Annotated in this window: 56 protein-coding genes (2 of these 56 running past the window's edge); 31 read left to right on the top strand and 25 right to left on the bottom strand. The window is 67.4% G+C overall.

Annotation, left to right across the window (positions count from 1 at the left end):
* The 3 genes from RZE77_RS21410 to RZE77_RS21400 form a co-directional block, all read right to left on the bottom strand.
* Positions 1-964 carry the 5' portion of a DMT family transporter gene (locus RZE77_RS21410; RefSeq protein ID WP_319439181.1) on the bottom strand. It extends 14 nt beyond the left edge of the window, so the window shows 964 of its 978 coding nt (coding positions 1-964); the start codon lies at positions 962-964; its stop codon lies beyond the left edge, outside the window.
* Complete coding sequence (locus RZE77_RS21405; protein ID WP_018905266.1) at positions 961-1,818, bottom strand: 3',5'-nucleoside bisphosphate phosphatase; 858 nt, start codon at positions 1,816-1,818, stop codon at positions 961-963. The genes RZE77_RS21410 and RZE77_RS21405 overlap by 4 nt, the downstream gene beginning before the upstream one ends.
* A 97-nt stretch (positions 1,819-1,915) precedes the next feature.
* Positions 1,916-2,950 (bottom strand): transporter, encoded by a 1,035-nt coding sequence (locus RZE77_RS21400; RefSeq protein ID WP_319439180.1) that lies wholly within the window; start codon positions 2,948-2,950, stop codon positions 1,916-1,918.
* 151 nt (positions 2,951-3,101) lie between these two features.
* Here RZE77_RS21400 and ppk2 point away from each other — a divergent pair, with 151 nt between their 5' ends.
* From ppk2 to RZE77_RS21350, 10 genes are all read left to right on the top strand, one after another.
* The gene (gene ppk2, locus RZE77_RS21395) at positions 3,102-4,019 is read left to right on the top strand and encodes a polyphosphate kinase 2 (RefSeq protein ID WP_405547642.1); all 918 of its coding nucleotides are present in this window, start codon (positions 3,102-3,104) and stop codon (positions 4,017-4,019) included.
* 49 nt (positions 4,020-4,068) lie between these two features.
* On the top strand, positions 4,069-5,136 hold the full coding sequence (locus RZE77_RS21390; RefSeq protein ID WP_319439178.1) for an extracellular catalytic domain type 1 short-chain-length polyhydroxyalkanoate depolymerase: 1,068 nt from the start codon (positions 4,069-4,071) through the stop codon (positions 5,134-5,136).
* A 168-nt stretch (positions 5,137-5,304) separates the two neighbouring features.
* A complete protein-coding gene (gene urtA, locus RZE77_RS21385; RefSeq protein WP_319439177.1) occupies positions 5,305-6,573 on the top strand; it encodes an urea ABC transporter substrate-binding protein in 1,269 nt (422 codons plus the stop codon).
* A gap of 182 nt (positions 6,574-6,755) precedes the next feature.
* The gene (gene urtB, locus RZE77_RS21380; protein ID WP_319439176.1) at positions 6,756-8,303 is read left to right on the top strand and encodes an urea ABC transporter permease subunit UrtB; all 1,548 of its coding nucleotides are present in this window, start codon (positions 6,756-6,758) and stop codon (positions 8,301-8,303) included.
* Positions 8,300-9,526, top strand: coding sequence for an urea ABC transporter permease subunit UrtC (urtC, locus tag RZE77_RS21375; protein WP_319439175.1), 1,227 nt, complete (start codon positions 8,300-8,302; stop codon positions 9,524-9,526). Before urtB ends, urtC begins: the two co-directional genes overlap by 4 nt.
* A 115-nt stretch (positions 9,527-9,641) precedes the next feature.
* Positions 9,642-10,520, top strand: a complete 879-nt coding sequence (urtD, locus tag RZE77_RS21370) for an urea ABC transporter ATP-binding protein UrtD (protein WP_319439174.1) — start codon at positions 9,642-9,644, stop codon at positions 10,518-10,520.
* Between the two features lie 348 nt (positions 10,521-10,868).
* Complete coding sequence (urtE, locus tag RZE77_RS21365) at positions 10,869-11,561, top strand: urea ABC transporter ATP-binding subunit UrtE (protein WP_021008684.1); 693 nt, start codon at positions 10,869-10,871, stop codon at positions 11,559-11,561.
* A gap of 121 nt (positions 11,562-11,682) precedes the next feature.
* The gene (locus RZE77_RS21360) at positions 11,683-12,945 is read left to right on the top strand and encodes an MFS transporter (protein ID WP_319439173.1); all 1,263 of its coding nucleotides are present in this window, start codon (positions 11,683-11,685) and stop codon (positions 12,943-12,945) included.
* A gap of 117 nt (positions 12,946-13,062) precedes the next feature.
* Positions 13,063-14,073: an aldo/keto reductase gene (locus RZE77_RS21355; RefSeq protein ID WP_319439172.1), complete on the top strand. Its 1,011-nt coding sequence runs from the start codon at positions 13,063-13,065 to the stop codon at positions 14,071-14,073.
* A gap of 40 nt (positions 14,074-14,113) precedes the next feature.
* Positions 14,114-15,052 carry a VTT domain-containing protein gene (locus tag RZE77_RS21350; protein ID WP_319439171.1) on the top strand — a complete coding sequence of 313 codons (939 nt, stop codon included), beginning with the start codon at positions 14,114-14,116 and terminating at the stop codon, positions 15,050-15,052.
* A gap of 31 nt (positions 15,053-15,083) precedes the next feature.
* Here RZE77_RS21350 and RZE77_RS21345 read toward each other — a convergent pair whose 3' ends face one another.
* Positions 15,084-15,506 carry a hypothetical protein gene (locus RZE77_RS21345; protein WP_319439170.1) on the bottom strand — a complete coding sequence of 141 codons (423 nt, stop codon included), beginning with the start codon at positions 15,504-15,506 and terminating at the stop codon, positions 15,084-15,086.
* A gap of 81 nt (positions 15,507-15,587) precedes the next feature.
* Between RZE77_RS21345 and RZE77_RS21340 the strand changes: the two genes are divergently transcribed.
* From RZE77_RS21340 to RZE77_RS21330, 3 genes are read left to right on the top strand one after another with little or no spacing between them, the layout of a single operon-like run.
* Entirely contained in the window at positions 15,588-16,958 is a 1,371-nt protein-coding gene (locus RZE77_RS21340; protein WP_319439169.1) for a cache domain-containing protein, read from the top strand.
* Positions 16,955-17,599, top strand: a complete 645-nt coding sequence (locus RZE77_RS21335) for a response regulator transcription factor (protein WP_319439168.1) — start codon at positions 16,955-16,957, stop codon at positions 17,597-17,599. Before RZE77_RS21340 ends, RZE77_RS21335 begins: the two co-directional genes overlap by 4 nt.
* A gap of 50 nt (positions 17,600-17,649) precedes the next feature.
* Positions 17,650-18,273, top strand: a complete 624-nt coding sequence (locus RZE77_RS21330; protein ID WP_319439167.1) for a DUF938 domain-containing protein — start codon at positions 17,650-17,652, stop codon at positions 18,271-18,273.
* A 2-nt stretch (positions 18,274-18,275) separates the two neighbouring features.
* Here RZE77_RS21330 and RZE77_RS21325 read toward each other — a convergent pair whose 3' ends face one another.
* The gene (locus RZE77_RS21325; protein WP_319439166.1) at positions 18,276-19,850 is read right to left on the bottom strand and encodes a serine hydrolase domain-containing protein; all 1,575 of its coding nucleotides are present in this window, start codon (positions 19,848-19,850) and stop codon (positions 18,276-18,278) included.
* Positions 19,851-20,190: 340 nt separating this feature from the next.
* On the opposite strand from RZE77_RS21325, the gene RZE77_RS21320 reads away from it, so the two are divergent.
* The gene (locus RZE77_RS21320; RefSeq protein WP_319439165.1) at positions 20,191-20,742 is read left to right on the top strand and encodes a type VI secretion system amidase effector protein Tae4; all 552 of its coding nucleotides are present in this window, start codon (positions 20,191-20,193) and stop codon (positions 20,740-20,742) included.
* The gene (locus RZE77_RS21315; RefSeq protein WP_319439164.1) at positions 20,742-21,137 is read left to right on the top strand and encodes a hypothetical protein; all 396 of its coding nucleotides are present in this window, start codon (positions 20,742-20,744) and stop codon (positions 21,135-21,137) included. Before RZE77_RS21320 ends, RZE77_RS21315 begins: the two co-directional genes overlap by 1 nt.
* 18 nt (positions 21,138-21,155) lie before the next feature.
* On the opposite strand, the gene RZE77_RS21310 is transcribed toward RZE77_RS21315, so the two are convergent.
* The 3 genes from RZE77_RS21310 to RZE77_RS21300 are packed head-to-tail and all read right to left on the bottom strand — an operon-like array spanning position 21,156 to position 23,728.
* Positions 21,156-21,932 carry an extensin-like domain-containing protein gene (locus RZE77_RS21310; protein WP_319439163.1) on the bottom strand — a complete coding sequence of 259 codons (777 nt, stop codon included), beginning with the start codon at positions 21,930-21,932 and terminating at the stop codon, positions 21,156-21,158.
* A gap of 45 nt (positions 21,933-21,977) precedes the next feature.
* On the bottom strand, positions 21,978-23,171 hold the full coding sequence (locus RZE77_RS21305) for a PrsW family intramembrane metalloprotease (RefSeq protein WP_319439162.1): 1,194 nt from the start codon (positions 23,169-23,171) through the stop codon (positions 21,978-21,980).
* Complete coding sequence (locus RZE77_RS21300; protein WP_319439161.1) at positions 23,168-23,728, bottom strand: hypothetical protein; 561 nt, start codon at positions 23,726-23,728, stop codon at positions 23,168-23,170. Before RZE77_RS21300 ends, RZE77_RS21305 begins: the two co-directional genes overlap by 4 nt.
* A 115-nt stretch (positions 23,729-23,843) precedes the next feature.
* On the opposite strand from RZE77_RS21300, the gene RZE77_RS21295 reads away from it, so the two are divergent.
* From RZE77_RS21295 to RZE77_RS21260, 8 genes are all read left to right on the top strand, one after another.
* Positions 23,844-24,269, top strand: coding sequence for a DUF1801 domain-containing protein (locus RZE77_RS21295; RefSeq protein ID WP_319439160.1), 426 nt, complete (start codon positions 23,844-23,846; stop codon positions 24,267-24,269).
* Between the two features lie 9 nt (positions 24,270-24,278).
* Positions 24,279-24,803 carry a C40 family peptidase gene (locus RZE77_RS21290; protein WP_319439159.1) on the top strand — a complete coding sequence of 175 codons (525 nt, stop codon included), beginning with the start codon at positions 24,279-24,281 and terminating at the stop codon, positions 24,801-24,803.
* Between the two features lie 133 nt (positions 24,804-24,936).
* Entirely contained in the window at positions 24,937-25,341 is a 405-nt protein-coding gene (locus tag RZE77_RS21285; protein ID WP_319439158.1) for a hypothetical protein, read from the top strand.
* A gap of 132 nt (positions 25,342-25,473) precedes the next feature.
* The gene (locus RZE77_RS21280; RefSeq protein WP_319439157.1) at positions 25,474-27,540 is read left to right on the top strand and encodes a carbon starvation CstA family protein; all 2,067 of its coding nucleotides are present in this window, start codon (positions 25,474-25,476) and stop codon (positions 27,538-27,540) included.
* Between the two features lie 13 nt (positions 27,541-27,553).
* Entirely contained in the window at positions 27,554-27,760 is a 207-nt protein-coding gene (locus tag RZE77_RS21275) for a YbdD/YjiX family protein (protein WP_307657088.1), read from the top strand.
* A gap of 160 nt (positions 27,761-27,920) precedes the next feature.
* Complete coding sequence (locus RZE77_RS21270) at positions 27,921-28,340, top strand: SEL1-like repeat protein (RefSeq protein ID WP_319439156.1); 420 nt, start codon at positions 27,921-27,923, stop codon at positions 28,338-28,340.
* 121 nt (positions 28,341-28,461) lie between these two features.
* Positions 28,462-28,794, top strand: coding sequence for a DUF1161 domain-containing protein (locus RZE77_RS21265; protein WP_319439155.1), 333 nt, complete (start codon positions 28,462-28,464; stop codon positions 28,792-28,794).
* Positions 28,795-28,808: 14 nt separating this feature from the next.
* Positions 28,809-29,645 carry an alpha/beta hydrolase gene (locus RZE77_RS21260; RefSeq protein WP_319439154.1) on the top strand — a complete coding sequence of 279 codons (837 nt, stop codon included), beginning with the start codon at positions 28,809-28,811 and terminating at the stop codon, positions 29,643-29,645.
* Positions 29,646-29,662: 17 nt separating this feature from the next.
* On the opposite strand, the gene metC is transcribed toward RZE77_RS21260, so the two are convergent.
* The 4 genes from metC to RZE77_RS21240 form a co-directional block, all read right to left on the bottom strand.
* Positions 29,663-30,865 carry a cystathionine beta-lyase gene (gene metC / locus RZE77_RS21255; RefSeq protein WP_319439153.1) on the bottom strand — a complete coding sequence of 401 codons (1,203 nt, stop codon included), beginning with the start codon at positions 30,863-30,865 and terminating at the stop codon, positions 29,663-29,665.
* A 35-nt stretch (positions 30,866-30,900) separates the two neighbouring features.
* Positions 30,901-31,911 (bottom strand): Bug family tripartite tricarboxylate transporter substrate binding protein, encoded by a 1,011-nt coding sequence (locus tag RZE77_RS21250; protein WP_319439152.1) that lies wholly within the window; start codon positions 31,909-31,911, stop codon positions 30,901-30,903.
* 58 nt (positions 31,912-31,969) lie between these two features.
* Positions 31,970-33,556: a rhodanese-like domain-containing protein gene (locus tag RZE77_RS21245; protein WP_319439151.1), complete on the bottom strand. Its 1,587-nt coding sequence runs from the start codon at positions 33,554-33,556 to the stop codon at positions 31,970-31,972.
* 87 nt (positions 33,557-33,643) lie between these two features.
* Positions 33,644-34,234: a mercaptosuccinate dioxygenase gene (locus RZE77_RS21240; protein WP_319439150.1), complete on the bottom strand. Its 591-nt coding sequence runs from the start codon at positions 34,232-34,234 to the stop codon at positions 33,644-33,646.
* A 108-nt stretch (positions 34,235-34,342) separates the two neighbouring features.
* Here RZE77_RS21240 and RZE77_RS21235 point away from each other — a divergent pair, with 108 nt between their 5' ends.
* Positions 34,343-35,215 (top strand): LysR substrate-binding domain-containing protein, encoded by an 873-nt coding sequence (locus RZE77_RS21235; protein WP_015866748.1) that lies wholly within the window; start codon positions 34,343-34,345, stop codon positions 35,213-35,215.
* Between the two features lie 4 nt (positions 35,216-35,219).
* Here the strand turns inward: RZE77_RS21235 and RZE77_RS21230 are convergent, their stop codons facing one another.
* The 3 genes from RZE77_RS21230 to RZE77_RS21220 are packed head-to-tail and all read right to left on the bottom strand — an operon-like array spanning position 35,220 to position 37,657.
* Positions 35,220-36,050 (bottom strand): urease accessory protein UreD, encoded by an 831-nt coding sequence (locus RZE77_RS21230; protein ID WP_319439149.1) that lies wholly within the window; start codon positions 36,048-36,050, stop codon positions 35,220-35,222.
* Between the two features lie 39 nt (positions 36,051-36,089).
* Positions 36,090-36,620 carry a nucleoside deaminase gene (locus RZE77_RS21225; RefSeq protein WP_319439148.1) on the bottom strand — a complete coding sequence of 177 codons (531 nt, stop codon included), beginning with the start codon at positions 36,618-36,620 and terminating at the stop codon, positions 36,090-36,092.
* The gene (locus tag RZE77_RS21220; RefSeq protein WP_319439147.1) at positions 36,617-37,657 is read right to left on the bottom strand and encodes an ABC transporter substrate-binding protein; all 1,041 of its coding nucleotides are present in this window, start codon (positions 37,655-37,657) and stop codon (positions 36,617-36,619) included. Before RZE77_RS21220 ends, RZE77_RS21225 begins: the two co-directional genes overlap by 4 nt.
* A gap of 296 nt (positions 37,658-37,953) precedes the next feature.
* Here RZE77_RS21220 and RZE77_RS21215 point away from each other — a divergent pair, with 296 nt between their 5' ends.
* Positions 37,954-39,036, top strand: coding sequence for an aromatic ring-hydroxylating dioxygenase subunit alpha (locus tag RZE77_RS21215; RefSeq protein ID WP_319439146.1), 1,083 nt, complete (start codon positions 37,954-37,956; stop codon positions 39,034-39,036).
* 307 nt (positions 39,037-39,343) lie between these two features.
* Here the strand turns inward: RZE77_RS21215 and RZE77_RS21210 are convergent, their stop codons facing one another.
* A complete protein-coding gene (locus tag RZE77_RS21210; RefSeq protein WP_405546290.1) occupies positions 39,344-40,708 on the bottom strand; it encodes a D-amino acid dehydrogenase in 1,365 nt (454 codons plus the stop codon).
* Between the two features lie 66 nt (positions 40,709-40,774).
* On the opposite strand from RZE77_RS21210, the gene RZE77_RS21205 reads away from it, so the two are divergent.
* Together RZE77_RS21205 and RZE77_RS21200 are read left to right on the top strand one after the other, a co-directional pair.
* Positions 40,775-41,242, top strand: a complete 468-nt coding sequence (locus RZE77_RS21205; protein ID WP_015866742.1) for a winged helix-turn-helix transcriptional regulator — start codon at positions 40,775-40,777, stop codon at positions 41,240-41,242.
* A 55-nt stretch (positions 41,243-41,297) separates the two neighbouring features.
* The gene (locus RZE77_RS21200) at positions 41,298-41,696 is read left to right on the top strand and encodes an OsmC family protein (RefSeq protein WP_307657106.1); all 399 of its coding nucleotides are present in this window, start codon (positions 41,298-41,300) and stop codon (positions 41,694-41,696) included.
* Positions 41,697-41,714: 18 nt separating this feature from the next.
* On the opposite strand, the gene RZE77_RS21195 is transcribed toward RZE77_RS21200, so the two are convergent.
* Positions 41,715-42,047, bottom strand: a complete 333-nt coding sequence (locus tag RZE77_RS21195; protein WP_319439144.1) for a winged helix-turn-helix transcriptional regulator — start codon at positions 42,045-42,047, stop codon at positions 41,715-41,717.
* Positions 42,048-42,174: 127 nt separating this feature from the next.
* Here RZE77_RS21195 and RZE77_RS21190 point away from each other — a divergent pair, with 127 nt between their 5' ends.
* The 3 genes from RZE77_RS21190 (at position 42,175) to RZE77_RS21180 (ending at position 44,283) form a co-directional block, all read left to right on the top strand.
* A complete protein-coding gene (locus tag RZE77_RS21190) occupies positions 42,175-43,047 on the top strand; it encodes an NAD(P)-dependent oxidoreductase (protein WP_319439143.1) in 873 nt (290 codons plus the stop codon).
* 71 nt (positions 43,048-43,118) lie between these two features.
* A complete protein-coding gene (gene lpxO, locus RZE77_RS21185; protein ID WP_319439142.1) occupies positions 43,119-44,015 on the top strand; it encodes a lipid A hydroxylase LpxO in 897 nt (298 codons plus the stop codon).
* Between the two features lie 43 nt (positions 44,016-44,058).
* The gene (locus tag RZE77_RS21180; protein WP_319439141.1) at positions 44,059-44,283 is read left to right on the top strand and encodes an oxidoreductase-like domain-containing protein; all 225 of its coding nucleotides are present in this window, start codon (positions 44,059-44,061) and stop codon (positions 44,281-44,283) included.
* A 6-nt stretch (positions 44,284-44,289) separates the two neighbouring features.
* Here RZE77_RS21180 and RZE77_RS21175 read toward each other — a convergent pair whose 3' ends face one another.
* The 8 genes from RZE77_RS21175 to RZE77_RS21140 all read right to left on the bottom strand — a co-directional run bounded on the left by RZE77_RS21175 (position 44,290) and on the right by RZE77_RS21140 (position 53,140).
* Complete coding sequence (locus RZE77_RS21175; RefSeq protein WP_015866738.1) at positions 44,290-44,766, bottom strand: nucleoside deaminase; 477 nt, start codon at positions 44,764-44,766, stop codon at positions 44,290-44,292.
* A gap of 8 nt (positions 44,767-44,774) precedes the next feature.
* The gene (locus tag RZE77_RS21170; protein WP_015866737.1) at positions 44,775-45,545 is read right to left on the bottom strand and encodes an ABC transporter permease; all 771 of its coding nucleotides are present in this window, start codon (positions 45,543-45,545) and stop codon (positions 44,775-44,777) included.
* 9 nt (positions 45,546-45,554) lie between these two features.
* A complete protein-coding gene (locus RZE77_RS21165; RefSeq protein ID WP_319439140.1) occupies positions 45,555-46,415 on the bottom strand; it encodes an ABC transporter ATP-binding protein in 861 nt (286 codons plus the stop codon).
* Positions 46,415-47,449 carry an ABC transporter substrate-binding protein gene (locus RZE77_RS21160; protein ID WP_319439139.1) on the bottom strand — a complete coding sequence of 345 codons (1,035 nt, stop codon included), beginning with the start codon at positions 47,447-47,449 and terminating at the stop codon, positions 46,415-46,417. Before RZE77_RS21160 ends, RZE77_RS21165 begins: the two co-directional genes overlap by 1 nt.
* 222 nt (positions 47,450-47,671) lie before the next feature.
* The gene (locus RZE77_RS21155) at positions 47,672-48,673 is read right to left on the bottom strand and encodes a TRAP transporter substrate-binding protein (RefSeq protein WP_319439138.1); all 1,002 of its coding nucleotides are present in this window, start codon (positions 48,671-48,673) and stop codon (positions 47,672-47,674) included.
* A gap of 59 nt (positions 48,674-48,732) precedes the next feature.
* Positions 48,733-49,998, bottom strand: coding sequence for a TRAP transporter large permease (locus RZE77_RS21150; RefSeq protein WP_319439137.1), 1,266 nt, complete (start codon positions 49,996-49,998; stop codon positions 48,733-48,735).
* Position 49,999: 1 nt separating this feature from the next.
* Positions 50,000-50,599 (bottom strand): TRAP transporter small permease, encoded by a 600-nt coding sequence (locus tag RZE77_RS21145; protein WP_319439136.1) that lies wholly within the window; start codon positions 50,597-50,599, stop codon positions 50,000-50,002.
* 237 nt (positions 50,600-50,836) lie between these two features.
* Positions 50,837-53,140, bottom strand: a complete 2,304-nt coding sequence (locus tag RZE77_RS21140) for an NADP-dependent malic enzyme (RefSeq protein ID WP_319439135.1) — start codon at positions 53,138-53,140, stop codon at positions 50,837-50,839.
* A 221-nt stretch (positions 53,141-53,361) separates the two neighbouring features.
* Here RZE77_RS21140 and RZE77_RS21135 point away from each other — a divergent pair, with 221 nt between their 5' ends.
* Positions 53,362-54,523: the 5' portion of an NAD(P)/FAD-dependent oxidoreductase gene (locus RZE77_RS21135; RefSeq protein WP_319439134.1), read on the top strand. It continues 173 nt past the right edge of the window; 1,162 of the gene's 1,335 nt are visible here — the first part of the coding sequence; its start codon is at positions 53,362-53,364; its stop codon lies beyond the right edge, outside the window.

Below are 54,523 nucleotides of genomic sequence, written 5' to 3'. Positions count from 1 at the left end.
GCTCGATCGGCACGCGGCGCTCGCGCACGGTGAGCCAGGCGCCGGCCGCGCCGCACACGGCGATCATCGACATGCCGACGAGCGAGAAGCGGTCGGGCACGTGGGAAAAGACCAGCCAGCCGCCGAGCATCGCAAAGGCGATCTGCGCATAGAGGTACGGCGTGAGCGTGGATGCCGGTGCGCGCTGGTAGGCCAGGATGAGGATGAAGTGTCCCACCGTGCCCATGAACCCCATGAGGCACAGCAAGGCCCACCAGTGCCACGAGGGCAGGGCCGTCCACACGAAGGGCAGCGCCAGCGAGGCGATCAGCGCGCCCACCCAGCCGGTATAGAAATGCATCGTGAGCGGATTCTCGGTCTGCGCCAGCTTGCTCGTGAGCACCTGGAACCAGGCGTTGGTCAGCACCAGCCCGATCGGCAGCAGCACGGCCCAGCTGAATGCATCGCCGCCCGGGCGCAGGATGACCAGCGTGCCGGCGAAGCCGCCGGCCACCAGCACCCAGCGCAGCGCGGAGACCTGCTCCTTGAGCGTGGTGGCCGCAAGCAGGGTGATGACGAGCGGGGCGATGAGCACGATGGACGTGAACTCGGCCAGCGGCATGTAGCGCAGGCTCAGGAAGGCCAGCGTGCTCGACACCAGCAGCAGTGCGCCGCGCAGCAGCTGGTAGCGCGGATGCTGCGTGCGCAGCAGGGCCGTGCCATGCCGCGGCAGCAGCACCGCGGTGGTGGCCACGGCCTGGAAGGCATAGCGGAACCACACGCCCATGAGAATGGGCACGGCGGCGGTCGACGTTTTTGTGGCGGTGTCGAGCGTGGCAAAGCAGGCCACCGCCACCAGCACCAAGCCGATGCCCGCGAGGATGCGTTCGGATTCGAGGTCGCGCGTCTGGCGCGCCGCGGCGCGGGCGTTCGCCAGTGCCGCCGCTGCCGCGCTGTCGCTGCCGGGCCCGGGGCTCTGGCTCACTGCTGGATGCGGTGGCTGAGCAGTTCCCACACCGGCGTGAGCGCACCGGGCAACGGCGGCAGCTTGCCAAGATCGCAATGGCTTTCGTCGGGGCTGTGGAAATCGCTGCCGCGCGAGGCGGCGAAATCGAACTCGAGCGCCTTGTCGGCGTACTCGACGTATTCGGCTGTCGTATGGCTGCCGGTGACGACCTCGATCGCCTGCCCGCCATGTGCCTTGAATTCGAGGAACAGCGCGTATTCCTCGTTCGCGGTGAACTTGTAGCGCCCCGGGTGCGCGATGACGGCCATGCCCTTGGCGGCCGTGATCCAGTGCACCGCATCCTTGAGCGAGGCCCAGCGGTGCGGCACATAGCCGGGCTTGCCTTCGGTCAGGTACTTGCGGAACACCTCGGGCGTGTCGCGGCAGTGGCCCTGCTCGACCAGGAAGCGCGCGAAGTGGGTGCGCGAGATCAGCTCGGGATTGCCGACGAACTTGAGCGCGCCTTCGTAGGCGCCGTGGATGCCGACCTTGGCCAGCCCCTCGGACATTTCCTGCGCGCGCTTGCCGCGGCCGCCGCGCGTGTCGTAGAGGCCCTGCGTCATCGCGGCATCGTCGGGGTCGAAGCCCAGGCCGACGATGTGCACGGTCTCGTTGGCGAAAGTCACCGAGATTTCGGTGCCCGTGAGATAGCGGATGCCGTTGGCGCGCGCCGCAGCGGCCGCGCGGTGCTGGCCGCCGACCTCGTCGTGGTCGGTGAGCGCCCAGAGCTCGACCCCGTTGGCGGCGGCGCGCGCGGCCAGTTCTTCGGGCGTCAAGGTGCCGTCGGAAACCACGGAATGGCAGTGCAGATCGGCATTGAGAATGGAGGACACATTTGCATTCTATGGGGTCTGGAACACCGATGCGGGCGCATGGATGCTATTGTGGTTGCTATTAAATAAATAGCATTACTGCGGCAGCCGGCGCGGCTCAGCGCTTCTTGCGAAAAGCCGCCCATGCGGCCACCGCGGTGAAGCTCGCGACGATCGCCACCACGATCCAGAACCCGTGCCTGTGCTCGGCCAGCGGAATGCCGCCCACGTTCATGCCGAACAGGCCCGCCAGGATGTTGATCGGCAGTGCGAGCACGGTCACCACCGTCAGCACGAACAGGCTGCGGTTGTTGTCCTCGTTCACGTTGGCGGCAATTTCTTCCTGCAGCAGCTTGATGCGCTCCTGCAGCGCCTGCATGTCGCGCAGCACCACCGAGAACTCCTCGGTCGAACCGCGAAGCTCCTGCGCATCGGGCTCCGCCATCCAGGCAGGCGGGCCCTGCAGCAGGCGGAAGAGGGCGGCGGGCTCGGGTGCCAGGAGGCGCTGCAGCCGCACCAGCAGCCGGCGCAGCACACCGAGCCGGGCGCGCTTGTGGTCGAGCCGGCCGGCCAGCAGTTCGTCCTCGATGCGGTCGATGCGCGAAGTGACGCCGCGCACGATCTTCACCAGCACGTCGGCCTGCGCGCGCAGCAGGTGCTCGAGCAGCTCGGTGCTCGAACGCGGCGCGTCGCCGGCCTTGACCGCCGTTCGCAGCGCGTCGACCGAGCGCAGCGGCTTGGTGCGCGCCGTGACCACCAGCCGCGGCCCCACGCTGATCCAGAGCGTGGAGATGTCCGAGGGCTCGAAGCTGAACTCGAAGTGCACGTCGTTGATCACCGCGATCAGCGAATCGTCGGCGCGCTCGATGCGCGTGGAGGGCAGGCCCTCGTGCAGTGTTTCGTAGAAGGTGTCGGACAGGCGCGCGTGGCGCAGCAGCCAGCGCTCGGCCTGGGCGTGGCTCAGGTTGAAGTGCAACCAGAGGAAGGCGGACTCCGAAGAGGGGGACGAGCCGGTGTCCAGCCACGCCGCAGCCTGCGCCGAGTCGATCGCCCGCACGGGTTCCGGCGCCGTGGCATCGAAGAGGTAGCCGCAGATCAGTCCGGCTTCGTCGCCGCCATATGAATTGGCGGCCAGGTCATGGAGTGCCGGCAAGGTGCGTTGGATCAGGAAGGACGGAGGGGGTGCCCTGGATGGTGTTCGCCATATGTGACAACTTCGTGTCGGCAGCCTGCGGGCCGTCACGCAACCGTCATGTGCAGCGGGCAGCATGCCTCGTTCCACCCCACACCTCCTTTTGCCCATGATGCTGACAAGCGCACTTCCAGACCACGAAGACCTGATGCAACGCATCGCCCGCGACTTGATCGACAGCTACGACGAGGAGCTTGAACTGGAGATCGAGGACCGCAACATCGACGGGCTCGACCCCGCGTCGCGCACCAACGACAAGGCCGCGCGCCAGGCCTATTTCAAGGAACTGTTCCGGCTGCAGGGCGAGCTCGTGAAGCTGCAGGACTGGGTGCAGCACAGCAAGCAGAAGGTGGTCATTCTTTTCGAAGGCCGCGACGCGGCGGGCAAGGGCGGCGTCATCAAGCGCATCACGCAGCGCCTGAACCCGCGCGTGGCCCGCGTGGCCGCGCTGCCCGCGCCCAACGACCGCGAACGCACGCAGTGGTACTTCCAGCGCTATGCCGCGCACCTGCCGGCCGCCGGCGAAATGGTGCTGTTCGACCGCAGCTGGTACAACCGTGCCGGCGTGGAGCGCGTGATGGGCTTTTGCAGCGACGACGAGTACGAGGAGTTCTTCCGCACCGTGCCGGAGTTCGAGAAGATGCTGGTGCGCTCGGGCATCAAGCTCATCAAGTACTGGTTCTCCATCACCGACGACGAGCAGCACATGCGCTTCCTGGGCCGCATCCACGATCCGCTCAAGCAATGGAAGCTGAGCCCCATGGACCTCGAAAGCCGCCGCCGCTGGGAGGAATACACCAAGGCGAAGGAAATCATGCTGGAGCGCACCCACATCGCGGAAGCGCCGTGGTGGGTGGTGCAGGCGGTCGACAAGAAAAAGGCGCGGCTGAACTGCATCAGCCACCTGCTGGGCCAGCTGCCCTACCAGGAGGTGCCGCATCCGCCGGTGGACCTGCCCGCGCGCGAGCGCCATGCCGACTACCTGCGCCAGCCGGTGCCGGCCAGCATGATCGTGCCGGAGATCTACTAGGCCTCGCGCCGCTTGTTTGGACGGCCGGCGCTTTGCGTCACACTGCGCCATGGCCCGCCGTTCCACTGCCTCCCTGTTCGCCCGCGCGTATGAGCGCAACCTGAAGGCCCTCACGAAGATCACGCTCGGCAACAGCAAGCGCGTGGCGGGCCAGGTGCAGCGCGCAGCCGCCAAGCGGCTAAAGCCGCCGCCGGGCAAGGGCGACTGGCTCGGCGGCATGGCGCTGGGCCCCGGCGGCGCGCGCGGCTATCACCTGTTCCGCCCGGCCGGCCTGCAACTGCAGCCCGGCGAGAAGCTGCCGCTCATGGTCATGCTGCATGGCTGCGGCCAGACCGGGCGCGACTTTGCGGCCAGCACGCGAATGAACGCGCTGGCGGTGCGCCAGCGCTTCCTGGTGCTCTACCTGGAGCAGGACAGGCTGGCCCATCCCCAAGGCTGCTGGAACTGGTACGAGCGGCGCTCGGGCAAGGCCGACGCCGAGGCCGCCACCTTGATGGCCGCCATCGACCAGGCCTCGATGCTCTATCCGGTGGACCGTGAGCGCATCGCGCTGGCGGGCCTGTCGGCCGGGGCCAGCATGGCGGCGCTGCTGGCCACGCGCTATCCGGCGCGCTTTCGCGCCGTGGCGATGCATTCGGGCGTGGCGCCGGGCGCCGCGAAATCTTCGGCCACGGCACTGGGCGCGATGCGCGGGCAGCACACGCCCCCCATGCCGACCACCGCCGTCGGCAAGGCCATGGGCGCGGCCGCCGTGTTCGCGACCCTGCCGCCAATGCTGGTGATCCATGGCGAGGCCGATGCCGTGGTGGCGCCGAGCAATGCCGTCAACAGCGCGGCCGTGTGGGCCACGGCCGTGGGCGCCAAGCCGGGGCTCGCGCGCACGCTGCAGCGCGGCAAGCGGCACGCCATGCGGCTGACCGACTTCCGGCGCAAGGGCCGCACGCTGGTCATGCTGTGCGAGATCGCGGGGCTCGGGCATGCCTGGAGCGGCGGCGCTGCCGCGACGCTTTTCAGCGACCCGGCCGGGCCCGATGCCACGCGCATGGTCTGGGCCTTTGCGGCGGCGCAGTTCAAGCGCGCGGCCAAAATCAAGGCGGGCCTTCCGGCGAGCGCCTAGGCGGCAGCGCCTGCGCGGACCGCGGCGCGCCATGCGCCAGTCGTCCCTGAGTACCTCCGTGTACGCCACCCGGCGTATTTCTCGCGGGCGGGCGAATCCGCAGACTCCCCTCCATCGTCCGGCCCGTCCCGGCGACCAGGTTTCAACCACCCCGGAGCAGGAGTCCACATGCAACGTCGTTTCACACTCAAGGCGCTCACCGCCGCCGTCGCCCTGGCCAGCATTTCCGCTGCGCCGGCCTTTGCCGCCGACACCATCAAGGTCGGCGTGCTGCACTCGCTGTCGGGCACGATGGCCATTTCGGAAACCGTGTTGAAAGACACGGTGCTGATGGCCATCGACGACATCAACAAGAAGGGCGGCGTGCTGGGCAAGCAGCTCGAGCCCGTGGTGGTCGACCCGGCATCCAACTGGCCGCTGTTCGCTGAAAAGACCAAGCAGCTGCTCGGCCAGGACAAGGTTTCGGTGATCTTCGGCTGCTGGACCTCGGTGTCGCGCAAGTCGGTGCTGCCGGTGGTCGAGGAAATGAACGGCCTCTTGTTCTACCCCGTGCAGTACGAGGGCGAAGAGCTCAGCAAGAACGTGTTCTACACCGGCGCCGCGCCCAACCAGCAGGCCATTCCGGCGGTCGACTACCTGATGAGCAAGGAAGGCGGCGGTGCCAAGCGCTGGGTGCTGCTGGGCACCGACTACGTCTACCCGCGCACCACCAACAAGATCCTGCGCGCCTACCTCAAGAGCAAGGGCGTGAAGGACACCGACATCGACGAGAAGTACACCCCCTTCGGCCACAGCGACTACCAGACCATCGTCGCCGACATCAAGAAATTCTCCTCGGGCGGCAAGACCGCAGTGGTCTCGACCATCAACGGCGACTCGAACGTGCCCTTCTACAAGGAACTCGGCAACGCCGGCCTCAAGGCCAAGGACGTGCCGGTGGTGGCCTTCTCGGTGGGCGAGGAAGAACTGCGCGGCGTGGACACCAAGCCGCTGGTCGGCCACCTGGCTGCATGGAACTACTTCATGTCGATCAAGAACCCGACCAACACGGCGTTCATCAAGCAGTGGGGCGACTACGCCAAGGCCAAGAACATCGCCGGCCACAAGGACAAGCCGCTCACCAACGACCCGATGGAAGCCACCTGGATCGGCATCCACATGTGGAAGCAGGCCGTGGAGAAGGCCAAGAGCACCGACACCGACAAGGTGATCGCGGCGATGGCCGGCCAGACCTTCACCGCCCCCTCGGGCATCGTCTCGAAGATGGACGAGAAGAACCACCACCTGCACAAGAGCGTGTTCATCGGCGAGATCAAGGCCGACGGCCAGTTCAGCGTGGTGTGGAAGACGCCGGGCCCGGTCAAGGCCAAGCCGTGGAGCCCGTACATCGAAGGCAACGACAAGAAGCCGGATCAGCCCGCCGGCAAGTCGCTGTAAGTGTTTTCTCCCTCCCCTTCCGGGGGAGGGCAGGGGTGGGGGCTGGCGGCGGTCGCTACGGGCACTGCGCCTGGACAAGCGCCGCGCGCCCCCACCCCAACCCTCCCCCGGAAGGGGAGGGAGCCAACCCAACTTCCGGTTCCATGATGCTTCGACGACCCCTTCACTGTGCACTCGCCGCCATGCTGTTCATGGCATCGGCCGTCCACGCGCTGACCGCCGACGAAGCCCGCGCCATTGCCTCCGGCGAATCCGAAGCGCGCATCACCGCGCTCAACAAGGCCGTGCTCACGGCCGACGACAAGACCGCCGCGTTCATCCAGGCGATGACCGAGGACGCGGTCAAGTACACCGAAGACAAGGTCTTCGTGATGAAGGACGACAAGGGCTACGACCCCGTGACCGGCGCCGAGGTGAAGGTGCCCGACACGGCCGAGGACGTGGTCAACAACAACCTCATGCGCGGCGCGCTCGATGCCGCGCAGGCCGCGCTCAAGCTCACGAGCAAGGACGACGCGGTGCGCGCCGAAGCTGCGCAGGCGCTCTTCAAGGAGCCCGACGAATCGCGCGTTCCGATGGTCGAGAAGGCGCTGGCCGCCGAGACCAACCCCGGCATCAAGGCGCAGCTCCAGCTGGTGCGCGCCGCGAGCATGCTTACCAGTGCCGACAAGGCCAGGCGGCTTGCCGCGGCCAAGGAGCTCGGCGCCAACACGAGCCCGGACACCAAGCTGCTGCTCAACCAGCGCCTGGCCGACGAGACCGAGATCGACGTCAAGGCCGCCATCGTTGCCTCCATTGCCAGCATCGACGGCGCCCTGGTGTGGGGCGACCGCATCAACGCGGTGTTCAGCGGCATCAGCCTGGGCTCGGTGCTGCTGCTGGCCGCGCTGGGCCTGGCCATCACCTACGGGCTGATGGGCGTCATCAACATGGCGCACGGCGAGCTGATGATGATCGGCGCCTACGCCACCTACGTGATGCAGGGCATCTTCCAGCGCTACATGCCCGAGGCGGCCTTCGGCTGGTACCTGGTAGCGGCCATTCCGGTGGCCTTCCTGAGTTCGGCGCTCGTGGGCGCGGTGCTCGAGCGCGGCGTGATCCGCTTCCTTTACGGCCGGCCGCTCGAGACGCTGCTGGCCACCTGGGGCATCAGCCTGATGCTGCAGCAGCTCGTGCGCTCGCTGTTCGGCGCGCAGAACGTCGGCGTGGAAAACCCCGGCTGGATGAGCGGCGGCTTCACCATGCTGAGCAACGTCACGCTGCCGTGGAACCGCATCTGCATCATCGTCTTCGCGGTGCTGGTGCTGCTTGCGATGGGCTGGCTCATCGGCCGCACGCGGCTGGGCCTGTTCGTGCGCGGCGTCACGCAGAACCGGCCGATCGCCTCGTGCATGGGCGTGAACACGGCGCGCATCGATACCTATGCCTTCGCGCTCGGCTCCGGCATCGCGGGCCTCGCGGGCTGCGCGCTGAGCCAGATCGGCAACGTCGGGCCCGACCTGGGCCAAAGCTACATCGTCGACAGCTTCATGGTGGTCGTGATGGGCGGCGTGGGCCAGCTCGCGGGCACGGTGTACGCGGCCATGGGCCTGGGCATTCTCAACAAGTTCATCGAAGGCTGGGCGGGCGCGGTGCTCGCGAAGATCGCGGTGCTCGTTTTCATCATCATCTTCATTCAAAAGAGACCACAGGGCATCTTCGCCATGAAGGGTCGGAGCGCTGAGGCATGAGCAACAAGGTCGTACTGCCAACCAAGGGGCCGCTGTTGAGCGGCAAGGGCTGGACAGCCTTCTTCGTCGCGCTGATCGTGGTCTGCGCGGTGGCGCCGGTGCTCAACATGATGGTGCCGCCCGGCAGCCCGCTGCACATGAGCGACTACGCGGTCGCGCTGGTCGGCAAGATCATGTGCTACGCGATCTGCGCGCTGGCCATGGACCTGATCTGGGGCTACACCGGCATCCTCTCGCTGGGCCATGGCCTGTTCTTTGCGCTCGGCGGCTACATGATGGGCATGTACCTGATGCGCCAGATCGGCCGCGACGGCAACTACAAGAGCGACCTGCCGGACTTCATGGTGTTCCTCGACTGGAAGACGCTGCCCTGGCACTGGACCTTCAGCGACAGCTTCATTGCCACGCTGGTGCTGATCGTCGCGGTGCCGGGCCTGATTGCCTTCGTGTTCGGCTTCTTCGCCTTCCGTTCGCGCATCAAGGGCGTGTATTTTTCGATCATCACGCAGGCCATGACCTTTGCCGCGATGCTGCTGTTCTTCCGCAACGAGACCGGCTTCGGCGGCAACAACGGTTTTACCGACTTCAAGCGCATCCTGGGCATTCCGATCGCCACGCAGGAAATGCGCATGACGCTCTTCGCGCTCACGGGCCTCACGCTGCTGGGCTTCTTCCTGTTCGCCAAGTGGCTCATCGCAAGCAAGTTCGGCCGCGTGCTGCAGGCCATCCGCGACGCAGAGACGCGCGTGATGTTCTCGGGCTACAACCCGCTGCCCTACAAGCTCACGATCTGGGTCATCTCGGCCGTGATGTGCGGCGTGGCCGGTGCCTTGTATGTGCCGCAGGTCGGCATCATCAACCCCGGCGAGATGAGCGCGGCCAACTCCATCGAGATTGCGATCTGGGCCGCGGTGGGCGGGCGCGCCACGCTGATCGGGCCGATCATCGGCGCCTTCATCGTCAACGGCGCGAAGAGCTGGCTCACGGTGGCCTACCCCGAGTACTGGCTGTACTTCCTGGGGGCCTTGTTCATTGCTGTCACGCTGTTCCTGCCGAACGGCATCGTGGGCCTGGTGCGCAAGTGGCTGTCGAGGGAGAAGGCGCCGGCCGGCGTGAGCGCCGGCCGCGAGGAAGCACAGCGCGCCATGGCCGCCGCGCAAGGCGTGGAGCCGGAGGCGCTGCACGCGCCGCTGGTGGCCGAAGTGAAGGGAGCGCGCGCATGAGCCGCCGGGCCGCTCCCAAGGCGAATACCGCAGCGCGAAGCGCGGAGGTTTCTGAAATGAGCCGCCGGGCCGCTCCCAAGGCGAATACCGCAGCGCGAAGCGCGGAGGTTTCTGAATGACGCCCGACCTGATGGAAGCCGGCGCCGAGCGCGCCGCCCGCGCCAAGGGCATGCACCACGCGGGCGGCAGCACCGAATCGGGCGGCCGTTCCGCGGACTTCGGCCGCATCGCAACGCCGGGCGAAGTGGACGTGACGCACGGCCGCATTCTCTACCTCGAGGACGTGAGCGTGAGCTTCGACGGCTTCAAGGCCATCAACAAGCTGTCGCTCGACATTGCGCCGGGCGAGCTGCGTTGCATCATCGGCCCGAACGGCGCGGGCAAGACGACGATGATGGACATCATCACCGGCAAGACGCGGCCCGACGAGGGCACGGTGTTCTTCGGCAGCACCATCGACCTGCTGCGCCATCGCGAGGCCGACATCGCGCAGCTGGGCATCGGGCGCAAGTTCCAGAAGCCGACGGTGTTCGAGCATCTCACGGTGTTCGAGAACCTCGAGCTCGCGCTCAAGACCAACAAGGGCGTGCGCGCGTCGATGCTGTTCAGGCTCGACTCGTCGCAGAGCGACCGGCTCGCCGAGGTGCTGCAGACCATTCACCTGGCCGACAGCGTGTCGCGCCTGGCCGGCAACCTGAGCCACGGCCAGAAGCAGTGGCTCGAGATCGGCATGCTGCTGATGCAGGACCCGAAGCTGCTGCTGCTCGACGAGCCCGTGGCCGGCATGACCGACGAGGAAACGGCGCGCACCGCCGAACTGTTCCTCACGCTCAAGGGCAAGCATTCGCTGATGGTGGTGGAGCACGACATGAGCTTCATCCGCACCATTTCCGAGATCGTCACCGTGCTGTGCGACGGGTCCGTGCTGGCGCAGGGCACGCTGGACGAGGTGCAGGCCGATGAGCGCGTGATCGAGGTCTATCTTGGGCGGTGAACGGATCGCTGTTGGTGTCCGGGGCTCGGCGACGGAGGCTGTGGTCAGAGCGGTGGTGCATCCCCTGGCTTCCTCCCTCTCCCTCCGGGAGAGGGCCGGGGTGAGGGCCGACGGCCTCAGCACGACGACCAGCGCCCGGCATGCGGCGCGGCGTGGACGGCCCCTCTGTGCCGCCGAGGAGCGCAGCGTTTCGCGGATCAGGGCTCGCAGCTGTTTGAGCGAAGCGAGTTCTGCGAGACCCCGCGAAACGCGAGCACCGCAGGGCAGCCCGAAGGGCCGGCACAGTGGGGCCGACCGCGACGTGCCGCATGCCGGGTGCCCTCAACCAACGCCATGGACGGCGAAAAAATGCTGACAGTAAAAAACATCCACCAGTACTACGGCGGCTCCCACATCCTCCGCGACGTGAGCTTCGAGGCCACGCTAGGCAAGGTCACGGTGCTGCTGGGCCGCAATGGCGTAGGCAAGACCACGCTGCTCAAGTCGCTGATGGGCCTGGTCCCCATCAAGAGCGGCAGCATCGAGCTCGAAGGCAAGCCGATCCACAAGGCCACCCCTTATGAAAGGGCACGGGCCGGCATCGGCTTCGTCCCGCAGGGCCGCGAAATCTTCGCCAGGCTCACGGTCGAGGAAAACCTGCGCATGGGCCTGGCCTACAAGAGCGGCAGCACGCCCATTCCGTCGGAGCTCTTCGACCTGTTCCCAGTGCTCAAGCAGATGATCAACAGGAGGGGCGGCGACCTCTCCGGCGGCCAGCAGCAGCAGCTCGCGATCGCCCGCGCGCTGGCGCCCAAGCCCAAGTTGTTGATCCTCGACGAGCCCACCGAAGGCATCCAGCCCAGCATCATCAAGGACATCGGCCGCGTCATCCGCATGCTGGCCGACCGCGGCGACATGGCCATCGTGCTGTGCGAGCAGTACTACGACTTTGCGCAGGAACTGGCCGACGACTACCTCGTGATGGAGCGCGGCGAGGTCATTGCGCGCGGGCTCGGCAAGGACATGGAAGCGCAGGGCGTGCGCCAGCTCGTCGCGATCTGACAACGGGCGGGCCGGCACGCCGGTATCAGCCGCAGCATCGCCGTATCGGCAGAAATTCAGGGTTTACCCTAAAATCAGGCCTCTGCCCGCCGCCGCCGGGCACCCTCCCAGGAGCCTGGCCTTGAACGCCTCCCCACCCGCGCTGGACAGCGCGGACACCGACATTTCCGTTGTTTCCCCCTCCGCACGGCCCGTGAATTTCCTGCGCGCCGTGCTCGCGCTCGGCGTCGGCGGCTTCGCCATCGGTACCGGCGAGTTCGTGATCATGGGCCTGCTGCCCGAAGTGGCGAAGGACATCGACGTCAGCATCCCCCAGGCCGGCCACGTCATCAGCGCCTATGCGCTCGGCGTGGTCATCGGCGCCCCGGTGCTCGCGGTGCTGGCCGCCGGCTGGGGCCGACGCGCGCTGCTGATCGCGCTCATGGCCGTGTTTGCCGCCGGCAACTTCGCGAGCGCGATGGCGCCGGGTTACCTGTCGCTCAACCTGCTGCGCTTTGCCACCGGGCTGCCGCACGGCACCTACTTCGGCGTGGCCGCGCTGGTGGCCGCCACGCTCGCGCCGCCCGGGCGGCGCGCACGCGCGGTGGGCCTCGTGATGCTGGGGCTCACCGGCGCCACGCTGGTGGGCGTGCCGATCGCGGCATGGCTCGGCCAGCTGTTCGGCTGGCGCGCCGCCTTCGTTTTCGTCGGCGTGATCGCGCTGGCGGCCGTGGCGCTGCTGCGCCGCGACATCCCCGACCTGGCGCCGCCCGCGGGTGCCAGCCCCTGGCGCGAACTCGGCGCGCTCAAGCGCAAGCAGGTGTGGTTCACGCTCGGCATCGGCGCCATCGGCTTCGGCGGCATGTTCTCGGTGTTCAGCTACATCAAGCCCACGCTGATCGAAGTGGCCGGCCTGCCGCTGGGCGGCGTGCCCTTCGTGCTCGCACTGTTCGGCCTGGGCATGGTCACCGGCAACCTCGTCGGCTCGCGGCTGGCCGACAAGTCGCTGATGCGCACCATCGGCGGCCTGCTCGTCTATGCGGCGCTGGTGCTCGCGATGTTCTCGTTCGCGGCGCACCACGTGGTCACCGCGGCAATCAACGTGTTTCTCATCGGCACCACCGTGGCCATCGGCCCGGCGCTGCAGATCCGCCTGATGGACGTGGCCGGCGACGCGCAGACGCTCGCCGCCGCGCTCAACCACTCGGCCTTCAACATGGCCAATGCGCTGGGCGCCTGGCTCGGCGGCGTGGCCATTGCGGCCGGGCTGGGCTGGACCTCGACCGGGTGGGTCGGTGCGCTGCTCGCGCTGGCAGGCGTGGGCGTGTTCGCCTGGGCGCTGATGAGCGCGAGGGCCCATGCGCGGCCCAACGACAAGGTGGCCTGCGAAGGCTCCGCCGGCTAGCGCACATGGCGCTTCCGATGCGCGCGGCGTGCATCTTGAAAGCACCCCGGCGCTGCAGCCTTGCGCCGTCGTGACTATGATGGCCGTCGCCCTTCCATCGCCCGGAGCGACATCCCCATGAGCATCCCGACCACCCGACTCGGCCGCACCGGCCTCACCGTCTCGCGCCTTGCGCTCGGCACCATGACCTTCGGCCTGCAGACCGACGAGGCCGTGTCGCACCGCATCCTCGACAAGGCCGCCGAGGGCGGCATCAACTTTCTCGACACCGCCGACGTGTACCCGCTCGGCGGCACCGTCGAAACCACGGGCCGCACCGAAGAGATCATCGGCCGTTGGCTGCAGAAGCAGGGCGCCGCGGGCCGCCGCCGCTTCGTGGTGGCCACCAAGGCGGTCGGCAAGGTCGGCCCCAACAGCTGGGACCAGGGCGCCTCGCGCAAGCACCTGCTCGACGCCATCGATGCCTCGCTCAAGCGGCTGCAGACCGACCACGTCGACCTGTACCAGCTGCACAGCGACGACCGCGAGACGCCGCTCGAGGAGAGCCTGGAGGCGCTCGACGTCATCGTCAAGTCGGGCCGTGCGCGCTACATCGGTGTGTCCAACTTCCTGGCCTACCGGCTGGCCCGCGCGCTCGGCAAGGCCGAGCTGCACAAGCTCACGCGCTATGTGTCGGTGCAGCCGCGCTACAGCCTGCTGTTCCGCGAGATCGAACGCGAGCTGCTGCCGCTCGCGGGCGAAGAGGGCCTGGGCGTGATCCCCTACAACCCGCTGGCCGGCGGCCTGCTCACCGGCAAGTACAAGCCCGGCGCCACGCCCGAGCAGAACACCCGCTTCACGCTCGGCACGGCCGGCGGCATGTACCAGGACCGCTACTGGAACGAGCGCAGCTTCAACACCGTGACCCAGCTGCACAAGCTGGCCGATGAAGCCGGCGTGCCGCTGGCCACGCTGGCGGTGGCCTGGGTCATGGCCAATCCGCTCATCACCGCGCCGCTGCTCGGCGCCAGCCGCCCCGAGCAGCTCGACGCCACGCTGGCCGCGGCCAGCTACAAGCTGGAGCCCGCACTCAAGCAGAAGCTCGACGAGCTCACGGCCGAATACCGCAAGGGCGACGCGCCCCGGTAGGCCGCCAGGGAGTGGACCCCCAAGAGCTCGCGCCGGCGCCATGGCACAGCTGATGTCGCTGCTGGTGCAGAACGCGATCGCGATCGTCTTCGCGGCGAGCTTTGCCGCGCGCCTCGGCCTTCCGGTGCCCGCGGCCGCGGTGCTGGTGGTGTCGGGCGCGCTGCTGGCGGCCGGCAATGTCTCGGTGGCGGGCGTGGTGCTGGCTGCGGTGCTGGCCAACGTGCTCGGCGACGGCGCCTGGTTCTATGCCGGGCGCCGCTTCGGCTACCGCTTCATGCGGCTTCTGTGCCGCATCTCGCTGTCGCCCGATTCATGCGTGCGGCGCGGCGAATCGCTCATTGGCCGGTGGGGCGGCCTCTCGCTGGTGGCCGCCAAGTTCGTGCCGGGCGTCTCGGTGGTCGCGCCGCCGATGGCCGGTGCGCTGGGCATGTCGGTGTGGCGCTTCATCGGCTTCGACATTGGCGCCGCGCTGGTCTGGACCGGCGTCTTCCTCGGGCTGGGCTGGGTCTTTCGCGACCAGATCCAGGAGGTGCTGGCCATGCTGGCCCAGGCCGGCGGCATCGCGACGCTGGCGCTGGTGGTGGTGCTGGCCGTGATGCTGGCGGTGCGCTACTGGCGCCGGCGCGTGTTCATGCGGCTCACCGGCATGCCGCGCATCAGCGTGGACGAGCTGCATGAGCTGCTCGCGAGCGAGGCGCCGCCGCTCGTGATCGATGTGCGCGGGGAAGCCGGCGTGCAGGTCGATCCTCGCCGCATTCCCGGGGCGCTGGCGTACACGCTCAAGTCGCTGCAGCAGCGGCATCCGGAACTGCCGCTCGTCGGCGGGCGCGACGTGGTCCTTTACTGCAATTGCCCCAACGAGGTGTCGGCCGCCCTGGCCGCGCGCGTGCTGCTGGCGCGCGGTGCGCGGCGCGCGCTGCCGCTGACGGGCGGGCTCGATGCCTGGGTGGCCTCGGGCCGGCCGACGAGCCTGCACTGACACCGTTCGGCGGCTACGAGGAGGGCGGCGCTCAGTCCAGCCGGACCATCGGGCAGGACAGGACCATTCGTTCATCGCGGGGCGAATGGCGCCAGCCGGGCAGGGCGCGCTTCCGGTAAGCCTCGAGCGATGGGTAGCCCTGCACGCTCCAGCCGTAGGTGCTGACCTGTTCAGCCTCGATCACCTCGTAGCGGCATTGCCGGCTGCGGGCTGCGAGCCTAAAGGCGATGCGGCCATGGTCCTTGGCAAGGTCTTTTTCCAGCACGCTGTAGCGGCTGGGCTGGCAGATGCTGAAGCTCGAATTCCATTCGATGGTTTGCGTTCGAACGTACAGCCCGCCCGAGCATGCGCGCCCCGTGCCGCTGAACACGGCCGTGAAGGGTGTGCCGGCAGTGGCAGCGCCGGTGGCAACCAAGGCAAAAAGGGCCAGTACGGCCACCCTGCGTGTCTGCATGCCCATCCTCTCCGGTGTACGTCCCCGTGTTCTCGGGATCTTAAGGTTCATGCCCTTGCCCGGTGGTAGTCTTGCCTCCCGATGAACCTCCGCACCAAGATCGTCGCACTGGCCGTTGCACCGCTGCTGGTTGCGCTGGTGCTGGTGGCACTGGCGGTGCGCCACCAGGAGCATGACCTCGCGCAGCGCGAGCGCGCGCTGATCGAGAAGAGCTACATGGCCCAGCGGCGCAGCGAACTGCGCAGCTACGTCGACCTTGCCGTGAGCACCGTGCGGCCGTTGTACGACGCCGGCCAGGACGACGAGGACACCCGCAGCGAGGCCCTGCGCCGCCTGGCCGCGCTCGACTACGGCGACGACGGCTACTTCTTCGTCTACGACATGCAGGGCCGCTCGCTCATGCATTCGCGCCAGCCCGATCTCGTGGGCCAGAACCTCTGGGACATGCGCGACTCGCGCGGCCGCTTCACCATCCAGGACCTGATCGCGGGCGCGCGCGCGGGCGGCGGCTACGTGGAGTACGAATGGCGCAAGCCCTCCAGCGAGCAGATGGCGCCCAAGCTCGGCTACGTCACCGCGTTGCCGCGCTGGAACTGGATGGTCGGCACCGGCCTGTACCTCGACGACATCGAGGCCACCATGCAGGCGCTCGACCGCCAGATGAGCGCCAACGTCACCACCACGCTGCTCTGGATTGCCGGCATCGCGGCGCTGTGCCTGGGCGTGGTGAGCGCCACCGGGCTGCTGCTCAACCTCAGCGAGCACCGCACGGCCGAGGCCAAGATGCGGCTGCTGGCGCGGCGCGTGGTGCAGTCGCAGGAAGAAGAGCGCGGCCACCTCGCGCGCGAACTGCACGACGGCACCAGCCAGACGCTGGTGTCGGCCAAGCTGCTGATCGAATCGGCGGTGGATGCGCTCGACCGCGAACGCCAGCCCGCGCCGCCCGCACTGAGCAAGGCGCTGCAAAGGCTCAACGATTCGCTGATCGAGGTGCGCCGCATTTCGCACCGCCTGCGGCCGGCCCTGCTCGACACGCTCGGCCTGCCCGCCGCGCTCGAGCGCCTGGGCGACGAATTCGCCGAAGAGGGCGCCATCGACGCCTCGATCATGATCGAGGGCGAGGCCTTCGAACTCTCGCAGGAGGCCAAGACCGCGCTCTTCCGCGTCACGCAGGAGGCGCTCACCAATGTGCGCAAGCACGCGCAGGCGCACCGCGTGCACATTGCGCTGGGCTTTTCCGACGAGGACGGCGTGCGGCTCGAAATTGGCGATGACGGCGTCGGTTTCGACGTGGAGGCGATGCAGCTCGATGCGCGGCGCGGCATCGGCCTGCGCAACATGCGTGAGCGCATGGAGTCGATCGGCGGGCGCCTGGACGTGCAGTCGGGCGAAGGCGGTACAACCATCGTGGCCGAGGTGCCGGCGCGCAGTGCGAGGCCTGAACCGGCATGAAGAAAGACGCCGCCCCCATCCGCCTCTTCCTGGTCGACGACCATCCGCTGGTGCGAGACGGCCTGCGCGCACGGCTCGGCGCCATGCCGGGGCTGGAGATCGTCGGCGAGGCCGGCAGCGCGGCCGAGGCGCTGGCGCTGGTCGAGTCGCTCAGGCCCGACCTGCTGCTGATGGATGTCGGCATGAAGGACATGAACGGCATCGACCTGGCCGCACTGGTGCTGCAGCGCCATCAGCCCGCGCCGCACGTGGTGATGCTCAGCATGTACGACAACCCCGAATACGTGCAGAAGGCCCTGCAGGTGGGCGCGCGCGGCTATGTGCTGAAGGACGCGCCCGCGGCCGAGATCGTCGCGGCCATCGAGGCGGTGTCGGCTGGCGGCACCTTCCTGAGCCCGGCCGTGTCGAAAAAACTGTTCCGCAACCAGGCGCCCAAGCCGCTGCTCACACCGCGCGAGAGCGAGATCCTCAGCGCGCTGGGCCGCGGCGAATCGAGCAAGCAGATCGCGCGCGACCTGGGGCTGAGCGTGCGCACCGTGGAGGCGCACCGGCAGAGCATCAAGCGGCGGCTCGGCATCGAGGGGCAGGCGGAACTCATCAAGTATGCGGTGGAGCATGCGAGGGAGTTCGGCCAGGACTGAACCGCTCTGTCTTCCCCCAATCAACCCACACCCATCCAGGCCCGATCCGCATGTCCGACCTTCCCCACAGCCCCGCCGCCGACCGCAACAAGCAGCCCATCCTCGAGGCGCTGGCCCGCATCCTCGGCGAGCGCGGCAGTGCGCTCGAGATCGCATCCGGCACGGGCCAGCATGCCGCCTGGTTCGCCGCAGCAATGCCCCAATGGACCTGGCAGCCTACCGACGCAGACGCGCGGATGCTCCCCGCGATCGCAGGCCGCGTCGCACAGGCCGCATTGCCCAATCTCCGCGCGCCGCTGCTGCTCGACGTGATGGCGCCGCGATGGCCGTCGCAAGGCGCCGCGTTCGCTCGAGCAGAAGAAAAGTTCGATGCGATCTACTGCGCCAACATGCTGCACATCGCGCCCTGGGCCGCATGTGCCGCGTTGATGCAAGGTGCCGCGCGGCATCTGCTTGCCGATGGATTGCTGGTCACCTACGGGCCCTACTTCGAAGAAGAAGGCACGCCGGCACCGAGCAACCTGGCGTTCGACGAAGACCTGCAAGCCCGCAATCCCGAATGGGGCATACGGCGCCTGGAGGACGTGGTGGCCGAGGCGCACCGCGCAGGGCTTGCGCTGCGCGAGCGGCATGCAATGCCCGCGAACAACCTGCTGCTGGTCTTCGGCTTCTAGGCTCAGCGCACGCGGGGCACCGCAGCGGTCAGCAGCCCCAGCGCCTGGTTCAGCGTCGAGCCTGCAAAGCGTGATCCCCTCGAATGGCCGATCCGCACCACGACGAGATCGTGCGACGGAATCACCACCACGTGCTGGCCTCCTGCGCCGAGCATGTAGTAGGCCGAGGTCGGCGCCGCGAGCGAGCTCATGCCGTTGATCCAGAAGAAGCCGCCGTAGATCGGGCGCTTGTCCGCGGCCCAGGCCGGTGCCACGCTGCTCACGAACTTGACGAAGCCCTCGGGAAGAATGCGCTCGCCGTTCCACACGCCGTCCTGCAGATAGAGATTGCCAAGGCGTGCCCAGTCTCGCCCCGACATGAAGTCGTAGCCCTGCGTGAGAAAGTTGCCGTAGGGGTCGGTCTCGATCACCATGGAGCGGATGCCGATCTTGTCGAAGAGCGCGCGCTGCGGAAACGAAAGATATTCCTCGCCGCTCTTTTCCACCGCGAGGCGAACTAGGTAGTTGGCCAGCACGGGATCGGTGTTGCGGTAGCGGCCCACCGCGCCGGGCGGCCATTGCTGCGGCCGGGTGGCGGCATAGTTGAATGCGTTGATCCGGCCCGTGTAGTAGTAGGTGTGATCCGGGTAGGTGCCGTTGGGGTCGAAGTCCGGATCGTCCGGCGCCTTGATGCGCAGGCCGCTCGACATCTGCAGGATGTCGGAGATCTTGATCTGCTGGCGCGCATCGCCGGCGCCTTGCCACTCGGGAATCGGCGCCGGCTGGTCGAGCCTGTACACGCCCTGCTTGATCAGCACCCCCATCATCGTGGCCACCACGCTCTTGCCCATCGACCACGATTCGAGCGGCGTCGTCGGGCCGATGCCGCTCATGTAGCGCTCGGCGACGATGCGGCCCTTGTGCGTGACCACGAAGGCCGATGTATAGGCCTCGGGCTCATCGAACGCGGCATCGACGGCCCGGGTCACCTTGGCCATGTCGACTTCGGCCGGCGGCGGCTCGCCCGGCAGCACGTCGCCCATCGGCCAGGGTTGGGTCGCGGGGTCGGGCAGCGCGCTCCTGACTTCGACGGGCGTGAAGAACACGCCGTCGCGGCCGGCCGGCAGCGTGATGCAGCCCTGCGAACCGAAGTGGCGCGCCACCAGCGTCGGGCCGTTGGGAATCGAGATGCGAACTTCCTTTTTCACGCGGTCGACCACCGGCTTGTCTACGTTCTTGCGCTGCTCGTACGGCCCCACGAAGTAGCCCAGGCTTTCGGCCGCGACCTCGGGATCGATGCCGGTGATGAACACGGCGGAGCACATCGCCTTGGCATAGCCGGAGGTGTGGTGCTCCAGCGCGTTGCCGGGCGGCGGCACGTAGGGCGTGTTGAGTTCGAGGGCGCGTGCGCGGGCAATCAGCGCCTCGCGCTCCGGCAGTTGTGCCGCGGTGGGTGTCGATGGAGCGCCGACGCCGATGCCGATCCCTCCGCCACCTCCACCCCCGCCGCCACCACCACCACCGCATGAGACCAGTGCGACCGCCAGGCCCAGGGCCGTGGCGGTGATGGCGAGGGAGCGGCGGATCGAGCACTTCATTGGCGGTCCTTGGGTTTTCGCGGGAGTCGATGGCGGTGCGCAACTTTCGGCACCGGCGGGATTGTGGGTGAATCCCGTGAGGGCGGCTAGCGCTTTCGCATGAGGCGCGTGCGATGTAGCGCCAAGGTTCTCATCGTTGGATTCGATGATTGGAGAGTCCCCGCATCGTGCTTGCCTGCAGGACGCGCAATATTTCATGATCGCAGGAGACGGCCCGTGTGAACGTAGCCTTTCGGGTGGCAGGCAGCACGAACTTGGGTCGATAAGATGCGTCGGACCCGCAGTGGTTGCTGGTCAGTTCGCTGGACCAAGCCAGATAAGCACAGGAAGGAAAAAACAGATGCCACTTCCCGAAATGGCAAAGCCGATATCGTTCGAAGCGATATGGAAGAACTACCCCAGTGATGACCCTTGCGTGAACCCTCGCACGGGAAAGAAGGCGTATGACGACCAATGCGCAATACGGGTCGGCATTGCGTTGGAAAAGTCGGGTGTCAGCTTCAAGACATTTCCCGGCCCACGCTGCGAATTTGGCCCTTCCGGAAACGGAATGGTGCTGTGCGCAACCGAATTGGCCAACTGGCTGATGCGTCGTCCGTTCGCTGGCTGTCCAGATGCGGAAACACACCAGGGAAAAAGCTTCGACAAGAGTCTTTCCGGTCGCACGGGCATCATCTATTTCGAGGACTACTGGTTGCGTACCGCTGAGGCAAAGTTTCCCACTGGAGATCACATCGACCTGTGGGATCGGAATCGACTGACGCCGTCGTGGACGACGTTCCTTCGCTTCTCGCTCGGCATTGATACCTTTCGATCACCGTGGAGCGGCAACGGATACCTCTACTCCGATCTGCACGCGTCGCGTCGAGTTGTCTTCTGGCCAATAAGCTGATGAAGCGTCCAATCTTCACTTTGTGCGGGGCTTTGCTCGGCGTCGCTCTGTTTCTGGGCATGCCAATCCTCTTTTCACTCGCGTTTCCCGGTACAGGGATTGGGCATCACGGCGAGGATGAAGCCGCTCGGATGCTGCGCGTGTATGTCGTCATGGGCGGTGCGGCCTCTGCCGCGTTGGGTGCTTGGGTCGGCGGCGTCGCCGCGACGAATCCGCGTCGGGCGCTTGGAATGCTTGCTGCCATTGGAGTCGTCAGCATTGCCTTCGGCATCGTTCCGATTCAATTGCCGATGAAGCCCGAGAACGCGATGGCTGTTGGAATTGGAGCCTGGGCCGTCGTCAGTGCAGGTCTCGCGGCGTTGGTGGCACGCAAGAAGAGCGAAACCACTGCGTAGTGACAACGCTTCAAGATGCTAGCGGCACATGTCATACCCGCCGGTCTCCAGGTGGAAGTGGTCCTTGTGCGCGGCGTTGTAGTCGGGGCCCAGCGCGCCGTTGAAAAATCGGCAGGCGCCGCGGTGCGCATCGCGCAACAGCAGCGCCGACGGATCGTCCGTGCTCGGGGCACTGCTGCGGGGCCAGGCTTGCAGCACCGTGATGCGGCGGCCGTCGGCCAGCGTGAGGCCGGCGACGTCCAGTGCATCGGCCGTGGCATGCCGGCTGCGCGAAGCGCCCGGCACGGCATCGTCGCCGCGGTTCACGTTGCGGCAGGCGTAGCTGCCGAGATGCTCGATGGCCACCACCGGCTGGCCGAAGCGCTGCCTGGCGGCCGGCTGCAGCGCGTGGCGCTCCCACATGAAGAAGGACAGCGCCATCGGGCAGCTCAGCGAAGGCGCGGTGCCCAGGCGTACGCCGGCGGAGCGCAGCCTCACGGCGTTCTTGAAGCCGCAGCCGGGGCCGGTGACGCGGTCGGGCAGCAGCTCGTACTGCATGCCGGTTTGCGCCAGCGCCGCAAGGCAGCGCGCCGGCTCGCGGCGGGCCCGCTCGAGCTTGAAGCTGGTCAGCCAATCGGGCGGCGCCGCCACGTCGAGCGGCGCCCACGGATCGAAGCGCTCGGGAATCTCGACGGTGCCGGTGGCCACGGCCCATGCACCCACGGCAAGCGCGGCGCATGCCGCGGCCATGCCGAGCCAGCGCTTGCGGCGCGAAGGCGCGGGCTTTAGCGGGCGTTCGGAAGGATCCAGGGCCATGGTCTCGATGAATGCCAGGCAAGGCGCCGTGCCTGAGATCCTTCCTCAGGGCTGTGCGGCAATGAGCGGATCGAGCTCGGCCCGCACGCGCCGGATCGCCACTTCATGCCGCAGCGTCTGCGCCCCGCGCCCGTAGGTCATGGCCTTGCGGATCAGCCGCAATTGCTCGCGCTGCAGCTGCGTCTTCAGGCGCCTGGCCCGCAGCCCGAAGGTCCAGCCGATCTCCCGGCGAACCTTGTAGCGCTGCAGGGGCGCGCCCAGGCGGATCCACTCGTCGTCGCGGATCAGCTCGCGCTCGGGCACGAAGTAGGCGGCCAGCGCATGCAGGTAGGCGCCGTTCTCGCGCGCGGCAACGCGCCAGAAGAGCCCGGCCGCCACCATCGCGGGAATGCCCTTGACGGCGAGCATCACGGCCATGTCGCCGTAGCCGCCGTCGAAGAGGTCTTCGAGCCATGGGGAGTTCCAGATGAAATGCATTGCCCACGCAAGCGCGAAGCACAGCAAGGCGCAGGCGATCCTCGCCGCCAGCGAACGCTCCGGATGCAGCAGGAACCAGGCCACGCCGAAGGACGCGATCGTCGTGTAGGCCGCATGGCTCCACAGCCCGCTCAGCAGCCCGCGCGTCAGCAGGTTGATGAGCACCGGAGACACCTGGTTCTCGAGCGGAAAGTGCATGGAGGCGTTGACGGTGTAGCTGAGGTTCTCGACCACCTGGAAACCCAGGCCCGCCATGGCACCCACGATCAGCACCGACAGGTAAGTCTGGAACTGGTTGCGCGCCACCAGCACCAGCAGGATGACGCCCGCGATCTTCAGGAACTCCTCGGTGATGGGGCCCGCAATGGCCGGCCCCCAGAGGGCCACGAAATCCGGCGACACCAGCTTGGCGCACAGGCTCTGGATGGCGATGTTCGCCGGCGCGGCAAAGTAGACGGCGCCGAGCCCGCCCCACGCAAATGCCAGCACGAAGGCTTCCGGCGGGTGCTGCTCTAGCAGGTCGAGCGTGCGGAAGACCAAAAGAAAAAGCAGCGTGTAGATGCCCCACACCAAAATGCCCAGCAGGGCCGTGACGGGGACGACGCGGAACCCCATCGAGAACATGCTGACGGTGTAGAACAGGCCGTTGACGATCAGCGCCGCCAGCAGCCAGAAGGCCGCGCGCTGCGGCTGGAAGAACGAATCGGTGCCGATCGGCCAGTCGCCGCGGTCCTGCTGGCCTTCGAAGGCGGGCGGGCTCACTGCGGTGCCTCCAGGTCCATCGATTCCAGCATGCTGCGCGCGTCGGCCATCGCCTCGTTCAGGCCGTCGCTGGCGCCGTAGCAATCGATCTGCACGAGCGAGCGGCGCTGCAGGTCGACCACCTGCCAGAAGCGGCCGGCCAGCTTCGATCCGTAGTACGCAAAGGTCTTGCCCTGCAGGCCCCATGAAGTGACGAAGTCGGACACGTCGCCATCGATGTTCAGGCGCTGGCCGCGCTCCATGAGCCTTTGCTGCCGCATCAGCGGACCGTCGGGCCCGCCGGCCCAGGCACGCGTGGTCACCAGGAACTTGTGGCCGCCCTTGAACAGCATCAGCGACTGGCCGGCCCTGGAGCGCGACACGTCCATCTCCCATCCGCTGGCGGGAACGAACCTCGCATGGCCGACGGACACCGTGTCTCCCGCCGCGAGCGGCCGGCTGCCGGGCGTGCGGCTGTCCCAGAAGCTCAGGCCGCCCACGTAGGCGGCAATGGCGAGCAGCACAGCGAACGCGCCTGGCCAGGTGCGGTACGGTATGCGGCGGGATGGCTCGGGCATGCGGCAATCGTGCCATACGATGGCCGGGACACGGGCCTTGCTTGCATTGCTTCGATGCATGGCTATCCTCCACGGTCATTGCAATGAAGCTGCTTCGGAACCTTCAGGACAGAACATGAAAAAGTCGGACGCGAGCACCGGTCAGCCGGCATCGGAGCTCATCTCGCAACGGATCGCCGAGCTCGGCGGCTGGCGCGGCGACACGCTGGGCCGCATGCGCAAGCTCATCAAGCAGGCGGACCCGGACGTGGTCGAGGAATGGAAGTGGATGGGCACGCCGGTCTGGTCGCACGGCGGCATCATCTGCACGGGCGAGTCCTACAAGGACAAGGTGAAGCTCACCTTCGCCAAGGGCGCCTCGCTGCCGGACCCGGCCGGCCTCTTCAACGCGAGCCTGGACGGCAACATGCGCCGCGCGATCGACATCTTCGAAGGCGACGAAGTCGAGGCGACCGCCTTCGAGGCGCTCGTGCGCGAGGCGGTGGCGCTCAACGGTGCCGGCAAGCCGAAGCCTGCAAAGAAGTCGACGGCCAAGTCCTGAAGGAACCACATGCCCGATGCATCCGCACCCACGCCACGTCGTCCCCGCATGCCGCTGCTGCTGCTTCGCCTGCTGCCCATGGGCGCCTGCCTGCTGGTGCTGGGCTGCGCGGGCCCGCGGCCGACGCAGCCCGTGGCCGGCTACAGGCCGCCTCCCGTGCTCACGGCCGAGCAATCGAGCGGCGTCGCGATCCATGCGCTGGGCCTGGTCGGCACGCCGTACCGCTACGGCGGCAACACGCCGGAGGGCGGCTTCGATTGCAGCGGGCTCATCGGCTACGTGTACAGGAACAGCACGGGCCAGGCCACGCCGCGCACCGTGGCGCGCATGGCCGGCTTCGGGCGCCCGGTGCCCGCGTCCGAACTGCGTTCGGGCGACCTGGTGCTCTTCGGCGCCTCCACGCCGTCGCACGCGGGCATCTACGTGGGGGCCGGGCAGTTCGTGCATGCGCCCTCGACGGGCGGCGAGGTGCGGCTCGACCGGCTGGACGGCGTCTACTGGTCGCGCCAGCCGATGCAGGCGCGCCGGCTCTAGCGGGAAAAAAAGCGGCCCGAATCCCACTCAACGCGCGGGTGTTGCCGTTGGTTCTACGGGGATGCCTGCCTTGGGACGGACTGGCCGGTATGGCATGCTGTGCCGGTATCACCGAAGCTCGGAGAGGTCCCCCATGAAAAAAATCCTAGCCCTGGCCATCCTGGGCATTGCCACCATCCTCCCGGCGTTCGCGCAGCGCGGCGACCCTTACGAGAACGACCGCCGCTACTGCGCCAGCGGCCGCTCCGGCGTCGACTTCAACACCTGCATGTGGCGCATCCAGCGCGACCGCGAGGAGCGCTACGACCGCCGCGAGCAGCGCGCCTACGAGCGCGAGCAGCGGCGTGAATACGAGCGCCGCGAGCGCTGGGCCGAGCAGCCGCCTCCACCGCCGGCCTACCGCCAGTGGGACGGCCCGCCGTCCGGCGAGCAGCCCCGGCTCAGCGACATGCAGCAGCGCGCGCTGGACAACTGCAACCTGCTGGCGCCGCGCGACCAGCCCCGCTGCCGCGCGACGGTGATGTCCACCGTGCGATAGGGCCAGGGCGTCCGCAGGCGCTGGCAGGGTTTTCCATTACGCAAAGCCACGCACGCGGGCCGCGCGGTCCGACGGATGCGCGCCCGCGCCCATGCGGCAAAACTCCCGGGTTCATTCCCAGGAGACATTCCCATGCACAGCATCCGCCGCCACCTGGTGTGGCTCGTCGTGGCCGTGGCCGGCGCATTCGCGCTCGGCACCGTGGCCCTCACGCGCGGTGAAAGCGTCAACGCCCTGTGGGTGGTGACCGCCGCGGTCTGCACCTACCTGATCGCCTACCGCTACTACAGCCTGTTCATCGCCGAGAAGGTGCTGGGGCTGGACGGCAACCGCAAGACGCCGGCGCACCGCCACAACGACGGCCTGGACTACGTGCCGACCGACAAGAACGTGCTGTTCGGCCACCACTTCGCGGCCATTGCGGGCGCCGGTCCGCTGGTGGGCCCGGTGCTGGCCGCGCAGATGGGCTACCTGCCCGGGCTGCTGTGGGTGCTGGCGGGTGTGGTGTTCGCGGGCGCGGTGCAGGACTTCATCATCCTGTTCATTTCCACGCGGCGCGACGGCCGCTCGCTCGGCGATCTCGTCAAGCAGGAGATGGGCACGGTGCCCGGCATGATCGCGCTGTTCGGCACCTTCATGATCATGATCATCATCCTCGCGGTGCTGGCGCTGATCGTGGTGAAGGCGCTGGCCGAATCGCCGTGGGGCACCTTCACCGTGGCGGCCACCGTTCCGGTGGCGCTGTTCATGGGCGTGTACCTGCGCTTCATCCGGCCGGGGCGCATCGGCGAGGTGTCGCTGATCGGCTTCGTGCTGCTGATGCTCGCCATCTTCGGCGGCCAGGCCGTGAGCCAGAACCCCGCGTGGGCGCCGCTCTTCACCTTCGACGGCAAGGCGCTCACCTGGATGCTCGTGGGCTACGGCTTCGTGGCCGCGAGCCTGCCGGTGTGGCTGCTGCTGGCGCCGCGCGACTACCTGTCGACCTTCCTGAAGATCGGCACCATCATCGCGCTGGCGCTGGGCATCGTGTTCGTCATGCCGACGCTGCAGATGCCCGCGCTCACGCAGTTTGCGCAGGGCGGCGGGCCGGTGTGGTCGGGCAGCATGTTCCCGTTCCTGTTCATCACCATCGCCTGCGGCGCGGTGTCGGGCTTCCATGCGCTGATCTCCTCGGGCACCACGCCCAAGATGCTCGACAACGAGCGCCATGCGCGCTTCATCGGCTATGGCGGCATGCTGGCCGAATCCTTCGTGGCGGTGATGGCGCTGGTGGCGGCTTCGTGCATCGAGCCCGGCATCTACTTTGCAATGAACAGCCCGGCCGCGCTGGTGGGCAGCACCGCCCAACAGGCGGCGCAGACCATCTCGAGCTGGGGCTTCGTGGTCACGCCCGAGATGCTGATGCAAACCGCCAAGGACGTGGGCGAAAGCACCATCCTCGGCCGTGCGGGCGGTGCGCCGACGCTGGCCGTGGGCATGGCCCACATCCTCCACCAGGTGATCGGCGGGCAGGCCATGATGGCCTTCTGGTACCACTTCGCGATTCTGTTCGAGGCGCTCTTCATCCTCACGGCCGTGGACGCCGGCACCCGCGCCGGCCGCTTCATGCTGCAGGACCTGCTGGGCAGCTTCGTGCCCGCGCTCAAGCGCACCGATTCGCTGCCGGCCAACCTGTTTGCCACGGCGCTGTGCGTGGCGGCCTGGGGCTACTTTCTCTACCAGGGCGTGGTCGATCCGCTGGGCGGCATCAACACGCTGTGGCCGCTGTTCGGCATCTCCAACCAGATGCTGGCCGCGGTGGCGCTGCTGCTGGGCGTGGTGGTGCTGTTCCGCATGAAGCGCGAGCGCTACGCATGGGTGGCCATTGCGCCGGCCGCATGGCTTCTGGCCTGCACGCTCACGGCCGGCTGGCAGAAGATCTTCTCGCCCGATCCGAAGATCGGCTTCCTCTCGCACGCGGCCAAGTACACCGAGGGCCTGGCCAACGGCGTGCTGGTGGCGCCGGCCAAGACGCCCGAGGCCATGTCGCGCATCGTCTTCAACGACCGGCTCGATGCGGCGCTGTGCGCGCTCTTCATGTTCGTGGTGCTGAGCGTGCTGGTCTACAGCATCAAGGCCTGCCTCGCGGCCCGCGCGGCCCACCGGCCGACCGCGCAGGAGACGCCGTTCGAACCGCTCGCCGCCTCGGCGGCGCGCTGAGCAGGAGGGGGCCATGGCTCTCGCATTGCCGGAGGCCGGGCGCTACTTCGCGCGCTCGCTCAAGCAGTCGCTGCGGCTCATGGTCGGGCTGCCCGACTACGACGCCTACCTGACCCACATGGCGGCCACGCACCCGGACCAGCCGCCGATGAGCTACGAGGCCTTCTTCCGCGAGCGGCTCGAGGCGCGCTACGGCGGGGGCAAGGGGCGCTGCTGCTGAAGGACGGCGGCGGCTGCATGCCTGCCCCACGACCGCAAAGATTCCGAAGACAGGCAAGGGCTCAGGCGCCGGCTGAGCCTGGCTGCGTGAATTCCAGTTTCTTTGGGCCGGCACTTGCTGCCACGATGGCCTCCACGCAACCGAGTGGTGGAGAACATCGATGGCATCCGAATTGAATCAAATCGCAAGCGGGTCGCTGCGCTGGCGCATCGGCCTGTCGGCCGCCCTGTGCCTCGCGGCGGCGCTTTCCGCGGCCGGGCCACCCGACGCGGGCGTCGTGCTGCATGCGGAGCAGCGCTTCCAGCTGGCGCTGGAAGCGCAGGCCGCACGCGACTACCGCTCGATGCTCGAACAGCTTCGGCAAGCGGCGGCCGAGGACAACGCCGAGGCGCAGGAGATGCTGGGCATGGTGCTGCTGGCGGGGTCGACGCTGTACGGCTCCGCCATCAAGGCCGACCGCTGCGAGGCGCGCCGCTGGATGCTGCGCGCCGCCGCGCAGGGCAGCGATACGGCCAGGGTCCAGCTCGCCTTTCTCAACAGGCTGCGCCAGTCTCCGGCCGGCAGGAACGCTTGCGACTGAGCCTGCGTCTGTAGCGATGCAGTGACGCCTGGTTACCGCATCGCGCGCGGGGATGCGTCGCTGGAAAATGAAGGGCTAGACTCTTCGTTTGCCAATCCCTCCGCTGCGAGGCCGACTCATCATGAAATCCTGGTTGATTCCCATGGCGCTTGCCCTGGCGGGCAGCGCCCACGGCGCCGAAAACTGCGAAGCCCTGCGCACCCAGATCGAAGCGAAGATTGCCGCGGCCGGCGTGACGCGCTTCACCGTCACCACCGTCGATGCCAATGCAGAAGCGGCAGGACAGGTGGTGGGCAGCTGCGATCTCGGCAGCAAGAAGATCGTCTACCAGCGCGAAGGCGCACCCGCAGCAGGTGCGGCGCCGGCACGCCCGAGCGCGGGCCCGGCCGACGAAGAGATATTGACGGAGTGCAAGGACGGCACGGTGTCCGTCGGCGGCGACTGCAAGAAGTAGGCAGGAGCCAAGCCTTGTCATCCTCCAAAGCCTTTCGCATCGCGCTCTCGGCCTCGGCCGCCGCCATTGGCGGCATGGCGGCGTACTGGACCCTGCTGGCCACGCGGCAGGGGCACATCCTCTTCAACGCCAGGAAGCTTCCGGTCGTCCATCTGTCCGACGACTTTTCCACCTACTCCCACACCGTGCCGGGCGGCATGGTGCGCGGCTACGTCTATCACCCGCAGGGCGAAGACGCGCTGCAGGACCTGTTCATCTATTTTGCCGGCCGGGGCGAGGACGTCCGAGCCACCGCGCAGGCGCTGCACTGGCTGCCGGAGGGCTTCGGATTTGCGGCCGTCAACTACCGCGGCGTGGCCGACTCCGAGGGACATCCCTCCGAGATCGCCTCGGTGGCAGACGCGATCCAGTTTGCCAACCACCTGCGCAAGGCCTTTCCGCAGGCGCGCCTGCACGTGGTCGGCCGCAGCCTGGGCACGGGCGTGGCCATCCAGCTGGTGGCGCAGCAGGACTTCTCGAGCCTGCAGCTGGTCACGCCCTACGACTCGATGCTCGAAGTGGCCAAGAAGCGCTTTCCGCTGGTTCCGCTGGCGCTCTTGCTGCGGCACCGCTTCGACTCGCTCACGCACTGCAAGGAAGTGGCCGCCAAGACCCAGGTGCTGCTGGCCGAGCGCGACGACGTGGTGCTGCCCGAGCGCTCGCAGAAGCTCATCGCGGCCTGGCCCACGCCCATCAGCGTGCAGACCGTGCCCGCCTCGGACCACCACAGCATCATGGGCATCGAAGCGACCTGGCTCTATCTGGTCGACTTTGCGTTGACTGCCATTCTTCCCGAGCCGATCGCGGCCTGAGCTGCTGCGCAGGTGCCTCAGCCGGCACCCAGCGCCGCAAAGCCGCCTTCAAGATCGCGCAGCAGATCCGAAGGCGCCTCCAGCCCCACGTGCAGCCGCACGACCGCGCCGCGCGCGCTCCAGTCGGTCACGCTGCGCGCCGCGCGCATGTCGGCCCAGGCCACCAGGCTTTCATAGCCGCCCCAGGACGAGCCCCGACCGAACAGCGACAGCGCATCGACGAAGCGCTCGACCGCGGCGTTCTCGATGCCCGGCTGCAGCTCGAACGAGACGAGCCCGTTGGTGCCGCGGCAGTCTCGCTTCCAGAGCGCGTGGCCCGGATGCTGCGGCAGCGCGGGGCAGAACACGGCCGCCACTTCGGGCCTCGCCTCCAGCCAGTGCGCCACCTCCATCGCATGCCGCTCGTGCATCTGCAGCCGCGCGGACAGCGTGCGCATGCCGCGCAGCACCAGCCAGGCATCGTCGGGGCTCACCGTCATGCCGAAGGCGTCGCAGCGCTCGTTGAGCGGCTGCCAGGCTTCGCGCGTGGTGGCGACGGTGCCCATCATCACGTCGGAGTGGCCCGAGAGGTACTTGGTGGCGGCCATCAGCGAGATGTCGGCGCCCAGCGCGAGCGGCCGGTATTGAATGCCCGAACCCCAGGTGTTGTCCGCGGCAACGAGCGCGCCGCGCGCATGGGCCAGCTCGGCCAGCCGGGGCAGGTCGCACATCTCGTAGACCAGCGAGCCGGGGCATTCGGCATACACGAGCTTCGTGTTCGGCTCGAACAGCTCCTCGATGCCGCTGCCATCCGCGGCAAAGAAGCTGCAGCGGATGCCATAGGGATCGAGGAAGGAATGCACGAGCTTGCGCGCCGGCTCGTACACGCTGTCCGACATCAGCACATGGTCGCCGGGCTTCAGGTACGACAGCAGCACCATGCCGATGGCGGCAAGGCCGGTGGGAAAGAGGCGCGTGCGGTGGGCGCCTTCGAGTTCGCTCACCGCGTCCTCGAGCGCGAAGGTGGTGGGCGTGCCGCGCGCGCCGTAGCTGAAGGCGCGCTCTTCGCCGCGCCGCGCGCGCGTCTCGCGCATGGCGGCCACGCTGTCGAACAGCACGGTGCTCGCGCGCACCAGCGGCGTGCTGACCGGCGAGCCGCCGAAGTAGGCCGGGGCCTTGCCGGTGTGGACGAGCCGGGTGTCGAGGGACTGGCCTGCGGTGTCTTGGAGCGAATCGGACATGGTGTGTTCCAGCGGGCACGGGCCTCTATGGTGCGTCAATCCGCCTTGGCGCCCGAAAGCTTGACGATGCGCGACCAGCGGTCGATGTCCTGGCGCAGCTGCGCGGCAAAGGCTTCGGGCGTGTTGGCCACCACCTCGCTGCCGCCGTCGTTCACGAGCTTGGTCACTTCGGGCAGGCGCAGCGTGCGCACGATGGCTTCGTTCAGGTAGGTCACGCGCTCGGGCGGCGTGCCGGCCGGCGCGAAGAAGCCGTACCAGTCCTCGAAGCGGGCATTGGCGTAGCCCAGCTCCTCGAGCGTCGGTACCTTGGCAAACACGCCGATGCGGCGCGGGCTCGTGACGGCCAGCACGCGCAGCTTGCCGTTCTGCACCATGCCCGCGACCGACGAGGTCGAGGTCACGAGCACGTCGACCTGCCCGCCGAGCAGGTCGGTGAGCGCGGGGCCGGCGCCCTTGTAGGGCACGTGCGTCATGTCCACGCCGCTGTCCTTCTGCAGCACCACGCCGACCAGGTGCGAGAGCGTGCCGTTGCCCGGCGTGGCATAGGTGACCTTGCCGGGGCTGGCCTTGGCGCGCGTGGCCAGGTCGGCAAAGGTCTTGTAGGGCGAATTGGCCTCCACCACCAGCGCGAGCGGCGCCGCGTTGATCTGCGTGATCGGCATGAAGTTCTTCAGCGGATCGAAGCCGGGCGCCGAGTAGAGCGAGGGGTTCACCGCCATGATCGACACCTGCGAGGTCAGCACCGTGTAGCCGTCGGGCTTGGCCTCGGCCACCGACTTGGCGCCAATGTTGCCGCCGGCGCCGCCGCGGTTGTCCACCACCGCGGCCTGTCCCATGATTTCCGGCAGCCGCGTGGTCACCAGCCGGGCCGTGGCGTCATTGCCGCCGCCTGGGGGAAAGGGCGAGACGAACTTCACCGTTTGCGACGGAAAGCCGTTGCGCGCGGGCAGCGGCTGGGCCGAGGCAGGCTGCAGGGCCATGGCCGCGAGCCATGCGGCAGCGAGGGAAAGACGGGCAAGGCTTGGAACGCGAAAGGCAGACGACATGACGGAACTCCTGGAATAGGAACTGACAACGACGAACGGAGAAAGCGAAACCGGGGAGCTAGGCGTGCGGCGCGGCGGAAGCTGTGGGCAGCCTGAAGGCCGAGCGCTCCTGCGCATCGAGCTGCGCGACCAGGCCGGTCTCCCAGGCCAGGTAGCGGCGCGCCGCTTCCTTGTTGCCGTCGTGGCGGTCGTGCACGAAGAACAGGTAGTCGATGCAGTCCGCATCGGCGGGCAGGGCGGGCGTGGCCTGCACCGGCAGGCCGGCATCGCGCCATGCGGCCATGCCGCCTTCGAGCAGCAGCGGGGCGGGCGAGAGGCCGGCCAGCTCGGATGCCGCGGCCCAGGCCGCGAGCCCAGCGTCGTCGGCCACCAGCACGAGCTGGCGCGTTTCGTTCTTCACGTCTTGAGCGAGACGCGGGCGTATCGACCAGCGCGCCCCTGGAGCATGGCCGGCGCGGAACTGCATGCTCGGGCGCAGGTCGACCAGCGCCACCTCGCCCTGCGCAAGGCGGGCGGACAGCGCCTCTGCATCGATCGTTGCCAGCGCAGGCGCGGCCGGCGCAGCAGCGGGCGCGAGCGACAGCCCGCTCGCAAGCCCGCCTTCGAGCACGCTCGCCTCGTGGCCCATCTGCCGCAGCCAGTGCGCGACGGTGGGCGCGCGCACGCCGTCGTCGTCGAACAGCACGAGCCGCGCCCCGCGCACGCCGACGTACTGGTCGCCGGCCTGCATCAACTGACCGCCGGGCGTGTGCTGCGCGCCGGGCAGCGTGCGGGCCGCGAATTCCTCCGGCGTGCGCACGTCGCAGAGAAACAGGCTGCGGCTGGCATCGCCGGCCCATTGCTGCACGGTCTGCGCCGTGACCGTGGGCACGCCGAAGCGCTCGGCCAGCGCCTTGGCGGCCGGCCGCAGGTCGGTGTTGCCGCTGTCCGCCGCATAGCGCCGCGTGCCGCCGTGCTCCAGCGCGTGGTCGTTCAGGTACCAGCCCTGTGTGCCGTTCTCCAGTGCATAGACCGGGTTGGGCAGGCCCAGGTTGATGAGCGTCTGCGCGCCGATGATGCTGCGCGTGCGGCCCGCGCAATTGATGACGATGGGCGTGGTGGTGTCGGGCACCAGCCGGCGCACGCGGAAGGCCAGCTCGCCGTTGGGGCAGCAGGTGGCCGTGGGGATGTTCATCTTGTGGAACTCGCTCACCGGCCGGCCGTCGAGTACCACCACCTTCTCCTTGCGCGCCAGCATTTCGGCCAGCTGGTCGGCGCTCACGCGGGGCGTGTGATAGACCTCTTCGGCCAGCTCGCCGAAGGTCTTCGAAGGCAGGTTGACGCCCGCGAAGAGCGCATGGCCCGCGGCCTTCCAGGCGCGGGTGCCGCCCTGCAGCACATGCACGGCGGTGTAGCCCAGCACGGCGAGCCGGCGGGCGGCGCGCTCGGCCACGTCGCTGTCGCCGTCGTCATACGCGACCACGCGCACGCCGCGGCGGGGCACGAGGCGCGGCGCGTCGAGTTCGAGCCGGCTGAAGGGCAGCGGAATGCCGTAGAAGAGGTGCGCCTCGCCGTACTGGCCGTGCTCGCGCACGTCGAGCAGCGCGATCTCGCCGCCGTCATGCAGCCAGGATTTGAGGGTCTTCGGGTCGATGAAAGAGGTCATGGGAAGCAAACCGTTGGAACGAACGCGGTCCTGCGAGGCCGCGCCCTGCACGGCCCGCATGAAAGAAGACGAGGTTGAAAGAGGGGCCTAGCGGCGCGTCTGCACGCCGATGCCCATCGTCTGGTAGGTGCCGGCTTCCAGGTCGTACGCGGTGCGCTGGTTCAGCGTCTCGAGCGCGCGGCCGTACATGTGCAGGTGCCGAATGACCTGGTCGCCCTGGATCTCGACCGAGTGGATGTCCTCGGGCATCAGCGCAATGCCCTTGCCGGGCGCGACCACGACCAGCGCGGTTTCCTCGAGCTTGCCGACGCCCGGCACCGAGCCGTCGTCGCGCCGCTCGTACACGCGGTTGTGCTCGGTGCCTTCCACTGCGGCAATGCAGGCCCAGGTGGTGTGGTTGTGCGGCACGATCTTCTTGCCCGGCCGCATCACGTTGAGGTAGAGCGCATAGCTCTGGTCCGGGTCCTCGGCAATCAGGTAGCGGGCCTGGTGCTCGCCGGCCTCGGGCGCCGGAAAGTCGGCGGCACCCCAGTAGTCGGTGCGCTCGGCCAGCCCTTGCAGCGCGTCGAGCACCGCATCGAGCTTTTCGCGGGTTGGTTCAGCGCCGCCTATGGCTTTCTTCATCCGGTCGATGGACGCGGCGACCGCCTCGCGGCGTGGGTCGGACAGGGTGCTCATGCAGGGTTCTCCAGTGGGGATGCGTGTCTTGGTGTGCATTCACTGTAGTGACAGGGGCATGACCCGACAATCCAGCCGGCGCAAGAAATACATCAATAAAATTAATGGATGCCCACGCTCGATCTTGAACTGCTGCGCTCCTTTGCGGCCGTCGTCAGCCACCACAGCTTTGCCGCGGCGGCCGTGCACCTGGGCCGCACGCAGTCGGCCATCACGCAGCAGATGCAGCGGCTCGAAGAGCAGGTGGGCCACGCGCTGTTCGCCAAGCAGGGCCGGCAGAAGCGCCTTACCGAGCATGGCGAACGGCTCCTGACCTATGCGCACCACCTGCTCGCACTCAACGACGAGGCGCTGCGCAGCCTCCGGCAGGGCGAACTCGAAGGCAACCTGCGCATCGGCGCGCCGCACGATGTGGCCGAGACCATGCTGCCGCTGCTGCTCACCGAAGTGGCGCGCACATCGCCGCTGCTGCAGCTGGACATCCACATCGGCCGCAGCCCCTACCTCATGACCTCGCTCAAGAGCGGCGAGGTCGACATGATCATCTCGAACCGCGCCGATCCGCAGTTCGATGGCGTGGTGCTGCGCAATTCGCCGACCGTGTGGCTCTGCGCCGCCAGCTACGTGCACGACCCGTCCAAGCCGGTGCCGCTGATCATGGCCGATGGCCCCAGCATCTTCCGCCGCATCGGCCACGAGGCGCTCGATGCCGCGGGCGTGGCCTGGACGCCGCGCTACACCTCGTCGAGCCTGATCGGCATCAAGGCCGCGCTGCGCGCCGGCCTGGGTGTGACGGCGCGCGGCGTGGAGCAGCTCGACGCGGGCTTGCGCGTGCTGGGTGCCGGCGACGGAATGCCGCGCCTGCCCGACCTGGCGTATTACCTGTACGTGCGCAGCCATGTGGTGAACCCCGTCACGCGGCAGGTGTTCGAGACATTGAAGAAGCACCTGAGGTTGCCGCGTACTGACATGCCGGCTTGAAGCGCTAGGTGGCCCAGATCCGCGGCGAACTCGCCGGTAACCACCACAGCTCGGCGCGCCACGCCTGCCACACTTGCCGCAGCAGCTGCATCGCGGGCTCGACCACCGGCGCCAGCACGCGCAGCACGACGATCTCCGCATGCGGGCTGGTCGCGCCGGCGCTCTCCTGCAGCCCGTGCGCATCGATGGCGGTGCGCGCCAGCGCAAGCAGCGCCTCGCGCCGCGCCCGCGCGGCCGGCGTGCCCGAGACGAAGAACAGCGACGCGATGCAGCGATGCCCGCCGAAGCCCAGCGGGCTTTGCAGCAGCCGATGGTCGGCTGCATCGATGCGCCCGCGCTCCAGCCACACGCCGGGCACTTCGATGTGCTGCAGGTAAGTGCCGCGCTCGAAGGGCTGGTTGGCATTCGGCAACCCGAGGGCCGTCACGTCCCAGCCGATCATCTCGGCGCCGGGCTCGGCCTCGATGGTGAGCCGGTTCTCGGCGCGGCAGCCGCTGTAGCAGATGGCCTCCAGCGGCAGCCACTCGAGCCGCGCGCCCTTGGCAAGCCGGATGCGCGTGCGCTGCAGCGCGAGTTCGCCTTCGGAGCGGTAGAAGCGCGACGCGCCCGGCGTGGTGATCAGGCCATGGCTTGCGTCGGCGGCCTCGATGTCGATGTCCAGCGTGTCGCCGCCCACCAGCCCGCCCGGTGGATGCACCAGCACGTTGTGGCAGATCGCATCGCCTTCGGGATAGAGGCTTTGCAGGATGCGCAGCGGCCCGTCATGGCGAAAGCGTGCGACGCTGCGGGCGGCTTCCTGTCGGTAGTCGAGATGAAGATGGGCGTGCCAGGACATCCAACGAGTCTATTCGCCCGGCACCGCCGCGCGCGGCGGCTAGCTGGCCCAGGCGCCGTCGTGCGCAGCGCTCGCTTCGTCGAGCAGCGCGGGCCCGATGCATTCGATCGGATGCGGCGAGGCGCGGAACACGTCGCGGCACGACAACTCGGCATCGCGCTGGTCCTGCCGCTCGCCGCGGAAAACGCGCAGCCGCTCGGCGTCGATGCCGAACACCACGCGGCCGATGTTCGACCAGAAGATCGCGCCCGCGCACATCACGCAGGGCTCGCCCGATGCATAGATGGTGGCGCCGGCGAGTTCCTCGCGCGTGAGGCCGCGCCCCGCGAGCGCGCGCAGCGCGTTCATCTCTGCGTGCGCCGTGCAGTCGCCGGTCTCGGTGTTGCTGTTGGCCGCTTCGGCCAGCACTTCGCCGTCCGCCGAGACGATGACCGATCCGAAGGGCCGGTTGCCGCGGCGGCGCGCCGCATGCGACCAGACGATGGCCTTGCGCAGGTAGCGTCCGTCGCGTTCGTCGAGCGTGGTTTCTTCGGGGAGGGTGGAATGGAGGTTGCTGTTGCTGAAGTTCATGCCTTGGTGGGAATCATGCGTTCGTTGCGCGATGGCAGCATCGACGTGTTGAAGATGGCGTCGGACGAGGGCTTGACCTTGAGGCCGAATACGTCGGCGACCTCGTCGACCTGCTGCTCGAGCGTGAGCTTGTGGATGTCGCCGAGGCCGTGGCCGCGCGTGTCGGCGGCACCCACATATTGCGCCGTGACACCCCAGCGTTCAAGTTCCATCCTTTCGTCCAGGATGGGTTCGCGCTGGCGCATGGCCGCAATGCTCGGGACGGGATTGGCAAAGGTTTCGACGATGGCGCGGTTGGTGGCGCGCAGGAAGGCCGCAACCACCCTGGGGTTCTGCGCAATCAGGTTGCTGCTCGCGAGGATGGCGTTGCCGTACAGGTTGACGCCCGCGTCGGCATATTTGAGCACCGACAGTTCCTCCGGCTTCATGCGAGCGAAGAGCGAAATGGCGGAGTCGTGAAAGTAGGTGGCGGCGTCGACGTCGCCGCGCACCATCACGTTGTCGCGCGCGCTGAAGTCGGTGGTCTGCCACTGGAAGGCGTCGCTGCGCATGCCCTGCTTGCGCGCCACCATCGGCCATGCGCGGCGGGTCGATTCGACGGCCGCCGCGGCCACCTTCTTTCCCGCGAGGCTCCTGAAGTCCGCCGTCACGCCGCGGTCCTTGCGGCCGATGATCACGAAGGGTGCGCGGTTGTAGTACTGGTACACCGCCTGCACCATCGGGGTGCCGGGGTTCTGCGCATTGAACTCGACCAGCGAGCTGATGTCGCCCAGGCCCATCTGGTAGACGCCGCTCGCGATGCGCGTGATCGAGGCGACCGAGCCGGCGCCGGTGTCGATGGTCACGTCCAGGCCCTCGTCCCTGTAGTAGCCCTTGCTGTGCGCGAGGAAGAAGGGCGCGGTCTGGCCGTTGATGCGGAAGTCGAGCGTGAACTTGAGCGGGGTCGGCTTGCCGCCGCCCTGGGCGAAGACGGTGGGAGCGGCAAGGGTTGTGGTGGCGGCACTGGCCGCAAGAAAAAAGAATCGACGACGTTGCATGGTGGGCCTCGGAATCCTCGGGTCTTGAATCCCTCCGCACAGGCGGAAGGCACTTCAAGAGCAATTTCCGGGCGGGCGCACAAAGGTGGTGCGTGCGCTGCTGAACGCTTCTACTCTTGCGGGAGTCGATGCACGAGCCATGCCAGGGGCTTGAATGCGTGGCTGGCCCAAGCCACAATGCGGGCGCGCAATTTGCATGGCAGGTTACGCAGAGTAGAAGCGTTCAGCCCTTGCGGCAGGAAATTGCTCTTTCAGGTTCGTTCGTACCCACGCGCAACAACAGAAGGAGTCCACGCATGCTCGTCACCCAACAACCCGTCTTCCGCAAGTTCTGGCATGCCGTCATGCCGCTCACCGAACTGGCCAATGGCCCGAAGCCCTTCAGGCTGCTGGGCGAAGACATCGTTCTCTTCATCGATGCCGACGGCCAGCCCGCCGCGCTGCGCGACCGCTGCTGCCATCGCACCGCGAAGCTGTCGAAAGGCTGGTGCGTCGATGCCGAAGGCCAGGCCTGCGGACAGGGCGCGATCCAGTGCGGCTACCACGGCTGGACCTACGACCGCAGCGGGCAGGTGATCCGCATTCCGCAGTACGAGGCCGAGCGCAAGATCTCGCCGGAGTACCGCACCACCGCCTACCGCTGCAGCGCGCGCTACGGCTACGCCTGGGTGGCGCTGGAAGAACCCATCGCCGACATTCCCGCGATTCCGGAATTCGAGGACCCGGGCTACCGCACGATCTTCCAGTTCTACGAAGAGTGGCAGACCAGCCCGATGCGCGCGCTCGAGAACTCGTTCGACAACTCGCACTTCAGCTTCGTGCATCGCGCCACCTTCGGCGTGGCCGCGAGCCCGAAGCCGAGCAAGTACGAACTGGTGGAGAACGACAACGGCTTCTACGCGGAGACAGTGATCGAGGCGGCCAACCCGGTGAAGTTCCACGCCATCAGCGGCGTGACCGATGCGATCACCACGCGCCACATGCGCAACGCCTACTTCCTGCCGTTCTCGCGCCGGCTCGACATCGAATATCCGAGCGGCGTGCGCCACATCATCATCAACTGCTTCACGCCCATCGACGACGGCCGCATGCAGCTGTGCCAATGGCTGTTCCGCAACGACACCGAAGCCGACTGCACGGCGCAGATGCTGATCGACTTCGACGAGGCGGTCACGCGCGAGGACAAGGACATCCTCGAATCAACCGACCCTGATGCGCTGGTCGACACGCGGCGGCGCGGCGTCGAGTATTCGATGGAGTCCGACCGGCCGGGAATGCTGATCCGCAAGCACCTGATGCAGTTGCTTGCGAAGCATGGCGAGGCGGAGGTTTATCGCGGCATGGCCAGCGGGACGATTCCGATTGCCAAGGCTGCTTGAGCGGTGTTGTTGCTGTTGTTGTCGTTCAGGGCGCGCTCCCGCCGACGGGGTGCCTTGCTCCGCGAATGTCCCCCGGCCTTCGGCCTCCTCCTTTATTTCGCTGCGCAAGGCACCCCATCGGCGTGATCGTCATGCGCGACGGTCGTTGATCGGCCAGCACAACGACCGCGCTCATCGTGCGCAGGGCATCGGGTGCTCCCCGCAGCGAAATAAAGGAGGAGGCCGAAGGCCGGGGGACATTCGCGGAGGGGAGTACCCGGTGGCCTGTGCACGCGCCCCGAATAGACCCCCCCAAAACGCACAGGCGTCAGGCCGGCGCAGTCGCGGGATTCGAACGCGTTGCGCGCGGCGAGCCGGACGCATAGCGGTCCATCGCCAAGCCATCGGTGCGGATTTGAGGCCGCTGACCCGTCACGAGGTCGGAGATGAGCTTGCCCGAGCCGCAGGCCATGGTCCAGCCGAGCGTGCCGTGGCCGGTGTTGAGGAACAGGTTCGCATAGCGCGTGGCGCCGACGATGGGCGTGCTGTCGGGCGTCATCGGGCGCAGGCCGGTCCAGAAGGTGGCGCGCGGCAGGTCGCCGCCCGGGAACAGGTCGCTCACCACCTTCTCTAGCGTGGCGCGGCGGCGCGGGTTCAGGCGCAGGTCGAAGCCGCCGAGCTCGGCCATGCCGCCCACGCGGATGCGGTTGTCGAAGCGCGTCACGGCTACCTTGTAGGTCTCGTCGAGCACGGTCGATTGCGGTGCCAGCGATTCATCGACCAGCGGCACCGTGAGCGAGTAGCCCTTGACGGGGTACACCGGAATGTCCAGCCCCAGCGATGCGACGGCGGCGCGCGAATAGCTGCCGAAGGCCATCACGTAGCGGTCGGCCGTGAGGATCTTGCCGGCGCCGGTGCGCACGCCCGTGATGCGGTCGCCCGCCATCTCCAGGCCTTCGACCGACTGGCCGAAGCGGAAGTCCACGCCCAGGCCGCGTGCGATGTCGGCCAGGCCGCGCGTGAACAGGTGGCAGTCGCCGGTCTCATCGTTCGGCAGGCGCAGGCCGCCCGTGAGCCGGTCGCGCGCGCCGGCCAGCGCGGGCTCCACGCGTGCGAGCGCATCGCGGTCGAGCAGTTCGTAGGGCACGCCGCAGTCCTCGAGCACCGCGATGTCGCGCTGCACCGCGTCGAGTTGCGCCTGGGTGCGGAACAGCTGCAGCGTGCCACCGGTGCGGTGCTCGTAATTGAGGCCGGTTTCCGCGCGCAGCTGCTGCAGGCAGCCGCGGCTGTATTCGGCCACCCGCATCATGCGTTCCTTGTTGACCGCATAGCGTTCGGGCGAGCAGTTGCGCAGCATGGCGGCCATCCAGCGCAGCTGGAACAGCGTGCCGTCGGGGCGGATCGACAGCGGCGCATGCTTCTGGAACATCCACTTGATGGCCTTCAGCGGAATGCCGGGCGCGGCCCATGGCGTCGAGTAGCCCGGCGACACCTGCCCGGCGTTGCCGAAGCTGGTTTCCTCCGCGGGGCCGGCCTGCCGGTCGAGCAGTGTCACGTCGGCGCCGGAGCGCGCAAGGTAGTAGGCCGTCGTGGTGCCGATCACGCCGCCGCCGAGAACGATGACTTTCATGGGTATTTGAGCGAATGAAGGTGGATGCATGGAATCTAAAGTGCACAATGCAGTGGATTCCATTGTTTTTAGATGTTTTGCAGTGAAATTCTCTGCAAACAGCAAGCCAATTGCCAGCCACGGAGTGAAATGCCCGAACTCGACCGTATCGACCGCAAGATCCTCGACCTGCTGCAGCGCCAGGGCCGTATTTCCATGACCGAACTCGCCGAGCGCATCGGCCTGTCGGCATCGCCCTGCGCCGAGCGCGTGAAGCGCATGGAGCGCGAGGGCGTCATCAGCGGCTACCACGCGCATGTGTCGCCCGAGGCGCTGGGCAAGACGCTGCTGGTATTCGTGGAGATCAAGCTCTCGGCCAAGTCGGGCGAGGTGTTCGACAAGGTGCGCAAGGAGCTGCTGCACATGCCCGAGGTGCTCGAGTGCCACCTGGTCTCGGGCAGCTTCGACTACCTGGTGAAGGCGCGCCTGAGCGGCATGAGCGAATACCGGCACCTTCTGGGCGACATCCTCAAGAAGCTGCCCGTGGCGGCCGAATCGCACAGCTACGTGGTGATGGAGGAAATCAAGGAAACGCTGATGCTCGCGGTCGACCGCTGAAGCGGGTGGCGGGCTACCATCGCGCCCGGCATCCACACCCCACAAGGACATCGGCATGAGCATCACGGTCCGGCGCGACGGCATCACGGGCACGCGTCACATCCTCAAGATCCGCAACCACGAGATTCCGATCGATGCCTCGCCGGCCGGCGGCGGCAGCGATGCGGGGCCAGAGCCGCACGACCTGTACGACGCGTCGCTGGCCGCCTGCAAGGCGCTCACCGTGCTGATCTACGCGCGCCGCAAGGGCATGCCGGTGGAAGACATCGAAGTGATCGTCGACCGCGACGACAGCGAGGAACGCAAGGGCGTCTATCGGCTCAAGTCGAGCCTGCGCGTGACCGGCGAACTGACCGAGGCGCAGCGCGACGAACTGCTGCGCGTGGCCGGCAAGTGCCCGGTGCACCGGCTCATGACCGAGGTGAAGACCGAGATCGAGACCGGCTGGGCCTGAGCGGGACAGTCGGTTCGCTCAGCGCGCGGCATTCGCGCGCTTCGCATAGCGGTCGCCCCAATCGGCCAGCGGCCCGAGCGCCGCATTGAGCGATGCGCCGAGCTTGGTCTCGGAATATTCCACCCGCGGCGGCACTTCGTGGAACACCTCGCGGTGCACGAGGCCGTCCGCCTCCAACTCGCGCAACTGCTGGATCAGCATCTTCTCGCTGATGTCGGGCAAGAGGCGCCGCAGCTCGCCGAAGCGGCGCGCCTGCACATGAAGCTCCCACAGGATCACCGCTTTCCATTTGCCGCCGATGACTTCGAATGCGGGGCCGATGCCGCAGGAGTAGGGCTTTTTCGCTTTCATCCGCCGATCCTTCTCTGGCTTCATTACATACGTTTTGGTAAGTACCTCACTTTATTGTAGGTACTTGACCGTTGGAGAGTGCAATTCCTACGATGCAGGCCTCTTCACAACTCGCGATTGGACTGCCATGGGCAACAAGCAAATCACCGTACTGGGACTGGGATCGATGGGCCAGACCCTTGCGCGCCTCTACCTCGACAAGGGGTACGAGGTCACCGTCTGGAACCGCACGGCCGGCAAGGCCGACGCATTGGCGGCCCGCGGCGCCGTGGCCGCACGCAGCGCCGCCGAAGCGGTGCGCGCCAGCCCGGTGGCCGTGATGTGCGTCTACGACTACCGCGCGGCCGATGCCATTCTTGCGATGGAGGGTGTGGCGGCCGCGCTGGACGGCCGCCTGCTGGTGCAGCTGACCACCGGCAGCCCGCAGGACGCGCGCGACGCCGAGGCCTGGGCGCACCGCCAGGGCGCGACCTACCTCGAAGGCGCCATCCAGGCCGCGCCCGACCAGATGGGGCAAGCCGACACGCCGATCCTGGTGTCGGGTGCCGAAGCCGTCTTTCGCGCGGCCGAGCCGCTCCTGCAGGTGCTCGGCGGCGGCATCGTCTATCTCGGCGGCAAGGCGAGCGCGGCCGCCGCCATGGACCTGGCCACGCTTTCCACCATCTACGGAACCCTGCTGGGCTTCCTGCACGGCGCGCGCGTGGCCGAGCACGAGGGCTTCGACGTGGCGGAATACGGCCGCATCGTGGCCGGCATCATGCCCACCTTTGCCGGCTTTCTTCAGCACGAAGGCGGCGTCATCCAGTCGGGCGACTTCGCCATTTCGCAAAGCCCGATGCGCATTTCGATCGAGGCGACCCAGCGCATCCTGCAGACGGCGCAGCAGGCGGGCATCAACAGCGAATTCCCGGCGTTCGCGGCGGGTCTTTTCCGGCGCGCCGACGCGGCGGGGCTGGGCGGCGAGGAAGTGGCCGCGCTGATCAAGCTGCTGCGCCGCTGAAAAGGCCGTCGAAAGCCGGAATAAAGGCGAAGAATTACACTATCGGCCCGCTTTACAGGACACTTTCAACAATGAAGTGGGTCATTCTTGCCATCTTCGCGCTCAGCGCGCTCTACGTTCACTTCCGCGGCCAGGTCCGGCATCGTTTCTTCAGGCAGCTGTCCGATCACTCGACCTTCCTGGCGCCGCTGAACGCCTTCATGTACATCTTCTCGAAGGTGCCGAGCACGCCGTACCTGTCGCCCGCGCAGTTTCCCGAGATGCGCGTGCTGGAAGAGAACTGGCAGGTCATCCGCGAAGAGGCGCTCGCCATGCGCAACGGCGGCAGCATCAAGGCCTCGAGCCAGTTCAACGACGTGGGCTTCAACTCCTTCTTCAAGAGCGGCTGGAAGCGCTTCTACCTCAAGTGGTACGACGAAGCGCATCCCTCAGCCGCCGTGCTGTGCCCCCGCACCACCGAGCTGCTCAAGGGCATCGGCACCATCAAGGCGGCCATGTTCGCCGAGCTGCCGCCGGGCAGCCGCCTGGTGCGCCACCGCGACCCCTTCGCCGGTTCGCTGCGCTACCACCTGGGCCTCTGGACGCCGGGCGTGGAGGGCTGCTACATCGACGTGGACGGCCAGCGCTACCACTGGCGCGACGGCGAGGCCGTGGTGTTCGACGAAACCTACATCCACTATGCCGAGAACACGACCGACAAGGACCGCGTGATCCTGTTCTGCGACATCGAGCGCCCGCTGAAGTACCGCTGGGCCAGCGCAATCAACCGCTGGTTTGCAAAGAACCTGCTGGCGGCCGCCGCCTCGCCCAATGATGCCGGCGACAAGACCGGCGGCATCAACCGCGCGTTCAAGTACATCTACCAGATCCGCGTGATCGGCAAGCGCCTCAAGGCCTGGGACAAGCGGGTGTACTACCTTGTGAAGTGGGCCATCTTCGGCGGCTTGGCGCTCTGGATCTTCTGGTAAGGCGCAAGCCTGCCGCGCGGTGCCTGGCCACCGCTGCCAGCCCATGTCCTTTGCAGACAAAGACCTGCCCGTTCCGGTCGACCTTGCCAGCGCCCAGGCGCTGATCGCGAGCGTCCAGTCGCTCCTTCAGGCCCGGGGCCTTGCCTTGCGCATGCCGCCACCGGAGCCCACCACCTGCTGCGGGCGCGGCTGCAACGGCTGCGTGTGGGAAGGCTGGCTGGCCGCCGTGGCCTACTGGCGCGACGAGGCCGCGCTGCTGCTGGCCTAGCGCTACCTAACGCGCTTCCCAGAACCCGCGATGCGTGGCGATCATTTCTTCCGCCACTTCGGGCACCGGCCCGATCACCTCGATCTTCTTCTGTCCGCGCGCGAACACTTCGCGGCAGGGCAGGCTCAGCGTGGGGTTCTCGGGGTGGTCGCCCGTGAGCGCGAGCAGGGCGCTTTCTTCCGCGCCGTAGACGATGCGGCCGATGTGGGCCCAGTAGCTGGTGCCCGCGCACATGGCGCAGGGCTCGAAGGTCGTGACCAGCGTGCATTGCCACAAGTAATCGGCCGGCCAGTTCTGCGCCGCATGGCGCGCCAGCGTGGCTTCGGCGTGGTTCACCGTGTCGATGTTGCCCTGCTCGGCCAGGATGGTTTCGCCGTCGGGCGCGACTAGCACCGCGCCGAAGGGGTGGCGGCCCATGGCCATGGCGCGGCGGGCCACCTCGTCGGCGCGGCGCAGCGCGCGGATGATCTGGTCGCGTGTCATCCGGTGCCTTATTGGTTTTGCGATCCGCGGTGCGCCCAGCCGGTCGTATGCTTTTCGATCACGCTGAAGAGCTCGTACATCAGCATGGCCATCGCGCCCACCACCATCAGGCCCGCGAAGGCCAGGCCCATCTGCATGGCCGAGCCGGCCGAAATGAGCAGGTAGCCGATGCCTTCGTTGGCCGCGGTCATCTCGCTGACCGTGGTGCCGACGAAGGCCAGCGTGATCGCCACCTTGAGCGAGCCGAAGAAGTAGGGCATGGAGCGCGGCAGGCCGATCTTCATGAGCACGTCCCAGCGCTTGGCGCCGAGCACGCGCAGCACGTCTTCGAGCTCGGGCTCCAGCGTGGCAAGGCCGGTGGCAATGTTGACCATGATCGGAAAGAAGCTGATCAGGAAGGCCGTGAGGATCGCCGGCCCGACGCCAATGCCGAACCACACCACGAGGATCGGCACGAAGGCCGCCTTGGGCAGCGCGTTGAAGGCCGTCATCAGCGGATAGATCGCCGCATACGCGATGCGCGAACTGCCGATCACGAAGCCCAGCAGCACGCCCACCACAATGGCCAGGCCGAAGCCGGCCATCGTGACCCAGAAGGTGCGCCACGCATGGCCCGCGATGATTTCCTTGAACTCCCAGAACTGGGTCCAGATGCGCAGCGGACTCGGAAAGATGAAGTCCGACACCCCGAAGCCCGCGCAGATCACCTGCCACAGCAGGATCACGGCCACGAGCAGCAGCCAGGGCGACCAGCGTTCGATTTGCTTGGTGTTCTTCATGGCGCGCCTTCAGTGGGACACTGCAGCAGCGGCCGTTTGCGCCGCGCTGATGCCCGTGTTGCGGATGGCGCCGATGTGGCCGCGCAGTTCCAGCACGATGTCGGTGAATTCCTTGGTGTAGGTGAGCTCCAGTTCGCGCGGGCGCGGCAACTCGATCTCGCGCTTGACCACGAAGCGGCCGGGGCTCTTGCTCATCACGTACACCGTGTCGGCCAGGAACACCGATTCGCGCAGGTCGTGCGTCACCAGGATGACGTTGAACTGCTGCTCGGTCCAGAGGTCGCGCAGGATGCACCAGAGCTCCTCGCGCGTGAAGGCGTCGAGCGCGCCGAAGGGCTCGTCGAGCAGCAGCATCTTGGGTTCGTGGATGAGCGCGCGGCAGATGCTCGCGCGCTGCTGCATGCCGCCCGAGAGCTGCCATGGAAACTTGTCTTCATAGCCCGCAAGGCCCACCTTCTGCAGCAGCTTGCGCGCGCGCTCGACGTACTCCTTGCGTTTGGCCTTGAAGCTCGAGCGGTAGGGCTCGACGATCTCCAGCGGCAGCAGCACGTTGTCGACCGTGGTGCGCCACGGCAGCAGCGAAGGCGCCTGGAACGCCATGCCCGATATCTTGAGCGGCCCGGTCACGGGCTGGCCGTCGATGCGGATCTTGCCCATCGACGGCATCTTGAGGCCCGTGGTGAGCTTCATGAAGGTCGACTTGCCGCAGCCCGAGGGCCCGACGATGGCAATGAACTCGCCGCGCTTCACCTTCAGGTCGATGGCTTCGACCGCAAAGTGGTTCTCGCGCAGGAGCTCTTCGTTGTAGGCGAGCCAGACGTCCTGGAAATCGACGAAGGAAGCAGCGGCCGCGTTCGATGCGTCCGCCATCACTTGCGCAGCACGCCGTTGAGTTCGGCCGCGGGCGGCAGCAGCGCGGCGGTCCACACGGCGTCGGGGCTCACGCGGGTCTTGGTGTTGAACGCATCCGACACCTGCGAGGCCATCAGCGACATGCGGCCCGCGTTGACCGTGCCGAAGCCTTCGCTGCGCGCGTCGGCGCTGTTGATCACGGTGTCGATGGCCAGCTGCAGGCGGCGGGTTTCGAGCTTGCTGTCGATGATGCCGTCGCGCGCCTTGACGGATTCGATGGCCACCGCCGGATTGGCGATCACTTCCTTCGCGCCCTTGGCAAAGGCCGAGAGGAATTTCTTCACCGCTTCCGGGTTCTCCTTGATGAGCTTGGGCGACGCGATGATCACGTTGCCGTAGAGCTTCACGCCGTAGTCGGGGTAGGGCAGCACGACGATGTCGGCGGCCTTGGCGCCGCGCGCCTCCAGGTTCAAGAGCGAGGTGAAGGTGAAGCCGGTGATCGCGTCGATGTCGCCGCGGATCAGCATGGTTTCGCGCAGCGTCGGGTCCATGGCGGTCCAGTTCACGGCGCCGATGTTGTTGGCCTTGGCGAAGATCGGGAACGCGCGGCGGCCCGCGTCGAACACCGGCGCGCCGAGCTTCTTGCCGGCCAGGTCGGCCGGCTTGGCGATGCCGCTCTTCTTGAGCGCCATGACCGAGGCCGGCGTGTTGTTGTAGACCATCATTACCGCGACCGGCTTGTTGGGGCTGTCGGGGTTGTTGGCGTGGAATTCCATCAGCGCGGCGAGGTCGGCAAAGCCCATCTCGTAGGCGCCCGAGGCCACGCGCGTGACCGTGCCGCCCGAGCCGTTGCCCGCGTCGATGGTCACGTCCAGGCCCGCGGCCTTGAAGTAGCCCTTGGCGGCAGGGTGCAGGAACAGCGCGGCCGGTCCTTCGAAGCGCCAGTCGAGCTGGAACTTGATCGGCGTCGTGGGCTGGGCCAGGGCCGAGGAAAGGCCGAAGCTGAGGGCCGAGGCGGCGAGGAAGGACTGGAGCAGTTGGCGCTTGTTCATGCGGGATCCGTTAGAGGTGAATGCTTCTGCATTCAAGCAAAAACGGTGCCCGCACGCGATTGGTGCGAACCCTTCCGGGGAACTCTTGCGGTGCAAGATTGGAGCAATGGCGCACCCTCTTTGTGAGTTCTCTCGGATTTCAGCCGAAAGAATCAGGAGGGTTGAACCAATATGGGGCGCCGGCCCACCAGCCGGCGCCACCGGCGCTTGTCGCGCGCAGGCTCAGAGCGCCGCGCCGATCTTGCGCAGCTCCGCGATCTGCGGCGCCTTGGGCAGCCAGATCTTGTCGAACTCCGCGATGATCGGCGCGGGGTTGTAGCCCGCGTCGCTCCTGATGGTGATGCCGCTGGCCTTGAACTTGTCGATCAGGCCGAGCTCGGTGGTCACGATGTCCCTGATCTGCGCGTCGAGCGACTGCTTGACCAGGTCGGTGATCAGCGCCTTGTCCTTGCTGTCGAGGGTCTGCCAGATGCGGCCCGACACCAGCGGAGCGAAGGGCATGAAGAGCGCGTTCATCGGCAGCATCGTCTTGGCCACGCGGTCGAAGCGCTGGTTCCACGAGAACTCGATGTCCGCTTCGAGCCCGTCGACCTGGCCGTTGGACATGGCGTCGAAAACGGCCGGCGTCGGAATCGGCGTCGGTGCGGCGCCCAGCAGCTGGTAGAAGTCGCGGTACACCGGCGTCGGGTTGATGCGCAGCTTCATGCCCTTGAGGTCGGTGGGCGTGGAGATGGGCTTGGTCGCGAACACCACGCGCATGCCGGTGATGCCCCAGCCCAGGCCGATGGTGCCGGTCTCGCGCGGCAGCACCTCGAGCAGCTTCAGCGCGGCGGGCGTGCGCACCAGCGAGGCCACGTTGGTGGTCGAGCGCACGAGGTAGGGTGCGTTGATGGCCGCCACGCTGGACACGCGCGAGCCGAGCTCGGCCGCCTGGATCCAGCCCATGTCCAGCGCGCCCGACTGCAGCTGCTGCATCATGGCCGACTCGTTGCCCAACTGGCCCGAATGGAACACCGTCGCGCTCAGGCGACCGTCGGTGGCCTTCTTGAGCGCTTCGCCGAAGGCGAGCGCCGCGCGGTTCCATGAGTGGCCGGCCGGCGTGATGAGGCCGAGGCGGAATTCCTTGGCGGCCGCCGCGCGCGACACGGTGCCGAAGAGGGCGGACGACGCGGCAGCGGTACCGGCTGCGGCCTGGACGACGAATTTGCGGCGAGAAAGGGACATGCGAGGCTCCGGTTGAGTGAAGAAGGAGGATGAAGAAGGGAAAGGGAGGGCGGCGGGACTTACTTGATGAGCGCGAGCGACAGGCTCGGGAACAGCGACAGCAGCACCAGCGCCGCGCAGCAGATCAGGAAGAACGGCAGGGTGACGATGAACATCTTTCCGGGCTTGGCGCCGGTCACGGCGGAGGCCACGAAGAAGCTCAGCCCCACGGGCGGCGTCATCAGCCCGAGCACGAGGTTGATCACCACCACCACGCCGAAGTGGCGCGGGTCGATGCCGTAGATCTCGGTGGCAATGGGCAAGAGGATCGGCACCGTCATGATCAGCCCCGGAATGCCGTCGATCACGGTGCCGATCACCAGCAGGATCAGGTTCACGAGCAGCAAAAACGCGATCGGGTCCTTGGCCACGGTCTGGATCCATGCGGCCGTCGCCTGCGGCACCTTGCCGTAGATCAGGAGCCACGAGAACACGGCCGCCGCGGCCACCAGGAACAGCACCACCGCCGAGTAGATCGCCGACTTGAGCAGGATCTGCGGAATCATCGCGAAGCGGAATTCCTTCGTGACATAGCGGCCCACCAGCACCGCGGCCACCGCGCCCACGGCGGCCGCCTCGGTCGGGTTGGCAAAGCCGCCCAGGATGGAGCCGACGATCACGATGGGAATCAGCAGCGTCGGGCAGGCCGTGAGCATCGTGTGCAGGCGCTGCCGGAGGGTGCGCTTCTCGGTGCGCGGGTAGTTGTAGACCAGCCCCATGCACGCGATCACGATGAAGAACAGCACCGTGAGGATCACGCCGGGGATGATGCCGGCAATCAGCATGTCGCCCACCGCCACCTGCGCGAGCACGCTGTACACCACGAACATCACCGAGGGCGGAATGATCGGCCCCAGCATGCCGCCATACACCGTGATGCCGGCCGCAAAGGTCTTGTCGTAGCCCTGTTTTTCCATCTCGGGCACCATGATCTGGCTCATGATGGCCACCTGCGCGGTGGCCGAGCCGATGATCGACGACACCAGCATGTTGGCCAGGATGTTCACGTAGGCGAGGCCGCCCTTCACCGAGCCGATGAAGGCCAGCGCGAGGTCGACCAGCCGCTTGGTGATGCCGCCGCCGTTCATGATTTCGCCGATCAGGATGAACAGCGGAATCGCGATGAGGCTGTAGCTGTCGACGCCGCCGAACATCTGCACCGGGAACGACTGGAACAGCACCGTGTCGCCGGAGTTGAGGATGTAGACGATGCCCGCAAGGCACAGGCAGGCGCCGATCGGCACGCCCACCAGCATGATCAACAGGAAGAATGCGGAAGTCAGCATGTCAGTTCACCGCGTCTGCATTGGTCACATGGAACTCGGTGTGCGTGCGCCTGGGCTGCAGGCCGAGGTCTTCGACGAGGTTCGACAGCGCATGCAGGCTGAGCGTGAGCGAGAAGATCGGCAGGATCAGCTGGACGGCCCAGGCCGGCCAGTTCAGCGTCTGCGTGCGCTCGGTGTAGAGAAAGTTGAAGGACTCGGCCGCGTATTCCTTGGCATCGAAACCCCAGCGCACGATGCCCACCGGGTCCATGTAGAGCCAGCACATCGCCAGCAGCGCAAGGCCGAGCGCCAGCACGCCGCACGAGGCGCCGGCCTTGGCGATGCGCGCGGCCTTTTCGCCCAGCTTGTCCGTGAGCAGCGTCACCGCAAAGTCCAGCCGCAGCCGCGTCATGGCCGACGCGCCGATGAAGGTGAGCCACACCACGCAGTAGACGGAAGCTTCGTCGACCCAGTAGAGCGGCACGCCGCCATAGCGCGTGACCACGTTCAGCAGCACCAGCGCGATGAGCAGGCCCATCAGGCCCGAAAGCAGCCGGCGCTCGCAGCGCAGCACGAAGTCGGACGCATCGAGCACCCGGCGGGAGAAGCTCCCGCGATCCAAGGCGTGTTCTGCCATGTGAGAAGAGAAGGGAAGGTTGACGAAGGGCCGGAAGGGCTGTGGTTTCTCTAAATATATTAATAAGATATTTAAAATATCCGATCAGGGTATTAGCAGATTGCATGCCAGCCGAAAAAATGATGAGCGGGCGAAAACGGTGCGTGCACCGGCCGGGCCGCAATGAAAAACGCCCCGCTGCGTACTGCAGCGGGGCGTCGGTCCAGGGAATGCGGAAGCGGCCTACTTCAGCGCGGTTGTCGCATTCGCCACCGCCAGCGCCGTCATGTTGACCACGCGCCGCACCGTCGACGAGGGCGTGAGCACATGCGCCGAGCCTGCGGCGCCGAGCAGGATCGGGCCGACCGTGATGCCGTTGGCGCCCGTCATCTTCAGCACGTTGTAGAGGATGTGGGCCGAGTCGAGGTTGGGACACACCAGCAGGTTGGCCTCGCCGGTGAGCGTGCTCTCGGGCAGGGCGGTGCGGCGCACCTCTTCGGACAACGCCGCGTCGCCGTGCATCTCGCCGTCGCATTCGATGTCGGGCGCCATCTGCGCGAACAGGTCGCGCGCGAGCCGCATCTTGCGTGCCGAGCCGCGGCTCGAGGTGCCGTAGTTCGAGTGCGAGAGGAAGGCCACCTTCGGCGGCATGCCGAAGCGGCGCACCTCTTCGGCGGCCATCATGGCGATGCTCGCGAGCAGCTCGGCGCTCGGGTCTTCGTTCACGTTGGTATCGGTGATGAATACCGTGCGCTTCTCGAGCGTGAGCGCATTGAGCGTGGCGAAGCCCGGCGCGCCGCGCTTCAGGCCGATCAGGTTGCGGATGTGCTCCAGGTGCACGTCGAAGCGCCCGACCAGGCCGCAGATCATCGCGTCGGCATCGCCCAGGTGCATCATCAGCGCCGCGATGGTGGTGTTGGAGCGGCGCACCATGGTCTTGGCGGCCTCGGGCGTGACGCCGCGGCGGCCCATGACCTTGTGGAAGGTCTCCCAGTAGGTGCGAAAGCGCGGATCGTCCTCGGGGTTGACGATCTCGAAGTCGGTTCCTGCGCGGATGTGCAGGCCGGCCTTCTGGATGCGCGCCTCGATCACGGCCGGGCGTCCCACCAGGATGGGCTGGGCCAGGCCTTCGTCGATGGCCCACTGCGCGGCGCGCAGCACGCGTTCGTCCTCGCCCTCGGCATAGGCCACGCGCTTGGCGGCCGCGATCTTGGCGGCGCTGAACACCGGGCGCATGAACATGCCGGTCTGGAACACGAAGCGCGTGAGGTGCTGGCGGTAGGCCTCCAGGTCCTCGATCGGGCGTGCGGCCACGCCGGAGGCCGCCGCTGCCTTGGCCACGGCTGGCGCAATGCGCAGGATGAGCCGCGAATCGAAGGGCTTCGGAATGATGTAGTCGGGCCCGAAGGACAGCTCCTGCCCGGCATAGGCCGTGGCCACTTCCTCGCTGATGTCGGCCTTGGTGAGCTCGGCGATCTCGCGCACGCAGGCCAGCTTCATTTCTTCCGTGATCTTGCTGGCGCCGCAGTCGAGCGCGCCGCGGAAGATGTACGGGAAGCACAGCACGTTGTTGACCTGGTTCGGGTAGTCCGAGCGGCCAGTGGCAATGATGCAGTCGGGCCGCACGGCCTTGGCGAGCTCGGGCCGGATCTCGGGCTCGGGGTTGGCCAGCGCCAGGATGATCGGCTGGCCGGCCATGGTCTTCACCATGTCGGCGCTCATCACGCCGGGCGCGGAGCACCCCAGGAACACATCGGCGTCCTTCACCACGTCGGCCAGGGTGCGGGCGCCGGTGTCTTTCTGGGCGTAGCGCGCCTTGGAGTCGTCGAAGCCGCCCGCGCGGCCCATGTAGATCAGGCCCTTGGAGTCGCAGGCATAGATGTTGGCGGGCTTGGCGCCCAGGCCCACCATCACGTCGAGGCAGGCAATGGCGGCCGCGCCGGCGCCGGAGACGGCGATCTTGACCTCTTCGATCTTCTTGCCGACCAGCTCGAGGCCGTTGATGAGCGCCGCGGCCGAGATGATGGCCGTGCCGTGCTGGTCGTCATGGAACACCGGGATGTTCATGCGCTCGCGCAGCTTCTTCTCGATGTAGAAGCACTCGGGTGCCTTGATGTCTTCCAGGTTGATGCCGCCTAGCGTGGGCTCGAGCGCCGCAATGATCTCGACCAGCTTGTCGGGGTCGTTCTCGGCCAGCTCGATGTCGAACACGTCGATGCCGGCGAATTTCTTGAACAGGCAGCCCTTGCCTTCCATCACCGGCTTGGCGGCCAGCGGGCCGATGTTGCCCAGGCCCAGCACCGCGGTGCCGTTGGTGACCACGCCCACCAGGTTGCCGCGTGCGGTGAACTCGGCCGCCATCGACGGATCGGCCGCGATGTCCAGGCAGGGGTAGGCCACGCCGGGCGAATAGGCCAGCGACAGGTCGCGCTGGTTCAGGAGCGGCTTGGTCGGGCTGATGGAAATCTTGCCCTTGACGGGCGAACGGTGGTATTCGCGCGCTGCTTCGCGAAGTGCTTCTTCGGCGGGTGACAGGTTAGCAGCCATGAAAAGTCTCCTTGTTTCTGACGGGCAATGAGGCTACCCCAAAAAACAGCCGCCTCTTCTCCGGGTGGGCACGGGTTTTGGTGCTCCAGGCGCGATTTCTCTGCATGCCGACTCGCTAAACTCCCGGCTGTTACCAGGATTTAACGCTTGGCGAACGCCCCGTGCATCGGCCTTGCGGGCCGGCCACCATCAACAACGAAGAAGACCCAGGAGGGGAGCGCATGACGCCCGGACCTTTCACGAGTACAGAGCCCGACGTCGTGGTCATCGGCGGGGGCCCGGCGGGTTCCACCGTGGCCGCATTGCTGGCGGACAAGGGCCACGACGTGGTGCTGTTCGAGAAGGCGCACCATCCGCGCTTTCACATCGGCGAATCGCTGCTGCCGATGAACATGCCGCTGTTCGACCGCCTGGGCGTGCGCACCGAGGTCGAGGCCATCGGCATTGCCAAGCACGGCGCCGAGTTCGTCTCGCCCTGGCATGACCACACCAGCCACTTCTTCTTCGGCGAGGCCATGGACAAGAGCTTTCCGTATGCGGTGCACGTGCGCCGCTCGGAGTTCGACGAGCTGCTGTTCCGCCATGCCGCCCGGCGCGGCGCGCGCACCTTCGAAGGCCAGCGCGTCATGGGCGTGGACATGGACGCCGGCAAGGGCGCGGACAAGCGCGCGCTGGTGAAGATCAAGGCCGAGGACGGCACCGAAACCAGCTGGCGCCCGCGCTTCGTGATCGATGCGAGCGGCCGCGACACGGTGCTGTCGAACCAGTTCGACGCCAAGCAGCGCAACCGCAAGCACGCCAGCGCGGCCCTGTTCGGCCATTTCGAGAATGCCGAGCGCCGGCCCGGCCGCTACGAAGGCAACATCTCGCTCTTCTGGTTCGACCACGGCTGGTTCTGGTACATCCCGCTGAAGGACGGCACCGTGAGCGTCGGCGCGGTGGCGTCGCCCGCGTACTTCAAGCGGCGCAAGGGCACGCTCGAGGAGTTCCTGATGGAGACCATCGCGCTCGCGCCCAAGCTGGCCGCGCGCCTGAAGAACGCCACGCTGATGGAAGGCGCCACCACCACCGGCAACTACGCCTACGACTCCAAGTTCTGCCGCGGCGACCGCTTCATGATGGTCGGCGACGCCTATGCCTTCGTCGACCCGATGTTCTCGTCGGGCGTGTACCTGGCAATGAACAGCGCCTTCGAGAGCGCTACCGCGGCCGACTTCTGGCTCAGGGGCGAGATGAAGGAAGCCGAGAAGGCCTTCCGCCGCTTCGACAAGGTGATGAAGCACGGCCCGAAGATGTTCTCGTGGTTCATCTACCGCATCACCTCGCCGGCCATCCGCCGTCTGTTCATGAACCCGCGCAACATCTGGCGCATGCAGGAGGCGC

Source organism: Variovorax sp. SPNA7 (genome assembly GCF_033807855.1).
Classification (GTDB): Bacteria; Pseudomonadota; Gammaproteobacteria; order Burkholderiales; family Burkholderiaceae_C; genus Variovorax; species Variovorax beijingensis.
This window is presented reverse-complemented; position numbering and strand designations above follow the sequence as displayed.

What these genes read in the sequence shown, in the direction of transcription:
- RZE77_RS21250 (WP_319439152.1), bottom strand. Translation starts at nt 31,911, where the DNA reads ATGTCGTCTGCCTTTCGCGTTCCAAGCCTTGCCCGTCTTTCCCTCGCT.
- RZE77_RS21285 (WP_319439158.1), top strand. Translation starts at nt 24,937, where the DNA reads ATGAAAAAAATCCTAGCCCTGGCCATCCTGGGCATTGCCACCATCCTC.
- RZE77_RS21175 (WP_015866738.1), bottom strand. Translation starts at nt 44,766, where the DNA reads ATGACACGCGACCAGATCATCCGCGCGCTGCGCCGCGCCGACGAGGTG.
- RZE77_RS21230 (WP_319439149.1), bottom strand. Translation starts at nt 36,050, where the DNA reads ATGTCCTGGCACGCCCATCTTCATCTCGACTACCGACAGGAAGCCGCC.
- RZE77_RS21220 (WP_319439147.1), bottom strand. Translation starts at nt 37,657, where the DNA reads ATGCAACGTCGTCGATTCTTTTTTCTTGCGGCCAGTGCCGCCACCACA.
- RZE77_RS21310 (WP_319439163.1), bottom strand. Translation starts at nt 21,932, where the DNA reads ATGGCCCTGGATCCTTCCGAACGCCCGCTAAAGCCCGCGCCTTCGCGC.
- RZE77_RS21330 (WP_319439167.1), top strand. Translation starts at nt 17,650, where the DNA reads ATGTCCGACCTTCCCCACAGCCCCGCCGCCGACCGCAACAAGCAGCCC.
- urtC (WP_319439175.1), top strand. Translation starts at nt 8,300, where the DNA reads ATGAGCAACAAGGTCGTACTGCCAACCAAGGGGCCGCTGTTGAGCGGC.
- RZE77_RS21200 (WP_307657106.1), top strand. Translation starts at nt 41,298, where the DNA reads ATGAGCATCACGGTCCGGCGCGACGGCATCACGGGCACGCGTCACATC.
- RZE77_RS21240 (WP_319439150.1), bottom strand. Translation starts at nt 34,234, where the DNA reads ATGAGCACCCTGTCCGACCCACGCCGCGAGGCGGTCGCCGCGTCCATC.
- urtE (WP_021008684.1), top strand. Translation starts at nt 10,869, where the DNA reads ATGCTGACAGTAAAAAACATCCACCAGTACTACGGCGGCTCCCACATC.
- RZE77_RS21245 (WP_319439151.1), bottom strand. Translation starts at nt 33,556, where the DNA reads ATGACCTCTTTCATCGACCCGAAGACCCTCAAATCCTGGCTGCATGAC.
- RZE77_RS21170 (WP_015866737.1), bottom strand. Translation starts at nt 45,545, where the DNA reads ATGAAGAACACCAAGCAAATCGAACGCTGGTCGCCCTGGCTGCTGCTC.
- RZE77_RS21325 (WP_319439166.1), bottom strand. Translation starts at nt 19,850, where the DNA reads ATGAAGTGCTCGATCCGCCGCTCCCTCGCCATCACCGCCACGGCCCTG.
- RZE77_RS21265 (WP_319439155.1), top strand. Translation starts at nt 28,462, where the DNA reads ATGAAATCCTGGTTGATTCCCATGGCGCTTGCCCTGGCGGGCAGCGCC.
- RZE77_RS21225 (WP_319439148.1), bottom strand. Translation starts at nt 36,620, where the DNA reads ATGAACTTCAGCAACAGCAACCTCCATTCCACCCTCCCCGAAGAAACC.
- urtB (WP_319439176.1), top strand. Translation starts at nt 6,756, where the DNA reads ATGCTGTTCATGGCATCGGCCGTCCACGCGCTGACCGCCGACGAAGCC.
- lpxO (WP_319439142.1), top strand. Translation starts at nt 43,119, where the DNA reads ATGAAGTGGGTCATTCTTGCCATCTTCGCGCTCAGCGCGCTCTACGTT.
- RZE77_RS21195 (WP_319439144.1), bottom strand. Translation starts at nt 42,047, where the DNA reads ATGAAAGCGAAAAAGCCCTACTCCTGCGGCATCGGCCCCGCATTCGAA.
- RZE77_RS21190 (WP_319439143.1), top strand. Translation starts at nt 42,175, where the DNA reads ATGGGCAACAAGCAAATCACCGTACTGGGACTGGGATCGATGGGCCAG.
- RZE77_RS21160 (WP_319439139.1), bottom strand. Translation starts at nt 47,449, where the DNA reads ATGAACAAGCGCCAACTGCTCCAGTCCTTCCTCGCCGCCTCGGCCCTC.
- RZE77_RS21150 (WP_319439137.1), bottom strand. Translation starts at nt 49,998, where the DNA reads ATGCTGACTTCCGCATTCTTCCTGTTGATCATGCTGGTGGGCGTGCCG.
- RZE77_RS21140 (WP_319439135.1), bottom strand. Translation starts at nt 53,140, where the DNA reads ATGGCTGCTAACCTGTCACCCGCCGAAGAAGCACTTCGCGAAGCAGCG.
- urtD (WP_319439174.1), top strand. Translation starts at nt 9,642, where the DNA reads ATGACGCCCGACCTGATGGAAGCCGGCGCCGAGCGCGCCGCCCGCGCC.
- urtA (WP_319439177.1), top strand. Translation starts at nt 5,305, where the DNA reads ATGCAACGTCGTTTCACACTCAAGGCGCTCACCGCCGCCGTCGCCCTG.
- RZE77_RS21340 (WP_319439169.1), top strand. Translation starts at nt 15,588, where the DNA reads ATGAACCTCCGCACCAAGATCGTCGCACTGGCCGTTGCACCGCTGCTG.
- RZE77_RS21235 (WP_015866748.1), top strand. Translation starts at nt 34,343, where the DNA reads ATGCCCACGCTCGATCTTGAACTGCTGCGCTCCTTTGCGGCCGTCGTC.
- ppk2 (WP_405547642.1), top strand. Translation starts at nt 3,102, where the DNA reads ATGCTGACAAGCGCACTTCCAGACCACGAAGACCTGATGCAACGCATC.
- RZE77_RS21275 (WP_307657088.1), top strand. Translation starts at nt 27,554, where the DNA reads ATGGCTCTCGCATTGCCGGAGGCCGGGCGCTACTTCGCGCGCTCGCTC.
- RZE77_RS21155 (WP_319439138.1), bottom strand. Translation starts at nt 48,673, where the DNA reads ATGTCCCTTTCTCGCCGCAAATTCGTCGTCCAGGCCGCAGCCGGTACC.
- RZE77_RS21350 (WP_319439171.1), top strand. Translation starts at nt 14,114, where the DNA reads ATGGCACAGCTGATGTCGCTGCTGGTGCAGAACGCGATCGCGATCGTC.
- RZE77_RS21205 (WP_015866742.1), top strand. Translation starts at nt 40,775, where the DNA reads ATGCCCGAACTCGACCGTATCGACCGCAAGATCCTCGACCTGCTGCAG.
- RZE77_RS21320 (WP_319439165.1), top strand. Translation starts at nt 20,191, where the DNA reads ATGCCACTTCCCGAAATGGCAAAGCCGATATCGTTCGAAGCGATATGG.
- RZE77_RS21165 (WP_319439140.1), bottom strand. Translation starts at nt 46,415, where the DNA reads ATGGCGGACGCATCGAACGCGGCCGCTGCTTCCTTCGTCGATTTCCAG.
- RZE77_RS21345 (WP_319439170.1), bottom strand. Translation starts at nt 15,506, where the DNA reads ATGCAGACACGCAGGGTGGCCGTACTGGCCCTTTTTGCCTTGGTTGCC.
- RZE77_RS21390 (WP_319439178.1), top strand. Translation starts at nt 4,069, where the DNA reads ATGGCCCGCCGTTCCACTGCCTCCCTGTTCGCCCGCGCGTATGAGCGC.
- RZE77_RS21270 (WP_319439156.1), top strand. Translation starts at nt 27,921, where the DNA reads ATGGCATCCGAATTGAATCAAATCGCAAGCGGGTCGCTGCGCTGGCGC.
- RZE77_RS21280 (WP_319439157.1), top strand. Translation starts at nt 25,474, where the DNA reads ATGCACAGCATCCGCCGCCACCTGGTGTGGCTCGTCGTGGCCGTGGCC.
- metC (WP_319439153.1), bottom strand. Translation starts at nt 30,865, where the DNA reads ATGTCCGATTCGCTCCAAGACACCGCAGGCCAGTCCCTCGACACCCGG.
- RZE77_RS21180 (WP_319439141.1), top strand. Translation starts at nt 44,059, where the DNA reads ATGTCCTTTGCAGACAAAGACCTGCCCGTTCCGGTCGACCTTGCCAGC.
- RZE77_RS21295 (WP_319439160.1), top strand. Translation starts at nt 23,844, where the DNA reads ATGAAAAAGTCGGACGCGAGCACCGGTCAGCCGGCATCGGAGCTCATC.
- RZE77_RS21300 (WP_319439161.1), bottom strand. Translation starts at nt 23,728, where the DNA reads ATGCCCGAGCCATCCCGCCGCATACCGTACCGCACCTGGCCAGGCGCG.
- RZE77_RS21290 (WP_319439159.1), top strand. Translation starts at nt 24,279, where the DNA reads ATGCCCGATGCATCCGCACCCACGCCACGTCGTCCCCGCATGCCGCTG.
- RZE77_RS21355 (WP_319439172.1), top strand. Translation starts at nt 13,063, where the DNA reads ATGAGCATCCCGACCACCCGACTCGGCCGCACCGGCCTCACCGTCTCG.
- RZE77_RS21335 (WP_319439168.1), top strand. Translation starts at nt 16,955, where the DNA reads ATGAAGAAAGACGCCGCCCCCATCCGCCTCTTCCTGGTCGACGACCAT.
- RZE77_RS21210 (WP_405546290.1), bottom strand. Translation starts at nt 40,708, where the DNA reads ATGGAATCCACTGCATTGTGCACTTTAGATTCCATGCATCCACCTTCA.
- RZE77_RS21315 (WP_319439164.1), top strand. Translation starts at nt 20,742, where the DNA reads ATGAAGCGTCCAATCTTCACTTTGTGCGGGGCTTTGCTCGGCGTCGCT.
- RZE77_RS21215 (WP_319439146.1), top strand. Translation starts at nt 37,954, where the DNA reads ATGCTCGTCACCCAACAACCCGTCTTCCGCAAGTTCTGGCATGCCGTC.